Origin of the sequence: Pseudobacillus badius (assembly GCF_002189605.1) — a bacterium.
GTDB classification, from domain to species: domain Bacteria; phylum Bacillota; class Bacilli; order Bacillales; family Domibacillaceae; genus Pseudobacillus; species Pseudobacillus badius.
Map to the genome: position 1 here is coordinate 1 of NZ_MWMM01000013.1, position 57,671 is coordinate 57,671.

General features: G+C 45.8%; 52 protein-coding genes, 1 rRNA gene and 1 riboswitch. Of the genes, 46 read left to right on the plus strand and 7 right to left on the minus strand.

The window, feature by feature from the left end:
* Positions 1 to 162 precede the first annotated feature (162 nt).
* The 23 genes from rrf (at position 163) to B1A98_RS16105 (ending at position 24,629) form a co-directional block, all read left to right on the plus strand.
* Positions 163 to 278, plus strand: a 5S ribosomal RNA gene (gene rrf, locus B1A98_RS15995).
* 169 nt (positions 279 to 447) lie between these two features.
* Positions 448 to 990: a DUF2179 domain-containing protein gene (locus B1A98_RS16000; protein ID WP_063383796.1), complete on the plus strand. Its 543-nt coding sequence runs from the start codon at positions 448 to 450 to the stop codon at positions 988 to 990.
* Positions 987 to 1,181, plus strand: a complete 195-nt coding sequence (locus B1A98_RS16005) for an NETI motif-containing protein (protein WP_063383797.1) — start codon at positions 987 to 989, stop codon at positions 1,179 to 1,181. The genes B1A98_RS16000 and B1A98_RS16005 overlap by 4 nt, the downstream gene beginning before the upstream one ends.
* Positions 1,182 to 1,257: 76 nt before the next feature.
* A riboswitch (purine riboswitch) is annotated at positions 1,258 to 1,359 on the plus strand.
* 115 nt (positions 1,360 to 1,474) lie between these two features.
* Positions 1,475 to 1,963, plus strand: coding sequence for a 5-(carboxyamino)imidazole ribonucleotide mutase (gene purE, locus B1A98_RS16010; protein WP_063383798.1), 489 nt, complete (start codon positions 1,475 to 1,477; stop codon positions 1,961 to 1,963).
* Positions 1,964 to 1,967: 4 nt separating this feature from the next.
* The gene (gene purK / locus B1A98_RS16015; protein ID WP_170808515.1) at positions 1,968 to 3,113 is read left to right on the plus strand and encodes a 5-(carboxyamino)imidazole ribonucleotide synthase; all 1,146 of its coding nucleotides are present in this window, start codon (positions 1,968 to 1,970) and stop codon (positions 3,111 to 3,113) included.
* Complete coding sequence (gene purB, locus B1A98_RS16020; RefSeq protein ID WP_041101094.1) at positions 3,110 to 4,408, plus strand: adenylosuccinate lyase; 1,299 nt, start codon at positions 3,110 to 3,112, stop codon at positions 4,406 to 4,408. Before purK ends, purB begins: the two co-directional genes overlap by 4 nt.
* Before the next feature lie 87 nt (positions 4,409 to 4,495).
* Complete coding sequence (purC, locus tag B1A98_RS16025; protein WP_041101096.1) at positions 4,496 to 5,215, plus strand: phosphoribosylaminoimidazolesuccinocarboxamide synthase; 720 nt, start codon at positions 4,496 to 4,498, stop codon at positions 5,213 to 5,215.
* Entirely contained in the window at positions 5,208 to 5,462 is a 255-nt protein-coding gene (gene purS / locus B1A98_RS16030) for a phosphoribosylformylglycinamidine synthase subunit PurS (RefSeq protein WP_041101098.1), read from the plus strand. The genes purC and purS overlap by 8 nt, the downstream gene beginning before the upstream one ends.
* The gene (purQ, locus tag B1A98_RS16035) at positions 5,459 to 6,142 is read left to right on the plus strand and encodes a phosphoribosylformylglycinamidine synthase subunit PurQ (protein ID WP_041101100.1); all 684 of its coding nucleotides are present in this window, start codon (positions 5,459 to 5,461) and stop codon (positions 6,140 to 6,142) included. Before purS ends, purQ begins: the two co-directional genes overlap by 4 nt.
* Positions 6,126 to 8,360 carry a phosphoribosylformylglycinamidine synthase subunit PurL gene (gene purL, locus B1A98_RS16040; protein WP_063383799.1) on the plus strand — a complete coding sequence of 745 codons (2,235 nt, stop codon included), beginning with the start codon at positions 6,126 to 6,128 and terminating at the stop codon, positions 8,358 to 8,360. The genes purQ and purL overlap by 17 nt, the downstream gene beginning before the upstream one ends.
* The gene (purF, locus tag B1A98_RS16045) at positions 8,336 to 9,757 is read left to right on the plus strand and encodes an amidophosphoribosyltransferase (protein WP_063383800.1); all 1,422 of its coding nucleotides are present in this window, start codon (positions 8,336 to 8,338) and stop codon (positions 9,755 to 9,757) included. Before purL ends, purF begins: the two co-directional genes overlap by 25 nt.
* A gap of 54 nt (positions 9,758 to 9,811) precedes the next feature.
* Positions 9,812 to 10,840, plus strand: a complete 1,029-nt coding sequence (purM, locus tag B1A98_RS16050; RefSeq protein ID WP_063383801.1) for a phosphoribosylformylglycinamidine cyclo-ligase — start codon at positions 9,812 to 9,814, stop codon at positions 10,838 to 10,840.
* Complete coding sequence (purN, locus tag B1A98_RS16055) at positions 10,837 to 11,442, plus strand: phosphoribosylglycinamide formyltransferase (RefSeq protein ID WP_063383802.1); 606 nt, start codon at positions 10,837 to 10,839, stop codon at positions 11,440 to 11,442. Before purM ends, purN begins: the two co-directional genes overlap by 4 nt.
* Complete coding sequence (purH, locus tag B1A98_RS16060; protein ID WP_063383803.1) at positions 11,439 to 12,974, plus strand: bifunctional phosphoribosylaminoimidazolecarboxamide formyltransferase/IMP cyclohydrolase; 1,536 nt, start codon at positions 11,439 to 11,441, stop codon at positions 12,972 to 12,974. The genes purN and purH overlap by 4 nt, the downstream gene beginning before the upstream one ends.
* A 20-nt stretch (positions 12,975 to 12,994) precedes the next feature.
* Positions 12,995 to 14,269: a phosphoribosylamine--glycine ligase gene (purD, locus tag B1A98_RS16065; RefSeq protein ID WP_063383804.1), complete on the plus strand. Its 1,275-nt coding sequence runs from the start codon at positions 12,995 to 12,997 to the stop codon at positions 14,267 to 14,269.
* A gap of 137 nt (positions 14,270 to 14,406) precedes the next feature.
* Entirely contained in the window at positions 14,407 to 14,790 is a 384-nt protein-coding gene (locus B1A98_RS16070) for a DUF302 domain-containing protein (protein WP_063383805.1), read from the plus strand.
* 305 nt (positions 14,791 to 15,095) lie between these two features.
* Positions 15,096 to 16,832, plus strand: a complete 1,737-nt coding sequence (locus B1A98_RS16075) for an adenine deaminase C-terminal domain-containing protein (RefSeq protein WP_063383806.1) — start codon at positions 15,096 to 15,098, stop codon at positions 16,830 to 16,832.
* A gap of 39 nt (positions 16,833 to 16,871) precedes the next feature.
* On the plus strand, positions 16,872 to 17,894 hold the full coding sequence (locus tag B1A98_RS16080) for a DUF3048 domain-containing protein (protein WP_063383807.1): 1,023 nt from the start codon (positions 16,872 to 16,874) through the stop codon (positions 17,892 to 17,894).
* A 21-nt stretch (positions 17,895 to 17,915) separates the two neighbouring features.
* Positions 17,916 to 18,233: a YerC/YecD family TrpR-related protein gene (locus B1A98_RS16085; protein ID WP_041101120.1), complete on the plus strand. Its 318-nt coding sequence runs from the start codon at positions 17,916 to 17,918 to the stop codon at positions 18,231 to 18,233.
* 257 nt (positions 18,234 to 18,490) lie between these two features.
* Entirely contained in the window at positions 18,491 to 19,183 is a 693-nt protein-coding gene (pcrB, locus tag B1A98_RS16090) for a heptaprenylglyceryl phosphate synthase (RefSeq protein ID WP_063383808.1), read from the plus strand.
* A gap of 35 nt (positions 19,184 to 19,218) precedes the next feature.
* Entirely contained in the window at positions 19,219 to 21,420 is a 2,202-nt protein-coding gene (gene pcrA, locus B1A98_RS16095; protein ID WP_063383809.1) for a DNA helicase PcrA, read from the plus strand.
* A gap of 17 nt (positions 21,421 to 21,437) precedes the next feature.
* Entirely contained in the window at positions 21,438 to 23,447 is a 2,010-nt protein-coding gene (gene ligA / locus B1A98_RS16100) for an NAD-dependent DNA ligase LigA (protein WP_063383810.1), read from the plus strand.
* A 48-nt stretch (positions 23,448 to 23,495) separates the two neighbouring features.
* Positions 23,496 to 24,629: a CamS family sex pheromone protein gene (locus tag B1A98_RS16105; RefSeq protein ID WP_063383847.1), complete on the plus strand. Its 1,134-nt coding sequence runs from the start codon at positions 23,496 to 23,498 to the stop codon at positions 24,627 to 24,629.
* Positions 24,630 to 24,854: 225 nt separating this feature from the next.
* Here B1A98_RS16105 and B1A98_RS20930 read toward each other — a convergent pair whose 3' ends face one another.
* Positions 24,855 to 24,986: a hypothetical protein gene (locus tag B1A98_RS20930; RefSeq protein WP_256682629.1), complete on the minus strand. Its 132-nt coding sequence runs from the start codon at positions 24,984 to 24,986 to the stop codon at positions 24,855 to 24,857.
* A gap of 238 nt (positions 24,987 to 25,224) precedes the next feature.
* Between B1A98_RS20930 and B1A98_RS16110 the strand changes: the two genes are divergently transcribed.
* The 10 genes from B1A98_RS16110 (at position 25,225) to B1A98_RS16155 (ending at position 35,983) form a co-directional block, all read left to right on the plus strand.
* Positions 25,225 to 25,617 (plus strand): GntR family transcriptional regulator, encoded by a 393-nt coding sequence (locus B1A98_RS16110; RefSeq protein WP_063383811.1) that lies wholly within the window; start codon positions 25,225 to 25,227, stop codon positions 25,615 to 25,617.
* Complete coding sequence (locus B1A98_RS16115; RefSeq protein WP_063383812.1) at positions 25,604 to 26,503, plus strand: ABC transporter ATP-binding protein; 900 nt, start codon at positions 25,604 to 25,606, stop codon at positions 26,501 to 26,503. The genes B1A98_RS16110 and B1A98_RS16115 overlap by 14 nt, the downstream gene beginning before the upstream one ends.
* Positions 26,478 to 28,448, plus strand: coding sequence for a hypothetical protein (locus tag B1A98_RS16120; RefSeq protein ID WP_063383813.1), 1,971 nt, complete (start codon positions 26,478 to 26,480; stop codon positions 28,446 to 28,448). Before B1A98_RS16115 ends, B1A98_RS16120 begins: the two co-directional genes overlap by 26 nt.
* Positions 28,449 to 28,730: 282 nt before the next feature.
* The gene (aceA, locus tag B1A98_RS16125; protein ID WP_063383814.1) at positions 28,731 to 30,014 is read left to right on the plus strand and encodes an isocitrate lyase; all 1,284 of its coding nucleotides are present in this window, start codon (positions 28,731 to 28,733) and stop codon (positions 30,012 to 30,014) included.
* A 218-nt stretch (positions 30,015 to 30,232) separates the two neighbouring features.
* Positions 30,233 to 30,523 carry an Asp-tRNA(Asn)/Glu-tRNA(Gln) amidotransferase subunit GatC gene (gene gatC, locus B1A98_RS16130; RefSeq protein ID WP_041101140.1) on the plus strand — a complete coding sequence of 97 codons (291 nt, stop codon included), beginning with the start codon at positions 30,233 to 30,235 and terminating at the stop codon, positions 30,521 to 30,523.
* A gap of 12 nt (positions 30,524 to 30,535) precedes the next feature.
* Complete coding sequence (gatA, locus tag B1A98_RS16135; protein ID WP_063383815.1) at positions 30,536 to 31,993, plus strand: Asp-tRNA(Asn)/Glu-tRNA(Gln) amidotransferase subunit GatA; 1,458 nt, start codon at positions 30,536 to 30,538, stop codon at positions 31,991 to 31,993.
* A 12-nt stretch (positions 31,994 to 32,005) separates the two neighbouring features.
* Entirely contained in the window at positions 32,006 to 33,436 is a 1,431-nt protein-coding gene (gatB, locus tag B1A98_RS16140) for an Asp-tRNA(Asn)/Glu-tRNA(Gln) amidotransferase subunit GatB (protein ID WP_041101144.1), read from the plus strand.
* A 369-nt stretch (positions 33,437 to 33,805) separates the two neighbouring features.
* Positions 33,806 to 34,576 (plus strand): alpha/beta hydrolase, encoded by a 771-nt coding sequence (locus B1A98_RS16145; protein WP_063383816.1) that lies wholly within the window; start codon positions 33,806 to 33,808, stop codon positions 34,574 to 34,576.
* A gap of 91 nt (positions 34,577 to 34,667) precedes the next feature.
* On the plus strand, positions 34,668 to 35,246 hold the full coding sequence (locus B1A98_RS16150; RefSeq protein ID WP_041101148.1) for a LemA family protein: 579 nt from the start codon (positions 34,668 to 34,670) through the stop codon (positions 35,244 to 35,246).
* Positions 35,246 to 35,983, plus strand: a complete 738-nt coding sequence (locus tag B1A98_RS16155) for a TPM domain-containing protein (RefSeq protein ID WP_063383848.1) — start codon at positions 35,246 to 35,248, stop codon at positions 35,981 to 35,983. Before B1A98_RS16150 ends, B1A98_RS16155 begins: the two co-directional genes overlap by 1 nt.
* Before the next feature lie 39 nt (positions 35,984 to 36,022).
* On the opposite strand, the gene B1A98_RS16160 is transcribed toward B1A98_RS16155, so the two are convergent.
* From B1A98_RS16160 to argC, 4 genes are all read right to left on the minus strand, one after another.
* On the minus strand, positions 36,023 to 37,192 hold the full coding sequence (locus B1A98_RS16160; RefSeq protein WP_063383817.1) for an acetylornithine transaminase: 1,170 nt from the start codon (positions 37,190 to 37,192) through the stop codon (positions 36,023 to 36,025).
* Complete coding sequence (argB, locus tag B1A98_RS16165; protein ID WP_063383818.1) at positions 37,189 to 37,959, minus strand: acetylglutamate kinase; 771 nt, start codon at positions 37,957 to 37,959, stop codon at positions 37,189 to 37,191. Before argB ends, B1A98_RS16160 begins: the two co-directional genes overlap by 4 nt.
* Before the next feature lie 63 nt (positions 37,960 to 38,022).
* A complete protein-coding gene (gene argJ, locus B1A98_RS16170; protein WP_063383819.1) occupies positions 38,023 to 39,255 on the minus strand; it encodes a bifunctional ornithine acetyltransferase/N-acetylglutamate synthase in 1,233 nt (410 codons plus the stop codon).
* A 23-nt stretch (positions 39,256 to 39,278) separates the two neighbouring features.
* On the minus strand, positions 39,279 to 40,316 hold the full coding sequence (gene argC / locus B1A98_RS16175) for an N-acetyl-gamma-glutamyl-phosphate reductase (protein WP_063383820.1): 1,038 nt from the start codon (positions 40,314 to 40,316) through the stop codon (positions 39,279 to 39,281).
* Positions 40,317 to 40,707: 391 nt separating this feature from the next.
* Between argC and B1A98_RS16180 the strand changes: the two genes are divergently transcribed.
* From B1A98_RS16180 to B1A98_RS16240, 12 genes are all read left to right on the plus strand, one after another.
* Positions 40,708 to 41,271 carry a thioredoxin family protein gene (locus B1A98_RS16180; RefSeq protein WP_063383821.1) on the plus strand — a complete coding sequence of 188 codons (564 nt, stop codon included), beginning with the start codon at positions 40,708 to 40,710 and terminating at the stop codon, positions 41,269 to 41,271.
* Positions 41,272 to 41,472: 201 nt separating this feature from the next.
* Positions 41,473 to 42,273 carry an arylamine N-acetyltransferase gene (locus B1A98_RS16190; RefSeq protein ID WP_041101162.1) on the plus strand — a complete coding sequence of 267 codons (801 nt, stop codon included), beginning with the start codon at positions 41,473 to 41,475 and terminating at the stop codon, positions 42,271 to 42,273.
* Positions 42,274 to 42,379: 106 nt separating this feature from the next.
* A complete protein-coding gene (locus B1A98_RS16195) occupies positions 42,380 to 43,294 on the plus strand; it encodes a diacylglycerol kinase (protein ID WP_063383823.1) in 915 nt (304 codons plus the stop codon).
* Positions 43,295 to 43,899: 605 nt separating this feature from the next.
* Positions 43,900 to 44,340 (plus strand): MarR family winged helix-turn-helix transcriptional regulator, encoded by a 441-nt coding sequence (locus B1A98_RS16200; RefSeq protein WP_041101166.1) that lies wholly within the window; start codon positions 43,900 to 43,902, stop codon positions 44,338 to 44,340.
* Positions 44,337 to 45,527: an MFS transporter gene (locus B1A98_RS16205; protein WP_063383824.1), complete on the plus strand. Its 1,191-nt coding sequence runs from the start codon at positions 44,337 to 44,339 to the stop codon at positions 45,525 to 45,527. The genes B1A98_RS16200 and B1A98_RS16205 overlap by 4 nt, the downstream gene beginning before the upstream one ends.
* A gap of 70 nt (positions 45,528 to 45,597) precedes the next feature.
* Positions 45,598 to 47,340 (plus strand): ABC transporter ATP-binding protein, encoded by a 1,743-nt coding sequence (locus B1A98_RS16210; RefSeq protein WP_041101170.1) that lies wholly within the window; start codon positions 45,598 to 45,600, stop codon positions 47,338 to 47,340.
* Positions 47,321 to 49,135 carry an ABC transporter ATP-binding protein gene (locus tag B1A98_RS16215; RefSeq protein WP_063383825.1) on the plus strand — a complete coding sequence of 605 codons (1,815 nt, stop codon included), beginning with the start codon at positions 47,321 to 47,323 and terminating at the stop codon, positions 49,133 to 49,135. The genes B1A98_RS16210 and B1A98_RS16215 overlap by 20 nt, the downstream gene beginning before the upstream one ends.
* 171 nt (positions 49,136 to 49,306) lie before the next feature.
* Positions 49,307 to 50,680, plus strand: a complete 1,374-nt coding sequence (gene rlmD / locus B1A98_RS16220; protein ID WP_082821630.1) for a 23S rRNA (uracil(1939)-C(5))-methyltransferase RlmD — start codon at positions 49,307 to 49,309, stop codon at positions 50,678 to 50,680.
* 327 nt (positions 50,681 to 51,007) lie between these two features.
* A complete protein-coding gene (locus tag B1A98_RS16225) occupies positions 51,008 to 51,649 on the plus strand; it encodes a TetR/AcrR family transcriptional regulator (protein WP_063383826.1) in 642 nt (213 codons plus the stop codon).
* Positions 51,642 to 52,940 carry an MFS transporter gene (locus B1A98_RS16230; RefSeq protein ID WP_063383827.1) on the plus strand — a complete coding sequence of 433 codons (1,299 nt, stop codon included), beginning with the start codon at positions 51,642 to 51,644 and terminating at the stop codon, positions 52,938 to 52,940. Before B1A98_RS16225 ends, B1A98_RS16230 begins: the two co-directional genes overlap by 8 nt.
* Entirely contained in the window at positions 52,925 to 53,137 is a 213-nt protein-coding gene (locus tag B1A98_RS16235) for a hypothetical protein (protein WP_063383828.1), read from the plus strand. Before B1A98_RS16230 ends, B1A98_RS16235 begins: the two co-directional genes overlap by 16 nt.
* A gap of 558 nt (positions 53,138 to 53,695) precedes the next feature.
* Positions 53,696 to 55,216, plus strand: a complete 1,521-nt coding sequence (locus B1A98_RS16240; protein ID WP_063383829.1) for a malate:quinone oxidoreductase — start codon at positions 53,696 to 53,698, stop codon at positions 55,214 to 55,216.
* Positions 55,217 to 55,432: 216 nt separating this feature from the next.
* Here B1A98_RS16240 and B1A98_RS16245 read toward each other — a convergent pair whose 3' ends face one another.
* Positions 55,433 to 55,963 (minus strand): ECF transporter S component, encoded by a 531-nt coding sequence (locus tag B1A98_RS16245; protein ID WP_041114200.1) that lies wholly within the window; start codon positions 55,961 to 55,963, stop codon positions 55,433 to 55,435.
* A 140-nt stretch (positions 55,964 to 56,103) separates the two neighbouring features.
* Positions 56,104 to 56,475 (minus strand): VOC family protein, encoded by a 372-nt coding sequence (locus B1A98_RS16250; RefSeq protein WP_063383830.1) that lies wholly within the window; start codon positions 56,473 to 56,475, stop codon positions 56,104 to 56,106.
* Positions 56,476 to 56,689: 214 nt separating this feature from the next.
* Here B1A98_RS16250 and B1A98_RS16255 point away from each other — a divergent pair, with 214 nt between their 5' ends.
* Entirely contained in the window at positions 56,690 to 57,628 is a 939-nt protein-coding gene (locus B1A98_RS16255) for an alpha/beta hydrolase family protein (protein ID WP_082821631.1), read from the plus strand.
* Positions 57,629 to 57,671 lie beyond the last annotated feature (43 nt).

Sequence of the window (57,671 nt, forward strand, 5' to 3'; positions counted from 1 at the left end):
GAGGTGGAAGCGTGGCGACACGTGGAGCTGACGAATACTAATCGATCGAGGACTTAACCAAAACGCCGTATGGCGTAAAGCAACAAACCATGGCACGGTATTGCCGGTTACTGACACATATTATCCAGTTTTGAAAGAATAATTTCTTTCCATTTTATACAGTCTGGTGGCGATAGCGAAGAGGTCACACCCGTTCCCATCCCGAACACGGAAGTTAAGCTCTTCAGCGCCAATGGTAGTGAGGGGCTTCCCCTTGTGAGAGTAGGACGTTGCCAGGCACCCTAAACAGAGAGCATTTTAATGCTCTCTGTTTTTTTATGCAGATTTTCATAAGCATTGATCTGACGAAGTAATTTTCTTGTAACTTATTCCTTCTTTTTTATCTATTTAATTTGTGATAAACTTACGTCATTGTTTCGGAGATTACTAATTAAAGGAGGATGCCCCATGCTGGAGAATGGATTGGTTATGGCCTTAATTATTTTAATTATTAATGTTTGTTACGTATCATTTTTTACAATTCGGATGATCTTAACGTTAAAGGGGTATCGTTATTTTGCTGCTTTTGTCAGCATGGTTGAAATTATCATCTATATTATCGGACTGGGTATGGTACTCGATAATTTAAATGAAATTCAAAACGTTATTGCTTACGCTGTTGGTTACGGCTTAGGAGTAATTGCCGGAATGAAGCTCGAAGAGAAGCTGGCACTTGGCTACATTACAGTGAACGTCATTACGAAGGAATACGATAAGGATTTACCTAAACAGCTTCGTGCTCAAGGCTATGGCGTTACAAGCTGGGCAGCTAACGGGCTTGAGGGAGATCGGATGGCTTTGCAGATTCTGACACCGCGAAAATATGAATTAAAATTATACAGTCAAATTAAGGAACTAGATCCGAAAGCGTTTATTATTGCCTATGAACCTAAAACGATTCACGGCGGATTCTGGGTAAAAAGTGTAAAAAAAGGGAAGCTGGCAGAATGAGCAAAAAGAAAAAATTTTATTTACAGGAAAACGAAACGATTGATGAGTGCCTGCAACGCATGTCGGCAGAGGGGTATGTCCCTGTGCGCAGGATGGAGCAGCCCATCTTTAAAGAAGAAGTGGTCAATGGAGAAAAGAAATACATCCCTGTTGGGAGAGAAATCATTTTTGAAGGAAAAATAAAGCCTTAAACACGAACATTAAAAAACAGATAAATATAATCGTTCGATTTTTTATTGACAATAACCTTTTAAGCTTGTTAAGATGTAGATGACAAATATAGCGCCTCATATAATAGCGGGAATAAGGCCTGCAAGTTTCTACCCGATCACCGTAAATGATTGGACTATGGGGAAAGTATTTCTTATCTGGGATTTAGTACGATTTTAATGAGCTTGTTGCCCGGGTGAGCTGCTTTCTCTTTGGAGAAAAACAGCCATCCGGGCTTTTTATATTGTGATTACTTACTTTAAGGAGGCCAATCATGTCAGTAGAAGTTGGCGTAATTATGGGAAGCACCTCTGATTGGGAAACGATGAAGCATGCCTGCGATATGTTAGAAGAGCTCGGTGTTTCATTTGAGAAAAAAGTGGTTTCTGCACACCGGACGCCTGATCTTATGTTTCGATACGCTGAAGGCGCAAGAGAGAAAGGTTTAAAGGTCATTATTGCTGGTGCAGGTGGAGCGGCCCATCTGCCAGGAATGGTGGCAGCTAAAACAACTTTGCCGGTGATCGGCGTACCTGTTCAATCAAGAGCACTAAATGGCTTAGATTCCTTATTGTCTATCGTGCAAATGCCAGGAGGCGTGCCGGTAGCAACTGTAGCCATCGGGAAGGCTGGAGCAATTAACGCCGGACTATTGGCTGCTCAAATTTTATCTGTGACGGATAAGGAAGTGGCTGCAAGGCTGGAGGAGCGCCGCCAAAAGATTGAAGAAACTGTATTGGAAAGTAGTGATCAACTTGTCTAGAGAGATGATTATGCCCGGACAAACGATAGGAATTATCGGCGGCGGACAGCTTGGCCGGATGATGGCTCTAGCGGCCAAAGAAGCGGGTTTCAAAATAGCTGTTCTGGAGCCGGGAGAACATTCCCCGTGCGGACAAGTAGCGGACGTGGAGATTCATGCGGCTTATGACGATCCGGCAGCTCTGGATCAATTGGCGGCTGTCAGTGATGTTATCACCTACGAATTTGAAAATATAGATTATGACGGCTTAAAAAAGCTGCAAGAAAAAGCATTTGTTCCACAGGGAGCAGAATTGATCAAAGTGACGCAAAACCGCGTGGCTGAAAAAGAAGCCATTACCAAGGCTGGCGTGCCGGTAGCCCCCTATGCGGTGATCACAGAAGCAGAAGAAATTTATGATAAGATAGATAAGCTCGGATATCCTGCTGTCTTGAAAACAGCGCGCGGCGGCTATGACGGCAAGGGACAATTTGTCATTAAAGAAGCGGCTCAGATTGAAGAAGCGGCTCAGCTTTTAAAGCATGGTGTATGTGTACTGGAAAAATGGATTCCGTTTGAATGTGAAATTTCAGTGATTATTACACGAAATATCGAAGGGGAAACCACTTATTTTCCGGTCGGAGAAAATGTACATAAAGAAAACATTCTCCATGAAACGATCGTACCGGCAAGGGTGACAGATAGCGTCAAAGACAAGGCAGTCCAAGCTGCTGAGAAAATTGCTGAAGCGCTCTCGCTCGTGGGCACGCTGGCTGTAGAAATGTTCGTCGGAAAAAATGGGGAAATTTACATTAACGAGTTAGCACCACGACCTCATAATTCGGGGCATTATACAATTGAGGCGTGTGACATGTCCCAATTCGGCCAGCATATTCGCGCGATTTGCAATTGGCCGCTGAAAACGCCTGAATTATTGAAGCCTGCTTTGATGGTCAACATTCTTGGTGAGCATGTGCCGGGAGTGCTGGATGGAATCGCGGAGCATCCGGAGTGGTCTGTTCACCTATACGGAAAGGCGGAGGCAAAGATCAAGCGGAAAATGGGCCACATCACAATTTTAACAAACGACATAGAGGCTGCACTTGAAGAAGTAGAGGCTAGCGGGATCTGGAGCAATAATGGAAAGCTGATCGGAGGACAAAAGAAATGATTGAACGTTATACGCGTCCTGAAATGGGAGCTATCTGGACAGAGGAAAACCGTTATCAAGCTTGGCTGGAAGTTGAGATTCTTGCTTGTGAAGCATGGGCGGAACTTGGTGAAATCCCAAAGGAAGACGTCCAAAAAATTCGTGAGCATGCGGGCTTTGATGTGAACCGCATTAAAGAGATTGAAGAAGAGACACGCCATGATGTGGTGGCCTTTACACGCGCGGTGTCTGAAACACTTGGAGAAGAGCGAAAGTGGGTCCATTACGGCTTAACTTCTACAGATGTAGTAGATACAGCCTTGTCTTATTTATTAAAACAAGCCAATAGCATCTTAAGAAAAGATCTTGAGAACTTCGTTGATATTCTTAAGGAAAAAGCAAAAGAGCATAAATACACTGTGATGATGGGACGGACGCACGGTGTTCACGCAGAACCGACTACATTCGGCTTAAAGCTTGCTCTTTGGTATGAAGAAATGAAAAGAAATCTTGAGCGTTTTAACCAAGCAGCAGAAGGAGTAGAGTACGGCAAGATCTCGGGAGCTGTCGGCACATATGCCAATATTGACCCGTTTGTTGAAGCGTACGTTTGCAAGCGGCTTGGTACAAAGCCGGCGCCTATCTCCACACAAACGCTGCAGCGTGACCGTCATGCCCATTACATGAGCACACTTGCTTTAATTGCGACATCAATTGAGAAGTTTGCTGTGGAAATCCGCGGCTTGCAAAAAAGTGAAACACGCGAAGTGGAAGAGTTCTTTGCCAAAGGACAAAAGGGTTCATCCGCTATGCCGCATAAGCGCAATCCGATCGGATCCGAAAACATGACGGGGCTTGCCCGTGTCATTCGCGGCCATATGTTGACAGCGTATGAAAATGTTCCTTTATGGCATGAGCGTGATATTTCACATTCTTCGGCAGAGCGGATTATTTTGCCGGATGCAACGATTGCCTTGAATTACATGCTGAACCGTTTTGGAAACATCGTGAAAAACCTAACCGTTTTCCCTGAAAACATGAAGCGCAATATGGATCGGACATTAGGCCTGATTTATTCACAACGCGTTCTGCTTGCTTTAATCGATAAAGGCATGGCACGCGAAGCTGCCTATGATACGGTTCAGCCGAAAGCGATGGAGGCGTGGGAAAATCAAGTTCCATTTCGGACATTGATTGAAGCAGATGAGAAAATCACATCAAAGTTAACCGCTGCAGAAATCGCTGACTGCTTTGACTACAACTATCATTTGCAGCATGTAGATACGATCTTCACCCGTCTTGGATTAGATCAATAATTAAATAGCAGTTCCCGTTCAGGCGGGAACTGCTTCTACCTACTAGTGACTGAAGATTTTTATTATTTTTACAAGGGGGAAGTTGCGTTGGAAAAGGGCCCAATGCTTTATGAAGGAAAAGCGAAAAGGATTTATGCAACGGATCAGGAGAATGTAGTTTTGATCTCCTACAAAGATTCAGCAACAGCTTTTAACGGAGAAAAAAAAGCAGAGCTGGCAGGCAAGGGAAGGCTGAATAATGAAATTAGCAGCCGTATCTTTTTAAAGCTTAAAGAGCTCAATATCCCCTCACACTTTATTGAACAGCTTTCGGAACATGAGCAGCTGGTTAAGCATGTAACGATTATTCCGCTTGAAGTCGTAACGAGAAATGTGGCGGCCGGAAGCCTGGCTAAACGTCTTGGACTGCAGGAAGGACAAGTATTTGATCAGCCAATCGTTGAATTCTACTTTAAAGATGATCAACTTGGTGATCCTCTTCTTACTGAAGACCACATTCAGTTATTAAATATTGCTGCCAAAGAAGAAGTAGCTGAGATAAAAAAACAAGCTTTGGCGATTAATGAAGCACTCCTTTCATTATTTGCAGAGATGGAAATCGATTTGATCGACTTTAAAGTCGAATTCGGCAAAGACCAGGATGGCGCCATCCTGCTGGCTGATGAAATTTCACCAGATACGTGCCGCCTGTGGGAAAAGAATACAAATCGCAAGCTGGATAAGGATGTGTTCCGCCGCGATTTAGGAAACTTAGTAGAAGCATATAAAGAAGTGTTTAATAGATTAGGAGGAAACCAGCATGTATAAAGTAAAGGTATTCGTTACTCTAAGAGAGAGTGTATTAGATCCGCAGGGGAAAGCAGTTCAGCAGTCATTAACTAATCTTGGCTATGAAGGTGTGCAGGATGTGCGCATCGGCAAATATATGGAGCTGACTATTGACGGAAGCAATCAGGAAGTAGAGAAGACGGTGCAGGAAATGTGTGAGAAATTGCTGTCTAACCCCGTTGTCGAAGATTACAGATATGAAATTGAGGAGAGTGTTCAGCAGTGAAATTCGCAGTGATCGTATTCCCGGGCTCTAATTGTGACGTTGATATGTTCCATGCCGTACAAGATGAATTAGGCGAGGAAGTAGAATATGTTTGGCATGATGCGGATGACTTAAGCGAATTTGACGGTATTTTGCTGCCAGGCGGCTTCTCCTATGGAGATTATCTTCGCTCCGGAGCGATTGCTCATTTATCTAAGGTGATGAGCGAAGTGAAAAAAGCAGCTCAAGCAGGAAAGCCCGTTCTAGGTGTGTGCAATGGATTTCAAATTTTGCTTGAGTCAGGCTTGCTGCCAGGTGCCATGCTTCGCAACAAAGACTTGAAGTTTGTTTGCAAGCCGGCCCAGCTCAAAGTCGAAAATAACGAAACGATGTTTTCTTCTTTATACAGCAAAGGAGAAAAGGTAACAATTCCTGTCGCACACGGAGAGGGAAACTACTACTGTGATGAAGCGACATTACAGCAATTACAAGCAAATCAGCAAATTGTATTTACGTATACAGACAATTTTAACGGCAGTCTCGAGTCCATCGCCGGAATCGTGAACGAACAAGGCAATGTTCTTGGCATGATGCCTCATCCTGAGCGGGCGGTTGATGAGCTGCTTGGAAGTGCGGACGGATTAAAATTATTTCAATCAATTGTAAAACAATGGAGGGAATCTCATGTCGTTAATGCTTGAACCGAGTGCATCACAAATTAAAGAACAGAAAATTTACCGTGAAATGGGCATGACGGATGAGGAATTTGCCAAAGCGGAGGAGATTCTTGGGCGTACACCAAACTATACGGAAACGGGTCTTTTCTCTGTTATGTGGTCCGAGCACTGCAGCTATAAAAACTCTAAACCGGTGCTCCGTAAATTCCCGATAACAGGCGAGCGCGTTCTTCAAGGTCCGGGGGAAGGAGCCGGAATCGTTGATATCGGCGACGAACAGGCTGTTGTATTTAAAATTGAAAGCCACAACCACCCTTCAGCGATTGAGCCCTATCAAGGCGCTGCCACAGGTGTCGGCGGGATTATCCGTGATGTGTTCTCCATGGGAGCCCGTCCGGTAGCAATGTTAAATTCATTGCGTTTCGGAGAGCTGGATTCCAGCCGCGTGAAATATTTATTCGAGGAAGTCGTAGCAGGCATCGCCGGTTATGGCAACTGTATCGGCATTCCGACAGTCGGCGGAGAAGTGCAATTCGACCGTACCTACGAAGGCAATCCGCTCGTTAATGCGATGTGTGTTGGATTAATTGATCATAAAGATATTCAAAAAGGCCAGGCAAAAGGCGTCGGCAATACGGTCATGTATGTAGGAGCCAAAACAGGCCGCGACGGCATCCACGGAGCTACATTCGCTTCTGAAGAATTGAGCGAACAATCTGAAGAAAAGCGCCCGGCTGTTCAAGTAGGCGATCCATTTATGGAAAAGCTGCTCTTGGAGGCTTGCCTTGAGCTGGTGAAGAGTGATGCGCTCGTCGGTATTCAAGATATGGGAGCGGCTGGATTAACCAGCTCTTCGGCAGAAATGGCAAGCAAAGCCGGTTCCGGGATCGAAATGAACCTGGATGTTGTGCCTCAGCGCGAAACGGGAATGACACCATATGAAATGATGTTATCGGAATCACAGGAACGGATGCTCATCGTTGTTAAAAAAGGGCGTGAACAAGAAATCGAGGAGCTTTTTGCCAAATACGGTTTAGAAGCAGCGACTGTTGGCCGTGTCACTGATGATGGCATGCTTCGTCTGCTTCATAAAGGCGAGATTGTTGCAGAAGTGCCTGCTGATGCCTTGGCTGAAGATGCTCCAGTGTATTATAAGCCATCCGAGGAACCGGCTTACTATCGCGATTACCAGGCGATGGAGCAGGAAACTCCTCAAGTGGAGGACTTGAAAGAAACGCTTATGCAGCTGTTATCTCAACCAACGATTGCCAGCAAAGAATGGGTCTACGGGCAATATGACTATCAAGTGCGGACAAATACAGTTGTCGCACCGGGCTCTGATGCTGCCGTTGTTCGTGTGCGCGGCACAAACAAAGCTTTGGCGATGACGACAGACTGCAACTCCCGTTATTTATACCTTGATCCTGAAGCTGGCGGGAAAATTGCTGTAGCGGAAGCAGCTCGCAACATTGTGTGTTCAGGCGGTGAGCCGTTAGCCATTACCGACTGTTTAAACTTCGGAAATCCAGAGAAGCCGGAGATTTTCTGGCAGCTTGAAAAAGCAACAGATGGAATGAGTGAAGCTTGCCGGGTATTGAGCACGCCGGTCATCGGCGGAAATGTCTCTTTGTATAACGAAACAAATGGTACAGCTGTTTATCCAACGCCAGTTGTCGGCATGGTCGGCTTAATCAAGGATCTTTCCCATATTACTACCCAGACGTTCAAGCAGGCTGGCGATTTAATTTATATGATCGGTGAAACAGCAGTTGAATTTGGCGGCAGCGAACTGCAAAAGCTGCAAAATGGCGGGGAAATTTACGGCAAAGCTCCCGCAATCGATTTAGCTGTAGAGGAAAAGAGACAGGCCAGCTTATTAAAAGCGATCCAAGCAGGCGCAGTGCAGTCTGCACATGACATAGCAGAGGGCGGCTTTGCTGTAGCGCTTGCTGAGAAAGCTTTCGGAACGGAGCTTGGAGCGAACGTTAGACTTGCCGGTCATCTTGAGGCGGCAGCTGCTTTATTCAGCGAAACACAATCCCGCTTTATCGTGACAGTCAGCAAGGAAAAGCAAGAAGTGTTTGAATCCATTGCTGCTGATGCCAAGCTCATTGGAGAAGTAACAGCAGAAGCGGCTTTAGTAATTAAACAGCAAGAGGAAACGGTCATCGAAGCAGCAGTAAATGAACTTGAAGGAGCTTGGAAAGGAGCGATCCCATGCTTGCTGAAGTCAGAGGCTTAAATGAAGAATGCGGCGTATTTGGCATATGGGGACACGAGGATGCGGCACAGATTACGTATTACGGCCTGCAGAGCCTGCAGCATCGCGGCCAAGAAGGAGCCGGAATCGTGGCGACAGACGGCAAACACCTGCACGGCGTCAAGGGTGAAGGGCTGGTAACAGAGGTCTTTACCCAGAAGAAGGTCCAAGAATTGCCTGGCTTCGGTGCCATTGGCCATGTAAGGTACACAACAGCAGGGGGCGGCGGATATGAAAATGTTCAGCCGCTGCTGTTTCACTCACAATCCGGGAGCCTTGCACTGGCACATAACGGAAATTTAATTAATGCTACCTCGCTAAAACACCAGCTGGAGGGACAAGGGAGCATTTTTCAAACGACCTCGGATACGGAAGTGCTGGCGCATTTAATTCGCCGCGGAGGCTTCGGCACGATGAAAGATCAGGTAAAGCATGCTTTATCCATGCTGAAGGGCGCTTATGCGTTTCTGATCATGACAGAAAATGAATTAATGGTGGCGCTTGATCCAAATGGTTTGCGTCCATTATCGATTGGCCAGCTTGGGGAGGCCTTTTGTGTTGCTTCTGAAACATGCGCATTTGATATCGTCGGCGCAAAATTTATCCGCGATGTGGAGCCGGGTGAGCTTCTGATTATTAATAAAGACGGTATGCGCTCTGAACGCTTCTCCATGGCAACAAACCAGTCCATCTGTACGATGGAGTACGTTTATTTTTCCCGCCCTGACAGTGACATTCACGGAATTAATGTGCACAGCGCGCGGAAACGCTCAGGCATTCAGCTGGCGAAAGAAATGAACATTGAAGCCGACGTGGTTACTGGCGTGCCGGATTCCAGCATTTCAGCTGCCATTGGTTTTGCGGAAGCAACTGGCATTCCGTATGAAATGGGGTTAATTAAAAATCGATACGTTGGCCGGACATTTATCCAGCCTTCCCAATCCTTGCGCGAACAGGGAGTGAAAATGAAGCTTTCTCCGGTTCGCGGTGTGGTGGAAGGAAAGCGTGTCGTGATGGTGGATGATTCTATCGTTCGCGGCACGACAAGCCGACGGATTGTCAAAATGCTGAAGGATGCCGGGGCATTGGAAGTGCATGTGTGCATTACCTCACCTCCGATTAAAAATCCTTGTTACTATGGCATTGACACTTCGACAAGAGAAGAATTGATTTCGGCAAGCCACTCGGCAGAAGAGTTGAGACAAGCAATTGGTGCAGATTCTTTAACCTTTTTAAGTGTGGAAGGCCTGATTGAAGCGATTGGCCATGAAAAGCAAAATAGCCATTGCGGCCAATGTCTTGCCTGCTTTACAGGCGAGTATCCGACAGAGATTTTGCCGGATACTATGCATCCGCATGATAAAGAACTGATGTGTTAATGAAGGAAAACTGGCTGTTCATGCAGTTAAGAGGAGATAAGGGGGACCTACGAAATGGCAAAGTCGTATGAAGCGGCAGGAGTAAACATTGAAGCGGGCTATGAAGCGGTTGAACGGATGAAGAAGCACGTAAAGCGGACGAACCGCGCCGGTGTGATGGGGACACTGGGCAGTTTTGGCGGTATGTTTGACTTGTCTGCTGCGGGTGTAAAAGAACCGGTATTAGTATCCGGCACAGATGGGGTTGGCACGAAATTAAAGCTCGCTTTTATGATGGACCGGCATGATACGATCGGCATTGATTGCGTGGCAATGTGCGTGAACGATGTAATTGTCCAAGGAGCAGAACCGCTTTACTTCCTTGATTACATTGCCTGCGGCCAGGCTTTGCCGGAAAAGATCGAGCAAATCGTCAAGGGAGTGGCCGACGGCTGCGAACAGGCAGGCTGTGCTTTAGTCGGCGGAGAAACAGCCGAAATGCCCGGTATGTACAACGATGGTGAGTATGATATCGCTGGTTTTACCACAGGGGTTGCTGAAAAAAGCAAGCTAATTACAGGAGAGACCATTGAAGCAGGCGATGTGCTTATTGGGTTGCCTTCAAGCGGTGTACACAGCAACGGGTTCTCTCTCGTGCGCAAAATCTTTTTCGAACAGCATGGCCTTAAACCGGATGCGGAGCTTGAAGAACTGTCAGCGCCTCTTGGAGACGTGCTGTTGACACCGACAAAAATTTATGTGAAGCCAGTGCTTGAAGTATTAAAGCAAATGGAAGTGAAAGGCATGGCTCACATAACGGGCGGCGGGTTTATCGAAAACGTTCCGCGTGCGCTGCCGGAAGGCTTAGGAGCCGTTATTACAGAAGGCGCCTGGGAAGTTCCGGAGATCTTTGAAGCATTGAAGGTATACGGCGAGCTTGATACGAAAGAAATGTACAATATTTTCAATATGGGCATCGGATTAGTGATGATCGTGTCCGCGGAAGAAGAGGAACAGGCGAAGCAGCTGATTGCTAAAGCAGGGGAGAAAGCTTATACAATCGGCCGGGTCATCTCAGGCGAAGGGGTTCAATTCGAGTCATGAAAAAAGGGGAAAAAGGCAGCATCGCTTTATTTGCATCCGGAAGCGGGAGCAATTTTCAAGCGATTGCAGAAGCCGTTCAACAAGGGGAAATTCCAGCTCATATTGCTTTGTTAGTTTGTGATCAGCCAGATGCTTATGTCATCAAACGTGCGGAACAATTGAATATTCCAGTGTTTTCATTTCGGGCAAAGGACTATGGCTCTAAGGCAGAATTTGAACAAGAGATAGTAGGCAGGCTTCGGGAGGCGGGAGTTGACTTTGTTTTTCTAGCAGGATATATGCGGTTGATTGGAGAAACGCTTTTAGATGCGTACCGCGGAAAAATCGTCAATATCCATCCTTCCCTGCTGCCTGCTTTTCCAGGGAAAGACGCCATTGGCCAGGCATTTAACGCCCGGGTAAAGATTGCCGGAGTAACGGTTCACTTTGTAGACGAAGGAATGGATACAGGTCCGATTATTGATCAAGAAAGTGTTCGGATGGCAGAAGACGAAACACGGGAATCATTGCAGAAAAAAATTCAGGAAGTAGAACACCAGCTGTATCCGCGGGTAATTAAAAAACTTCTAACTGAAGCAGCTATGGAGGGAATAACAGAATGAAAAAACGCGCTTTACTAAGTGTATCAGACAAAACAGGCATTGTAGATTTAGCGAAAGAGCTCATCGCTTTGGATTTTGAGATTATTTCTACAGGCGGTACAAAAAAGATGATCGAAGAGGCAGGATTGCCGGTGATGAGCGTGAGCGACGTGACCGGGTTTCCGGAAATTCTTGAAGGCCGTGTGAAAACGTTAAACCCATTTATCCATGGCGGCCTTTTAGCAAAAAGAGGCGAAGCGGATCATGCAAGACAGCTTGAGGAACAAAAGATTGCGCCAATCCATTTAGTTTGCGTTAACTTATATCCATTCCAGCAAACGATTGCCAAACCAGATGTAACTGTAGATGATGCGATTGAAAATATTGATATTGGCGGTCCGGCTATGCTGCGCGCTTCCGCTAAGAACCATGAGTATGTGACCGTTATTGTAGATTCAGCAGACTATGAGATAGTGCTGGCTGAACTGAAATCCACGGGGGACACAACAAAAGAGACGAGAAGAAAACTGGCAGCGAAGGTATTTCGCCATACAGCCGCCTATGACGCCATGATTGCCGGCTATATGACAGGATTGACAGGCGAACAGCAGCCAGAAAAAATGACATTTACATATGAATTAAAGCAGCCGCTTCGTTACGGAGAAAACCCTCATCAACAAGCTGCTTTTTATGAGCAGCCGCTTGGTTCTGCCTTTTCGGTTGCCCGCGCTAAACAGCTGCATGGGAAGGAACTTTCCTACAATAATATTCGTGATGCAGATGCCGCTTTGCAAATTGTGAAGGAGTTCGCTGAACCAGCAGCAGTAGCAGTGAAGCATATGAACCCATGCGGTGTTGGAGCAGGAAAAACTATTCAAGAAGCGTATGAGCGGGCGTATGAGGCAGATCCGACTTCTATCTTTGGAGGAATCGTTGCTTTAAATCGCCCTGTAGACGAGGCATTGGCTGAAAAACTGCATGAGATCTTCTTGGAGATTATTATTGCACCGGAATTTACAGACGAAGCACTTGCTGTTTTAACGGCAAAGAAAAACCTTCGGCTGTTAACCCTGCCATTTGATAAAGGCAATGATAATGAGAAAGTATTAACCTCTGTAGAGGGCGGCCTGCTGGTTCAAGATTTGGATCTTCATTCGCTAGATGATGCTGATCTGCGTGTTGTAACAAAACGAGAACCGACAGAAGAGGAATGGGCAGCTCTTAAGCTGGGCTGGAAAGTTGTCAAGCATGTTAAGTCGAATGCCATCGTTGTGACAGACGATAAAATGACGCTTGGTGTTGGAGCGGGACAAATGAATCGTGTTGGCGCTGCCAAAATCGCTCTTGAACAAGCAGGGGACAAGGCAAAGGGCGCGGCTCTTGCTTCGGATGCTTTCTTCCCGATGAGCGATACAGTGGAAACAGCGGCTAAAGCGGGCATTACAGCGATTATTCAGCCAGGCGGGTCTATTAAAGATGAAGATTCAATTAAAAAAGCAGATGAATACGGCATTGCGATGGTGATGACCGGCATTAGACATTTTAAACATTAATCGAGCAGGGAGGAACAAAAATGAACGTTCTTGTTGTTGGCCGCGGAGGAAGAGAACATGCGATTTGCAAAAAGCTTTCGGAAAGTCCGCAAGTGCAGACAGTTTTTTGTGCCCCTGGAAATGCGGGCATCGCCCAGGATGCAGAAATCGTGAAGATTGATGAAATGGATTTTGCCGCACTGAGCGAATTTGCTGTGAACCAAAATGTTGCTCTTACCGTAGTCGGCCCTGAAAATCCGCTTTCTGCCGGAATCGTCGATTACTTTCAAGAAAAAGGATTAAAGGTGTACGGGCCAGATAAGGCAGCGGCAGAGCTTGAAGGCAGTAAATCGTTTGCTAAGATGATGATGGAAAAATACAGCATTCCTACTGCCCGTTATGCTGCATTTGACAATTACCAAGAAGCAAAAGCTTATGTTGAGGAGCAGGGAGCGCCGATCGTGCTGAAAGCAGATGGGCTGGCCGCTGGGAAAGGCGTGACTGTTGCTTTGACGCTGGAAGAAGCACTGTCCGCTCTTGAAGAGATGATGGTAGCCAAAAAATTTGGAGAAGCTTCTTCGAAGTTGGTGATTGAGCAATATCTCGAAGGAGAAGAATTTTCCTTAATGGCGTTTGTTCACGGAGAGAACGTCTATCCAATGCAAGCAGCCCAAGACCATAAGCGGGCTTTTGATAATGATGAAGGACCGAATACAGGCGGCATGGGGGCTTATTCACCGATTCCCCACATTTCTGCTGATGTGATTGAGCAGTCTGTTCAGGATATTCTGCTGCCGATTGCCAGAGGAATGGCAGCGGAGGGACGTCCATTTACCGGTATTATTTTTGCTGGTCTTATGCTGACAAAAGAGGGACCGAAGACGATTGAATTTAATGCCCGTTTCGGCGACCCGGAAACGCAAGTGGTGCTGCCGCGCCTTCAGTCCGATCTTCTCCAAGTTTTCCTTGATGTGCTGGATGGCAAAGATCCGGAGCTTAAATGGAAAGATGACGCCGTGCTTGGCGTTGTGCTTGCGGCAGACGGCTATCCCGAAAGCTACGAAAAAGGCCATCCTATTAAAGGACTTGAAAACATTGATCCTTCCGCTGTGCTGCATGCCGGAACATTCAAGGACGAAGCCGGTTTGGTTTGTGCAAATGGGGGACGGGTGCTGCTTGTGACCGGTATTGCCCCATCCATTCATGAAGCGAAACAAGAAGCCTATAAAAAAATAGCGAAGATTGAAACAGATCACTTCTTCTACAGAAAAGACATTGGAAGCCGCGCAATTGCGAGCGCCCAATCAGCAAATTAAAAATAAGGCCGCAGTGCGCGGTCTTATTTTTCGCTATATCACAATGGATGTTTGTGAAAGGCTCTGCTTGGGAAGGAATAATCATGACTGGGCCAAGAAAGCTCAGCCATGATTATTGAAGTGAAAGGCGGAATGACATGTTTCATTATACAAAGAAAGTTTCTCTTCCTTTAGAAGAAGCTATTGTCCAATTAGAAGAGGCTTTGACAGGCGAAACGTTCGGCGTGCTTTGGCAACTTGATATTCAGAAGAAATTGCAGGAAAAAGGCGTGGGCTTTGACAAAAAGTTTATCATATTAGAAGTATGCAATCCGCAGGAGGCAAAAAAGGTGCTGGAAGAGGAAAACTTGGCCGGTTACTTTTTGCCCTGCAAAATTGTTGTGTATGAAGAAAGCGGACAGACGAAAATTGGGATGCCAAAGCCGACAACACTCATTTCCATGCTCGAAAATGACAAGCTCAAAGAAGTGGCTCAAGGGATCGAAAACAGATTGATCGGCTGTATTGATGCTGTTGAATAAAAAGAAGAGCGGTCCGCCTTCTCAGGAGCTATTTACAAGTCTATGAATGAAAAATGAATGCTGATGGAAAACAGACTCGATAAGCTTCCGGGTCTGTTTTCTTTTGCTCTATTCACAAGCAAAAACACAAACAAGCAAGAGTCATATTTAAAGGAGAAATATAATAGTAAATGGTATGCGCATTTTTTCACATATTGTTCAAAAAAAATATAATTCTTTAATGCTTTAACATATAGAATATGTTAAGATGACACTAATCTAAAATACGGGATGATTGCTTCCTTTCAGGAGGGGTGTTTAGATAGATGTTAGAACAGAGACATCAATGGAAAAACAAACAATTAAGAGAACATGTAGCAGTGATAAACGGTGACCTTTCTCCTACTCTTGTATTAAAGAATGCCCGCTTTTTGCATTCTGCGCTTAATCAGTGGATGACAGCTAATATATGGGTATATGAAGACCGGATTGTTTACGCGGGAGAAGAGATGCCGGAGAATCATAGAGGCGAAATATATGATTGCAGTGGAAAAACACTCGTTCCAGGTTATATTGAACCGCATGTGCATCCATTTTTGCTTTATAATCCGCAAAGTTTTGCCGAATATGCTGCGAAAACTGGTACAACGACATCTATCAATGATAACCTCATGTTGTTTTTGGCGTTAGAAGAAAAGAAAGCGTTTTCTTTACTGGAGGAATTTCGCTCGCTGCCTGTCAGCATGTACTGGTGGTGCCGGTATGACGGACAGACCGAGCTGGAAAATGAAGAAGAAGTCGTTTCCAACGCAGCTGTGAAGTCATGGATTGAACATGATGCAGTCGTGCAGGGAGGCGAGTTGACCGGCTGGCCGAAGCTGTTGGGCGGCGATGAAATGATGCTTCACTGGATTCAGGAAACGAAGCGGCTCCGCAAGAGAATTGAAGGCCATTTTCCGGGGGCTTCCGAGAAGACATTAACAAAGATGGCTTTGCTTGGAGCAGACAGCGACCATGAATCTATGAGCGGACAGGATATTTATAAGCGGCTGATGGCTGGATATATGGTTTCCCTGCGTCACTCATCGATTCGCCCGGATCTGGAAGTGCTGCTTCAGGATATGAAGGATATGGGCTTGAATCAATATGACATGATGATGTTCACAACAGATGGCGCAAGCCCTTCGTTCTATAGAGAGGGCATACTAGACTGGATGATTGCGAAGGCTATAGAATATGGCATTCCGCCTATCGGTGCTTATCATATGGCCAGCTATAACGTTGCCAGATATTATCGCATGGATCATTTGCATGGCATGATTGCGCCGGGCCGGATCGCTAACATTAATATTTTGCAAGACGAGTTTCATCCTTCACCGGTTTCTGTGCTGTCGAGAGGACAATGGATTAAGAAAGAAAAAGAGACCTTATCCTTTCCAGAGATTCAATGGGAAAAATTTGGATTTGGGCCGCTGAAATTGGATTATAGCCTGAAAGAAGAAGATTTGCAATTCTCCATGCCCTTTGGCATAGAGCTTGTCAATAATGTAATTACTAAGCCGTACTCTCTTGAAAGGGATATGTCAGCGGAGGAAATAGCGACTACAGACGATGAAAGTTTCCTGGTGCTGCTTGACCGCCAAGGAAAGTGGCGAGTGAACACAACTCTTAAAGGGTTTACTTCCAAGGTGGAAGGGCTTGCCTCTTCTTTCTCCAACACAGGGGACATTCTTCTGATTGGAAAATGCAAGCGAGAGATGGAACGTGCGTTTAACCGGATGAAGGAAATTGGCGGCGGCATTGTCTTAGCGGAAGGAGAAAAAGTCATTTATGAAATTCCGCTCGCGCTTTCAGGTATTATGTCCACGAAGCCTTTTGAGGAAATTATGGATAAAGAGGAAAAGCTGAAGGAGCTGTTGACGGAACGGGGCTACTTATATAACGATCCGCTGTATACATTGTTATTTTTGTCATCGACGCATCTGCCGTATATTCGCATTACTCCGCGAGGAATGTATGACGTGATGAAGAAAACGGTACTCTTTCCGACAATAATGCGTTAAAATAGTAAAGTATAGAGAAAGATATATGGGAGTTTATGTATGAGAAAATTGACCATGCTTGCTTTATTAACAGGCACTTTGCTTATGGGCGGCTGCTGGGGAGAAAAAGAGACGAAAGTAGAAAAAGACAGCGGGCAAGAAGCAAAGGGACAACATTACACGTTTCCGTTAACTGGGAAACAGACAAACGAACGGCCTGAACAGCGCTCAATTGCTGTTGTCATGAATAATCATCCTCAAGCCCGGCCGCAAACCGGCCTGGCTGAGGCGGATATTGTCTATGAAGTACTCGTTGAAGGAAACATGACAAGGTTTCTCGCAATTTATCAAAGTGAACAGCCTAAGGAGGCGGGCCCGGTCCGCAGTGCACGAGATTACTTTATTGATCTGGCTGAAGGCTATGACAGCTTATTCATTGCTCATGGATACAGTCCGGAGGCAAAAGAGCGGCTATTTAGCGGAGAGGTCGATCAAATAAACGGCATTCAGCACGATGGAACGATTTTTGAAAGGGACTCTTCCCGCAAGGCACCGCATAATTCTTATGTTCAATTTGATAAGGTGCAGGAGAAGGCCGAAGAAAAAGGATACGGGATGGAAGAAATGCCGGACCGGCTAAACTTTCTCAAGTCCTCAGATGCCGTAGCGGATGCCGGACAGAACGCATCGTCTGTTCAGGTGAATTATTCGACTAAGCCTGCTTTTCAGGTGGAGTATAAATATGATCCGGACAAGAAGAGCTATGAACGGTTTGTTGGGGAAGAACAGCAATTTGATCGGAAAACAAAAGAAGCCATCAGGGCGAATAATGTATTTATCATTGAGGCCGAACACCGTGTAACAGATGGAGAGGGCCGCCTGGATATTGACCTTTCTTCAGGCGGAAATGCCTACCTTCTTCAAAACGGGGTCGTTCACACGGCTGAATGGTCGAATGTGGACGGGCGGATTTTACCTTTTAAAGATGGCGCACCGATGGGATTTGTGAAAGGGAAAACGTGGATTAACATTATTCCTGCTTCTAAAGGGTTAGATAAGATGGTAGCTTTGAGAAATAACTAAAAAAGGGGTTTGACGCTTAATATGCAAATTGAGAAGCTGCGTGGAAGAGAATTGGACCAATTGTTTGAAGCGGTTCTTTCACTTCGCGATTTAGAAGAATGTTATTTATTTTTCGATGATCTTTGCACGGTAAACGAAATTCAGTCTCTGGCTCAGCGTTTAGAAGTAGCCCGCATGCTTAAAGAAGGAAAAACCTATCATAAAATTGAGAGCGGGACAGGTGCCTCCACTGCTACCATTTCACGGGTCAAGCGCTGTCTTAACTACGGAAATGATGCGTACCAGCTTGTTTTGGACCGCTTGAAGGAAAAGCAGGTCTTAAAAGAACAGCAGCCCTAAAAGGACTAGCTATATAAAAGTATAACGTTAATTGTTGATTTCTTGCCTTCAGCGCTTGCTGAAAACAAAAACTGAAATTAATGCCGTTAATTAACAGAGCTAAAATAGAACAGGGTCTGCCCTCCATCGCCTTTATGTACGGATGCGGTGAGGGGCAGACCTTTGTTTTAGCATAGGGAAACAAATGTTATAATGATGGGGTGCCAATTTGCCGAAGGGGCAGCCGGCACAGCCAAAAGAATGGAGGAAATTGCTAGATGTATGATGTGCGTGAATGGCGTCATGTGTTTAAGTTAGATCCCAATAAGGAGATAGATGATGTAGCCCTTGAGCAGATATGCGAGTCGGGAACAGATGCAATTATGATCGGCGGCAGCGATGGCGTGACCTTGGAAAATGTATTAAATTTAATGGCGCGTGTCCGTCGTTACACGGTTCCTTGTGCATTGGAAATATCAACGATTGAATCGATTACACCGGGATTTGACCTTTATTTTATCCCCATGGTATTAAACAGCAGCAGCGTTGAGTGGGTAACTGGCCTCCATCATCAAGCAGTGAAGGAATACGGAGAGCTGATGGATTGGGAAGAGATTTATATGGAAGGCTACTGTATTGCCAATCCGGATTGCAAAGCGGCAGCGCTAACGGCAGCAAATGCGCAGCTTGATATAGAGGACATCACAGCGTATGCGATGATGGCTGAAAAAATGTTTCAGCTGCCTTTGTTTTATTTAGAATACAGCGGAACCTATGGGGATATCACAGCCGTAAAAGCCGTGCGCGACACGCTGGATAAAACAGTATTTGTGTATGGCGGCGGCATTAGCGGGCCTGAACAGGCAAGAGAAATTGCCCAATATGCAGATATCGTTGTGGTAGGTAACGCTGTATATGAAAATTTAAATCAAGCACTTCAAACCGTTGCAGCGGTGAAAAATGAGATATAATAGGAACGAATGTTCTGATAGGCGGTGAGAGTAGAATGCAATTTTTAACAGAAAAGCTATTAACAGGTTTGAATGAGCAGCAGCAGGAAGCGGTTAAAGCAACGGAAGGACCGCTGCTCATCATGGCAGGCGCGGGATCTGGGAAGACGAGAGTGCTGACGCACCGCATTGCCTACTTGATGGTAGAAAAACGGGTGAATCCGTATAACATCCTGGCCATTACATTTACCAATAAAGCGGCGCGGGAAATGAAGGACCGGATTAGTGCTTTGCTTGGCGGAGCGGCGGAAGAAGTGTGGATTTCCACCTTTCACTCTGCTTGTGTCCGCATATTGCGGCGGGATATTGACCGGATCGGCTATAACCGCAACTTTACGATTTTAGATACAACAGATCAGCAATCGGTGATTAAAGGGATATTGAAGGAGAAGAACCTCGATCCGAAAAAGTTTGATCCGCGCGGCATTTTGGCAACGATCAGCTCCGCGAAAAACGAACTGATTGATCCGGAAACCTTCAGCAAGCGCCAAGGCGGCTATATGGAACAAATAGTTGCTGAAGTCTATACGGAGTATCAAAAACGCCTGAAGAAGAACCAGGCGCTCGACTTCGATGATTTGATTATGATAACGATCCAGCTATTTCAGCGGGTTCCGGAAGTGCTGGAGTTCTATCAGCGCAAATTTCAATATATTCATATCGATGAGTACCAGGACACGAATAGAGCACAATACATGTTAGTGAAGCTGTTGGCCAGCCGTTTTCAAAACTTGTGTGTTGTAGGGGATTCTGATCAAAGTGTATATGGCTGGCGCGGGGCGGATATTGCAAATATCCTCTCATTTGAGAAGGATTACCCGCAATCGCGGGCGATTTTTCTTGAGCAGAATTACCGGTCAACGAAGCGGATCTTGCATGCGGCGAACGAGGTTATTAAAAATAACTTCAACCGCAAGCCGAAGAACTTATGGACAGAAAATGCGGATGGATGCAACATTTCCTATTTCCGCGGAGATACGCAGCAAACAGAAGCTCAGTTTGTAGCGGGAAAAATTAAAGAGATGACGGCCAGCGGAAAGCGAAAATGCTCGGACATTGCCGTGTTATACCGGACGAATGCCCAATCCCGTGTGATTGAGGAAATATTGATGAAATCGAATATTGATTACACGATTGTCGGCGGCATCAAGTTCTATGACCGCAAAGAGATTAAAGACTTGCTCGCCTATTTGCGGCTCATTGCTAATCCGGCTGACGATATCAGCTTGCAGCGGATTATTAACGTGCCAAAACGTGGACTTGGCTCAACGTCTCTTGATAAAATATCACGGTATGCGCAAGAAAATGATTTGACGATGTATGAAGCCTTGGCAGAGGCTGATTTTATCGGTCTAAGCGGCAAGGCGGCAAAGACGGCCCTAGAGTTCCGGCGCTTAATTGAAACATATACCCAGCAGCAGGAGTACCTATCGGTTTCTGAGTTAGTGGAAGAGGTGCTGGAGCGCACAGGTTACCGTGATATGCTGCTAGCGGAAAAGACGATTGAATCGCAAAGCCGGCTGGAAAACATCGAAGAGTTTCTTTCAGTGACAAAGAGTTTTGAAGATAATAGTGAAGACAAAAGCTTAGTAGCCTTTCTGACCGACCTGGCCCTCATTGCAGATATTGATGAAGTAGGCAAAGAGGAAAAGGTGCAGGATGCAGTGGTATTGATGACTCTCCATGCTGCCAAGGGTTTAGAGTTTCCGGTTGTCTTTTTAATGGGAATGGAAGAAGGCGTCTTTCCGCACAGCCGCTCTTTGATGGATGAAAATGAAATGGAAGAAGAACGGCGTTTGGCGTACGTTGGGATCACAAGGGCAGAAGAAGAGCTCTATTTAACGAATGCTCAAATGAGGACATTATACGGACGGACAAGCATGAACCCTGTTTCCCGGTTTATTGGGGAAATTCCGGCGGATTTAATCGATGATCTGGCAGCAGCCAGAAAGGTCAATACGTCCTTCGGATTAAAAACACCGCCGTCCCGCCGCCCGGTGACACGGCCGCAAATCAAGACTGCCAATACAAACAGCGATTGGAAAGTCGGCGATAAAGCAACCCATAAGAAATGGGGGACAGGAACGGTGGTTAGTGTAAAAGGCAGCGGAGATAGTATCGAGTTAGATATCGCCTTTCCAAGCCCAATTGGGATTAAGCGCCTTTTAGCGGCTTTTGCCCCAATTGAAAAAGCGTAAATGAAGGAGTGGTCAATATGGACTTGCAAGCTGCTGAAAAGAGAGCACAGGAGCTTCATAATCTATTAAATCAGTATAATTATGAATATTACGTGCTGGACCAGCCGTCTGTTCCTGACTCGGAGTATGACCGCTTGACGCAGGAGCTGCTCAAGCTGGAGGAGCAGTTTCCGGAGCTGCAAACGCCTGACTCGCCGACTCAGCGTGTGGGCGGTGAAGTGCTGGACGCTTTTAAAAAAGTACGGCATAATGTGCCGATGCTCAGTTTAGCCAATGCGTTCAATGAAGAGGATTTACGGGACTTTGACCGCCGTGTGAGCCAGGCCCTTGATGAAAACAGCTATTCCTATGTATGTGAATTGAAAATTGATGGACTGGCGGTTTCGTTAAAATATGAAGATGGTTTATTCGTTCAGGGATCTACACGAGGAGACGGAGCGATCGGTGAGGACATTTCCGCCAACTTGAGAACGATCCGCTCCATTCCTCTCCGAATCAAAGAGCCGCTGACAATGGAAGTGCGCGGTGAAGCCTTTATGCCGAAGCAATCTTTTATTGCCTTAAACGCTATTCGTGATGAAAAAGGAGAGGAACCGTTTGCTAATCCGCGCAATGCAGCGGCGGGATCTTTGCGTCAGCTCGATCCTCGCATTGCAGCTTCCCGCAACTTGGATATTTTTCTCTATGGAGTGGCTGAAGCAGAAGGAATAGGGGTGAAAACCCACAGCGAAAGCTTGGAGATGCTTGATCAATTAGGTTTTAAGACGAACCAAGAGAGAACAGTGTGCCGTACGATTGATGAGGTTATTCGCTATGTCAGCGGCTGGGGAGAGAAGCGGCCAAAGTTGCCTTATGAAATTGATGGCATTGTTATCAAAGTAAATGCGCTGGCGCAGCAAAAAGAAATGGGAGCGACGGCGAAAAGTCCTCGTTGGGCGATTGCTTTTAAGTTTCCGGCCGAGGAAGTGGTAACGAAACTAACAGGCATCACATTAAGTGTAGGCCGGACCGGCGTCGTCACGCCAACCGCTTTGCTGCAGCCGGTAAAAGTAGCCGGGACAACTGTACAAAGAGCGACATTGCACAATGAGGATTTAATTAGGGAAAAGGATATTAAAATTGGTGATTTTGTCGTCATCAAAAAAGCGGGCGATATTATTCCTGAAGTGGTGAACGTGATTGCTGACAGGCGGACCGGCGAGGAAGAAGAGTTTCATATGCCGACACACTGCCCGGAATGCAACAGCGAACTCGTCCGTCTGGAAGGAGAGGTGGCGCTCCGCTGCATAGACCCGCAGTGCCCTGCGCAAATCCGGGAAGGCATGATCCACTTCGTTTCCCGCAATGCGATGAATATTGACGGTTTAGGGGAAAAGGTGGTAGCCCAGCTGTATAGAAGCGGTCTTGTGCACGATGTGTCTGATTTATACAGTCTCAAAAAGGAGCAGCTGATTCAGCTTGAGCGGATGGGGGAAAAGTCCGCGGATAATCTGCTGAAGGCCATTGAAGCCTCGAAAGAAAATTCGCTCGAGAAGTTATTGTTCGGTCTCGGCATTCGCCATGTCGGTGCCAAGGCGGCAAAAACACTGGCCCAGCACTTTGAAACGATGCAGGCACTGGCCGAGGCGGAGGTTGAACAGTTAACAGCTATTCATGAAATCGGCGGCAAGATGGCGGAAGCAATTGTCACCTATTTCAATCAGCCGAATGTCAGTGAATTGATTGCCAAGTTGCAGGCTGCAGGAGTAAATATGGCTTATAAGGGGCCAAAGCTTGCGGCTGTAGAGGCATCTGATTCATTTTTTGCCGGAAAAACAGTGGTTTTAACCGGGAAGCTCCATGAATTGACACGCAATGAGGCGAAGGAGCAGATTGAGGCTCTCGGCGGAAAAGTGGCTGGCAGCGTCAGCAAAAATACCGATCTCGTCGTTGCCGGTGAAGAAGCAGGATCGAAGTTGGAGAAAGCGTTGCAGTTAGGGATCGACGTGTGGGATGAACAAAAGCTGTTAGATGAACTTAATAAGTAAGAGGTGGCTCTTTTGAATAAAAAAGTTTTTTCGGCGGCCCTTGCAGCGATGCTTCTTGTGAGCGGGTGCGCGCCGAAATTAGAGAAGAAAGAAGAAGTGATCCGGGGAGACGGGAAGCAGGAGAAAGCGATTATTCCCAACTACCAAGTTTCTGAGAATTTTTACCGGACGATCATCCCCTTTAAGCCGGGAAAGGCAAGGGGAATGGTGGTCTCTAATCTGAATACACGCTATGACATTGTAGAGTTTGAAACGGGGTTAATGAGAATTGCCCAAGACAATTTTTCTCCGAAGAATTATTTGTTCCAAGAAGGGCAAATGTTAGATGGAGATGTCATCAAAGCGTGGCTGAAGCGGAAGTATACCGATGAACAGCTCAAGAAAAAAGAACTGAAGCCGGAAGAGAACCTGGGGCTGAATCCGATAGACGATGAAAAAGGCTCTGTGGAGCAGCGGAATAAAAAGAGTCCGATTTATTTGTCGCATATCATGGAGCACGATTATTTAACTAAAACAGAAAACAATTCCTTGCAGTTATCGGGAGCGGTTATCGGCCTGGCTTTGAACTCAGTGCATTATTACACGAAAGAGAAATACGGGGCGGTATATGAAAATAAACTGGACGATGAAGTCGTTGAGCAGGAAGGGAAGAAAATAGCGGAAGAGGTAGCCAAACGAGTCCGGCAAACAAAAGGGTTAAAGGATGTGCCTGTCACGATTGCTTTATTTAAGCAGGCGCCGAAAAACTCAGTTGTGCCCGGCAATTTTATCGCTTATACCCATCTTGATGCCGATGAAAGCGACATTAGAGGATGGGAGAAGGTGAAGGAGAAATATTACCTGTTCCCATCGCCTGAAGCGGAAAAAGACCATAGGGATGATATGACCTACTTTTTGAACTTCAAGCAGGATTTGGAGAAGGAATTCAAAAACTATAATGGTGTTGTCGGTACCGCTCTTTATAATGGAGAAGAGCTTGTTGACTTGAAAATCAAAATCCCTATTCAATTTTACGGAAAAGCCGAGGCCATTGGCTTTACACAGTATGTGACAGGGCTAGTGATGGATCACTTCCCGGCCTATATCCCAATCGAGTTAACGATTTCCTCAGTCAATGGGCCAGAAGCATTGATTGTGAAAAAAGCGAATGAGAAAGAACCGCAAGTGCATATATATGAGTAACTGAAAAGAGGGGGCAGACCCTGCTTCAGACCGCAGGCAGACTTGAATGGACATCGAGTTTGCCTGCGGTCTTTTTGTATTGCCTGCGAACGAGGGCGAAGAATCGTTAGTTCTATACGCCTGTTTGCAAGCCGATGTCCGGGAGCCGTAGCCAGCTAGGCAGCGGCTGGTCATTCTCTCTGAACTCTTGAAGTCTGACAAACACCTCTGTTATGAAAAGGCCGTTCATTTATTTTTGATTTCCTCCAGCAGGGAAATCATTTTTTTATTTTGTTCAATTATCGTTTGATTTTGCTTTCTCAGTTTTGTGAAGTCAAATAAATAAATTAATAGGATCGCGATAACGAGGAATCCCATACACTCACTCCTATATCTTCTTTTTTCAAATTATACCATTTTTTTGTGGTGGATGGATTGGCCGGCCCGGCTTTGCAGCCAGGACCATGGAAAGATAAAGAGAATTTTTGATACACAGGAGCGAGAACGTTAAACTCGGCTGCTGTTTTTAAATTTATCAAAAAAGGTTGATATTTCCTGAAAACTGTATTATAAATATTAATACAGTTAATACGGTTTGCCGAAAGGAAGCGAAGCGATGTTTACGATTGATACGAGGAGCCGTGTGCCGATTTATGAGCAGCTGATGAGCAAGTTAAAGGAACTGATCATTCGCGAAGTGTGGAAGGAAGACGAAAAGCTGCCGTCTGTTCGGTCACTGGCTCAGGATTTGACAATAAATCCTAATACGATTCAAAAGGCGTACCGCGAATTGGAGCGGGAAGGATATATTTATTCGGTCCCGGGCAAGGGAAGCTTTGTCGCCCCTGTAAAAAAAGAAATCAGCGAGGAGCGGATGATGGTGCTGAAGAAGGAACTGGAGAGGGTTGTAGGAGAGATTTTATTTTTAGGCGTATCAAAAGAGGATATTATTCGTTTGATTGAGACGATGGATGAGCCGGAAAGGGGGGGCGAGGATGATTACAGCTGAAAACATATCGAAGCGATTCGGCCGCTATGAAGCGGTAAAGGATGTATCCATTCATGTGAAAAAAGGATCTATCTACGGGCTGCTCGGCTCTAATGGAGCTGGAAAGACGACCTTTTTAAAAATTATTACCGGAATCATGCGTCCAGATAAGGGAGCAGCAAAAATTGGGGAAGCAGCCGTCTATGAGCAGCCGGAGGTGAAGGAACGAACGATATTTATCCCGGATCAGCCCTATTTCTTTCAGCAATCGACGCTGATGCAGATGGCAGCCTTTTATAAAGCGGTGTACACACGCTGGAATGACCGGCGCTTCGTTCAACTGTATGAGCATTTCGGTCTGGACCCGCATGCCAAGCTTTCAAGGATGTCTAAGGGGATGCAGCGGCAGGCGGCCTTTATCTTAACTTTATCAGCGATGCCAGACGTGCTTGTGCTTGATGAACCATTTGACGGCCTTGATCCGGTTGTGCGCCAGCAAGTAAAGAACCTCTTGATCCAAGATGTGAGCGAGCGGGAAATGACAGTGATTGTCTCCTCCCATAACCTCCGCGAGATGGAGGACTTTTGTGACAGTGTCGGTATTATGCATAAAGGCGGGCTGTTATTTGAGCGTGAATTAGAAGAATTAAAGACGGATATTTGCAAGGTGCAGGTGGCTTTCCGGCAAGTGCCTGACCAGTCGTTCTTGGACGGCTTAAATCTTCTTCATTATGAAAAACGGGGCCGCGTGTTTATTTGCATCGTCCGCGGACAGGAGGAGGGCATCGAACGGCATGTTCAATCATTTGAACCGGCTATTTTCGATATCCTGCCGCTGACGCTTGAAGAGATATTTACGTATGAAATGGGGAGTGTCGGCTATGAAATCCGGAATCTTATCGTTTAATAAGGGGCTGTTTCAGCAGCATGCCCGCTCTGTTTTATGGGTCAGCATCTTTTTTGCGCTGGCACTCTTAATCATTCTGCCGCTCGGCATGTGGATGGTTTTCTTGAATACGGAAACGCCGGAGGAGCTTTTGCCCATTAAAGGGAAAAATGGACTGCTTCATTTCTCTTATGAGTTTCAGTACATGACTTTCCTTGTCTTTCCTGTTATTACCGGCTTGATTTTAACGAGTTACATGACGAAAAAAGGCTCGTCCGATTTTATGAACAGCCTGCCATTTAAGCGGGAAACTTTATTGACTCATGTGTACGCGGCGGGCGGTGCAGCGCTGATCCTGCCGGTTGTGTTAAATGGAATAGTGATGCTGCTGATCCGGCCGTTTCTTAAGCTGCCGCTTTACACAATCAGTGATATTTTCAGCTGGATGGGCCTTGCACTGATTATCATTCTGCTGTTGTTTACAGTAACGGTGTTCGTCGGTTTATTTATCGGCTCTACGCTGCTGCAAGGAGTGATGGCTTACGGTATTTTCATTTTGCCGGGGGCGCTCATTATGCTGGTTTTGGCGAATGCCCGCTTTTTTGTGAACGGTCTGGCTGCTGATGCTTATATAGAGGATGTATTCCAAGAAGGAATTTTCCTGATAAGGGGTTCTTTGATTGAGAACAAGCCCTTCAGCGGCTTAGAACTGACTCTTTATCTTGCACTGATTGTTGTGCTTGTCGCCGTTTCGTACTTTGTTTATAAAATCAGACCCGCAGAAGCCGTAGATGAGACGATTGCTTTTCCGTTTTTCCGCTCTTTATTTATCTTTAGCCTGACGCTGATGGCGATGCTCACTGGCGGGCTGTACTTTGCGGAATTTTTGGATGGAGCGCTCGGCTGGACGATGTTTGGCGGTCTCATTGGAGCTTTTGCCGGCTATACGATTATGCAAATGATCGTTCAGAAAACCTTGCGCCTCTCCTGGCCATGGAAAGGGTTTGTTCTTTATATCGCTGCCCTCCTTGTTTTGCTTGTGCCGACAGCCATTTTTGCCAACGCATATGAGAAGAAAGTTCCTGAAGAAAATGAGGTTACATCCGTCTATATCGGGGATCATTTCTTTGACAGTGGAGCGTATATTCCTGATTCTGTTGCTGTAGATAAAAAGATGGCAGGGGAAATGAAGGAAAAAGAATCGATCCAGCAAGCGATCTCCCTTCATAAGCAGCTAGTGAAGAAGGGGAAACCATCCAGGCAGCGAGGGTACCCAGTCGGAATTAAGTATAAGCTGAAGGACGGCAGCCAAGTGCAGCGCCATTATTATGTTGAATCGAAACAATTAGCTGGAATAACAAAAGAAATAAGAGATAATTCGGAGTTCAAAAGAAAGTCTAATCCGCTGTTTGCGATTTCCCGGCCTGAAAAAATTAGTTATTTAACGGTCGTTGAAACGCAAGCCCAAGAAGTGCTCCGGGTGACAGAGCAGAAAGAAATGATGGATTTGCTCCAAATGATGAAGAACGATGCTTTAAATGACACGTCGCCTCAGTTTAAAGAGTATGACTTTTCATATGTTGGCGAGGTGCAGGTCTGGTTTACCGATGGGGAAATGCTATCGGTGCCAATTTACCTTGGACAGGAACAGACAGTTAACTATATTCGCCAAAAGGTTAAGGGAGGCAGCAGCTTTGCCTCAGCCGAACAAGCGTTGGAAGCGTATATCTTCACGACAGATACAGAAGAGCGCCGCCAGCAATTCATTGATTATATGATTGGACATTCTTTCGTGGATCAAGCATCTCCGCTTGGTGATTTCCCGGTGCCGGCTCAGCAGGTGAAAGATCCTGCTCAATTAAAGAAGCTGCTGGATCCTGCGAATTTAAGCGATGAAGGCAGCAAGACGCTGCTCGTCAGATGGAAAGGAAATAAAGAAGTATCTGCTGTGGGAATAAGAGAATAACAGAGGTTGCCGAGAGTTTCTCGGCAGCCTTTTATTTTTTTGTCGAAAAGAAAATTTAAAATTGTTTGAAAAAGGGGGTTTCCATTTTTTTATCTCTGTTATATAATACAAACATAGAAAGTTAACTGTTTTATAACAAAGAGTGATCAACTAATCAGCCACGAACATAGAAGCAGCGGGCATGCAAAGAGGGAATGCCGAAAAAATAAGGGCAGTGCTGTTACATAACTTTTTCAAACAGCCATTGCATAACATTCACAAAAACGTATGGGAGGAATCAAAATGACAAACGAACGCGTACAGCAATTACAAGAGCAATGGGAGAATGATAAAAGATGGCAAGGGGTTACTCGTCCGTATTCTGCGGAGGAAGTGATTAAGCTGCGCGGATCTATTGATATTGAACATACATTGGCACGCCGCGGAGCTGAAAAACTATGGAACTATTTAAATACAGAAGACTTCATTAATGCGCTTGGTGCTTTAACTGGAAACCAGGCTGTCCAGCAAGTAAAAGCCGGACTGAAGGCTATTTACTTGAGCGGCTGGCAAGTGGCGGCGGATGCAAACCTTTCTGGTCATATGTATCCGGACCAAAGCTTGTATCCGGCAAACAGTGTGCCGAGCGTAGTCAAGCGCATCAATCAAGCATTGCAGCGCGCCGACCAAATCGCTCACATGGAAGGCGATGACTCCATTGATTACTTTGCGCCGATCGTAGCAGATGCGGAAGCAGGCTTTGGAGGTCAGCTGAACGTATTTGAATTAATGAAGGGCATGATTGAAGCAGGGGCAGCGGGCGTTCACTTTGAAGACCAGCTTTCTTCAGAGAAGAAATGCGGCCATTTAGGAGGAAAGGTGTTGCTTCCAACGAAAACAGCAGTGAAAAATTTGATTGCTGCCCGCCTTGCAGCTGATGTCATGGGAACGCCGACTCTTCTCGTTGCCCGTACAGATGCCAACGCCGCAGATTTGATTACAAGTGATTTTGATCCGGCCGATGCGCCATTCATCACTGGCGAGCGTACACCGGACGGCTTCTACCGTACAAAAGCAGGACTAGATCAAGCGATTGCCCGCGGATTAGCTTATGCTCCGTATGCTGATCTGATCTGGTGCGAAACATCCGAGCCAAACTTGGAAGAAGCCCGCCGTTTTGCAGAAGCCATTCACGAGAAGTTCCCTGGAAAAATGCTTGCGTATAACTGCTCGCCTTCTTTCAACTGGAAAGCGAAGCTTGATGACGAAACGATCGAAACATTCCAAGTAGAGCTTAGCAAAATGGGCTATAAGTTCCAGTTTGTTACATTGGCTGGCTTCCACTCCTTGAACCATAGCATGTTCCAGTTGGCGCTTGGCTACAAAGATCGCGGAATGGGTGCTTACTCCGAGCTGCAGCAAGCGGAATTTGACTCCGAAAAAGACGGCTATACAGCTACCCGCCACCAGCGTGAAGTGGGCACGGGCTACTTCGACCAAGTGTCAATGGTTGTATCCGGCGGCGAATCCTCCACAACTGCGTTGAAAGGTTCAACCGAGGAAGAGCAATTTCAAACACAGGGCTGATTCAACGAGCTGCCTCCATTAATGGAGGCAGCTTTTTTGGAGTTTTTGTTTGAAAAGACCATAAATGGTTTTCTTCGGAATACAAGCTATTTGAATGGACAAAAGCGTGCTAAAATAAAGGCTGGAGAAATCCGTTGGCATATTGCTAGTACGCCTTATTATTTGATAAGATGAATAGTATTGTGACCGTTTTACATTTTTCTTGGAGGTGAAGGGAATTGTCACGAATTTCCGAAGAGCAAGTCAGACACGTCGCTCATCTTGCGCGTCTGGCGGTAACAGATGAAGAAGTAGAAAAATTCACCGCTCAGCTTGACAGTATTATTCAATTTGCTGAGCAGTTAAATGAACTTGATACAACAGGCGTGAAACCGACGTCGCACGTATTAGACATGAAAAACGTACTGCGCGAAGATCAATCCAAGCCGGGGCTGCCGCGTGAAGAAGTATTGAAAAATGCTCCAGATCACGAAGATGGACAAATCCGAGTGCCGGCGATCATTGAGTAAGGAGAGAACGAAATGTCATTATTTAATCATACGTTGACTGAACTTCACGACCTTTTACATAAGAAAGAAATTTCGATCCCTGATTTAGTGGGTGAATCTTATAAAAGAATTGGCGAAGTAGAAGAGAAAGTCAAAGCATTTATTACATTGAATGAAGAAAATGCCCGCAAACAAGCAGAGGCCTTGCAGGCGAAGATTGGTACAGATGAATCTAAAGGGCTGCTGTTTGGAATGCCAATCGGGATTAAAGACAATATTGTCACCAAAGGACTGCGCACAACGAGCGGCAGCCAGATTTTAAATAATTTCGATCCGATTTATGATGCGACTGTGATGAATAAGCTTCAGGACGCGCAGGCCATCACCATCGGAAAATTAAATATGGATGAATTCGCCATGGGGTCATCCACTGAAAATTCCAGCTACCAGAAGACAGCAAATCCATGGGACTTAAGCAGAGTGCCGGGAGGATCATCGGGCGGTTCAGCGGCAGCGGTTGCGGCAGGGGAAGTTCCGTTCTCGCTCGGATCTGATACAGGCGGCTCCATTCGCCAGCCGGCAGCTTTTTGCGGCGTGGTCGGGTTGAAACCGACATATGGCCGTGTTTCCCGTTTCGGCTTGATTGCTTTTGCGTCATCTTTAGACCAAATCGGCCCGCTGACACGCAACGTAGAGGATAACGCCCGTTTGCTGGAGGCTATTTCAGGAGTGGACCCAATGGATGCCACATCGGCTAACGTGCCAGTTGACACTTACTCCGATGCGTTAACAGGCGACATTAAAGGCCTGAAAATTGCGGTGCCGAAAGAGTATTTAGGTGAAGGCGTCGCAGCTGATGTCCGTCAGTCTGTCATGGACGCTTTGAAGGTATTGGAAGGCTTGGGTGCTACATGGGAAGAAGTGTCTCTTCCGCACTCACAATACGGCTTAGCCACTTACTATTTACTTTCTTCTTCAGAAGCATCTTCTAACCTTGCCCGCTTTGACGGCATCCGTTACGGCTATCGGACAGAAAATGCGGAAAGCTTAATCGACCTTTACAAAAACACGCGTGCAGAAGGCTTTGGCGATGAAGTGAAGCGCCGCATCATGCTCGGTACATTTGCTTTAAGCTCCGGCTACTACGATGCCTATTACAAAAAAGCGCAGCAAGTCCGCACGCTGATTAAGAAAGATTTTGAAGACGTATTTGAAAAGTACGATGTCATCATTGGGCCAACAACACCGACACCTGCTTTTAAAATTGGTGAAAATATTGCTGACCCGCTGACAATGTATGCAAACGATATCTTAACGATTCCAGTGAACCTTGCAGGGGTTCCGGGCATTTCCGTGCCATGCGGATTCTCAGGCGGCATGCCGCTGGGTCTGCAAATTATCGGCAAGCACTTTGATGAAAAAACAGTTTACCGCACGGCTTATGCATATGAGCAGGCAACAAATTTTCATCAACAGAAACCATCGCTGTAAGGGGTGACACACATGAACTTTGAAACGGTTATTGGGCTTGAAGTCCACGTAGAATTGAAAACAGAATCAAAAATCTTTTCTTCTGCTCCCGCTCATTTTGGAGCAGAGCCGAACACAAATACAACAGTTATCGATCTTGCCTATCCAGGTGTGCTCCCTGTTTTAAATAAGCAGGCAGTAGAGTTTGCGATGAAAGCGGCTATGGCGTTAAACTGTGAAATTAACACAGAAACGAAATTTGACCGTAAAAATTATTTTTATCCTGACAATCCAAAAGCTTACCAAATTTCCCAATTTGATAAGCCGATTGGCGAAAATGGCTGGATTGAGATTGAAGTCAACGGCGAGAAAAAGAAAATTGGCATTACCCGTCTTCATCTGGAGGAGGATGCCGGAAAATTAACGCATTCCCGGAACGGTTATTCGCTTGTCGACTACAACCGTCAAGGCACGCCGCTTGTTGAAATCGTTTCTGAGCCGGATATTCGCACGCCGGAAGAAGCCTATGCCTATCTTGAAAAGCTGAAATCCATCGTTCAATATACTGAAGTGTCCGACTGTAAGATGGAAGAAGGGTCTCTTCGCTGTGATGCCAACATTTCCCTTCGTCCATACGGTCAGGAAGAGTTCGGTACGAAAACAGAGTTGAAAAACTTAAACTCTTTCAACTTTGTTAGAAAAGGGCTGGAGTATGAAGAAAAGCGCCAGGCAGATGTATTGTCTTCCGGCGGTGTCATCGAACAGGAAACACGCCGCTTTGATGAAGCGACAGGCAAAACCCTGCTTATGCGCGTGAAAGAAGGGTCTGATGACTACCGCTACTTCCCTGAGCCAGATCTAGTCGAATTGTATATTGACGATGAATGGAAAGAGCGTGTCCGCGCTTCTATTCCGGAATTGCCGGATCAGCGGAAAGAACGTTATATGAACGAACTGGGCCTGCCGGCGCATGATGCCAAAGTGCTGACGATCACAAAGGAAATGTCCGACTTTTTCGAAGCGACTGTTCAAGAAGGAGCCGATCCTAAACTGGCTTCTAACTGGCTTATGAGTGAAGTGTCAGCTTACTTGAACGCCGAAGGAAAAGAGTTAGGAGAGGTTGCCCTGACACCACAGAACCTGGCGGCCATGATTGCTTTAATCGAGAAAGGCACGATTTCTTCTAAAATTGCGAAGAAAGTCTTTAAAGAGCTTGTTGAAAACGGCGGTGATCCGGAAACAATCGTCAAGGAAAAAGGACTTGTGCAGATTTCGGATGAAGGGGCCTTGATGCAATTTATTACAGAAGCACTCGATGCGAACCCTCAATCTATCGAAGACTTTAAAAATGGCAAAAGCAAAGCAGTCGGCTTCCTTGTCGGCCAAATCATGAAAGCATCTAAAGGACAAGCCAATCCGTCTGTATTGAATAAATTATTACTTGAAGAAATTAAAAAACGGTAAACCCAAAGCCTCTTAAGCTGTCTGCTTGAGAGGCTTTTTCTTATGAGCGAAGAGCTGATGAGAGGCAGAAGCAAATGAGCGTCGTTCGTAAAGAGATTTTATAGCAGTGTTGCATGAAAGGTTATCTTATCTTCCATGCGATGACCCGGCTTTTATTATTTTGAAATCTCTCATCAAAAAGGAATCCCCTTCATTTGAATCTCTTTCTAAAGCTAAGGCGAGAGGATCTTTGTACAGCAGGGAAAAGTAAATGATTTTGTGGTCTAAACCGGAAAGAGAAAGTTTTAATTCCAAGTTGACTTGTGGGGAATTAAACGTTAATATATACATAACCTATAAAAATAATCGGAATTGAAAGGGGAGCCAATAATGAAAGAGCAGTTTACAGTTATTCCAGGAGCAGAATCGTTTTACTTTGAAGGAAGCGAAATTGGTATCTTGCTGTCCCATGGGTTTATTGGTACGCCGCAAAGTGTGCGGTTTTTGGGGGAAGAGCTTGCAAAGCAGGGCTTTACCGTATTGGCTCCTCGTTTAAAAGGGCATGGCACCCATTACCTTGATATGGAGCCGTGCACGCATGAGGATTGGTATAAGAGCTTGAAGCAAGGATATTTACAGTTGAAAAAGCGCGGAAAAAGAGTGTTTGTGATGGGACAGTCAATGGGTGGGACGTTAGCTCTTAAGCTGGCTGCTCAGCACAAGGATATTGAAGGCATAGTTACCATTAATGCAGCTTTGACGTTGCCTGCCTTTGAATATTTGAAAGCATCACCAGCTCCCCGTTTTATAAAAGAAGGAGCCCCTGACATAAAAAAAGAAGGCGTTCAGGAAATTGCGTATGAACAAGCGCCTGTCCGGGCCATTCGCGAATTGCAGAAATTAATGGCTGAACTTCCTCCGATTATCGGAAGAGTTTCCATTCCAGCTTTATGTATAAAATCAATGACAGATCATGTTGTTCCTCCTGAAAACACGGTTTTCATTTATCGGGCGCTCGCCTCCGAAAACAAACGGCTTGTTACGCTGCCTAACTCCTATCATGTCGCTTCCATGGATTACGATAAGGAGCTCATTGCGGAGCAGGCGGCCCGCTTTATTCATGCTGTTTCTGCGACTTCTTCCTATGTTGCAGTGAAATAACCTTCCGCTCTTGCAGAGCGGGAGGTTATTTTGGTTTCCATCTGCATAAAAAGAGGTAAATATAAAAAGATAAAACAAAGAGGTGAAGATGATGAGAAGAAGTTTGGGGCCACTCGCTATTATTGCCATTATCGTTATTGTATTGGCGGCTATGCTCATAACAAGCTATAACAGCATGGTTGCAAAAGAGGAGGATGTTGACCAAGCTTATGCCCAAGTGGAAAATCAGCTGCAGCGGCGAATGGATTTGATTCCTAATCTAGTGAATACGGTGAAAGGCTTTGCTAGTCATGAAAAAGAAGTGTTAAAAAATGTTTCGGATGCCCGGGCAAAATTAGCCGGAGCCGGATCGCCGCAAGAACAAGCTGAGGCGAATGATGAGCTGTCCGGGGCATTGAGCCGATTGCTGGTCGTTGTTGAAAATTACCCGCAGCTGAAAGCGGACGCTAACTTCAGGCAATTGATGGATGAATTGGCTGGAACGGAAAACCGGTTAGCTGTTGCCCGTCAAGATTACAATGCCCAAGTGGCAGCATACAATAAAAAAGTAAAAAGATTCCCCGGTTCTTTGATGGCAGGAATATTTGGCTTTGATGAAAAAGAGTACTTTAAGGCGGAGGCAGGAGCAAAGGAAGCGCCGAAAGTAGATTTTGAGGGTGTACAGGAATGATGAGAAAAGCTGCTTTCTTTTTGGCAGCAGCGATTCTTTTCATTCAATTGCTTACTTTGCCGGTTTTAGCCGCTCCTGCTCCGCGGGGAGATATTTATGTTCAGGATTTTTCCGGTGTATTGTCCGCTGAACAAAAAGCTGAACTGATCCAGCTGGGCCGGCAGCTTGAAGATGCTACCACTGCTCAAGTGGCTGTTCTGATTGTGCCCACGACGGAAGGAAAGCCAATCACTCAATATGCCAATGAAGCCTTTCGGCAATATGGCCTGGGAAGAGAAACGGACAATAACGGAGTGCTGCTCGTTTTGACAACAGAAAAGGAAGAAGGGAAGCGGCACATTCAGGTAGAGGTTGGCTATGGACTGGAAGGAGCGCTGCCGGATGGCAAGGTTGGCCGGATTTTAGATGAATACGCGACGCCTTATCTGAAAAATGAAGAGCCGGCTAAGGCGGTGATGAATACTTATAAAGCTCTGTACAACGAAACAGCTGCTGAATATGGCTGGGATGGCCATGCAGCAGAGGCAATGCCTTATGCTGGGGATGAAGGCATAGGGATTTCTCCGCTTTTGCTTATTGTTATTGCTGCCATCGTGATTTTTTTGGATATGAAATTTTTTGGCGGCTTTTTAACTCAAATTTTTCTTGTCTTTTTGTCCCGCGGAGGCGGCGGAGGCGGAAGCCGTGGCGGGGGAGGCGGCTCATCCGGAGGCGGTGGAGCCGGCCGGAATTGGTGAGGTGAAATATCAGGGAGAAGGGGTGACTCTACAAAAGAGTCACCCGTTTTTTGTTGTGCTTTCGCAGGCATGCTCTTTAATTGTTTCAATCAACAGAGCTGCTGCCTGCTCAATTTCTTTTTCTGTCACATTCAGCGGCGGAAGAAGACGGATCGTATTCGTGCCGGCCGTTAGAATGAGCAGTCCTTTTTGGCGCGCTGCCGAGAGGAGCGGCGCAGCTTCTGCAGTTAGCTCTATGCCAATCATTAAGCCTTTGCCTTTTAGCCTTTTCACTTGCGGAACAGAAGAGAGGGCTTCTGCGAGCAAGGAAGAAAGCTTCTCTCCTTTTTGTTTTACCTGTGACAAAAAGCTTTCATCAAAGATGGTTTCAAGCGTTGCTTTCGCTGCGGCAAGAGAGATAGGGTTGCCGCCGAATGTGGAGCCGTGCGATCCTGGCGAAAATGCTTCAGCCAATTCTTTTTTGCCGATGATAGCGCCGAGGGGCAGGCCGCTGGCAATGCCTTTCGCGCTGGAAACAATATCGGGGTCAAGGCCGATATGCTGGAAGGCAAACGGTTTGCCTGTGCGTCCGATACCCGTTTGGACCTCATCCACAATAACAAGAGAGCCGTTTTTATGAGCCCATTCTTCTGCCTGGCGCAAAAACTCCGGGTTGCCGGTGTTGAGTCCGCCTTCTCCTTGAATTACCTCAAACATAACAGCCGCCGTTTCTGTATCCAATGCTTCTTTCAATGCTTTTAGATCATTGAAAGGCACATACTCGAACTTTTCGAGCATGGGGCCGAATCCGGTTTTGATCTTTTCCTGGCCTGTTGCTGCCATCGTACCGAATGTGCGTCCATGGAAGGAATCAACAAATGTGATGATTTTAGATCGTCCGGTTGCTTTGCGTGCCAGTTTGATGGCTGCTTCATTCGCCTCTGCTCCGCTATTTGCAAAAAAGACTAAATCAAGCCCTGAGGCATCTGTTAATTGTTTAGCTACTTCCTCCTGCAATTCAATTTGAAAGAGGTTGGATGTATGCCAAAACTTTTCAAGCTGGTCATTCACCGCCTGTTTTACGTGATCAGGCACATGCCCGAGATTGCATACGCTGATCCCGGTTGTAAAATCTAAATATGTTTTTCCATTTTTGTCTGTCAGCCATGCTCCTTTGGCCGACACAGGCGTTACATCCCAGCGGGCATAAGTCGGAAACAAATTGCTCATACTGTTATCTTCTCCTTCACAAATTTTGTTCCAAGCCATTGACCTTGTTCATAAAAGGCTTTTTTTCCGGAAACGATATGCACGCTTTGCACATGATCGGAAAAAGCCTTTAAGGCAGAATGGACTTTCGGAATCATTCCGCCGCTAATGACTCCCTCATCAATAAGTGCTTTCGTTTCTGTTTCAGTAAGCGTCGGCACAAGCTTTCCGTTTTTTAAGACGCCGTCCACATCGGTCACCATAAGAAAGTGATCCGCCTGCAGGGCATTGGCTACCGCACAGGCAGCGTGGTCTGCATTAATATTCAATACTGTGCCGTCCGGACCTGCCGCGAGCGGAGTCATCACAGGAAGCAGCTGCTCCCCGCATAATAGCTGAATCAAGCGGCTATTCACGGCTGTTATATCTCCAACGTAACCGAGCTGCTCTTGATCAATAAAGTCGGCCTCAAGCAGTCGGTTGTCACTGGAATTTAAACCGATTGCCGGGATTCCGTGTTTTTCAAGCAGTCTGACAAGCTGGCGGTTTAAGCTGCCGGCAAGAGCCAGTTCGGCTGTTTGAAGTACTTGTTCGGATGTCACACGCAGCCCGTTTTTAAATTCTGTTTTCACTTGCAGCGCTTCAAGCATAGAGTTGATCTCAGGACCGCCGCCATGTACAAATACGATCGCATAGCCTTGCTCCTTTAGTTCCTTCATGCTATCAAAAAAGGCTTCCGATAATTCCCCCAATACACTGCCGCCGCATTTTACCACGATCGTTTTCATAAGCTCCTCCTTGTAAAAAGCCAGCAAGGAGCCAACGTCTGCAGGCTCCCTGTATAAGACAAATTATGTTCTGTAGCTGGCGTTAATCTTGATATAGTCGTAAGAAAGGTCGCATCCCCAAGCGAAGCCATGGCCTTCACCTAAATGCAGGTTGACGGTAATTTTAATTTCTTCTCCTTTTAAGTAAGCAATGACTTCTTCTTCTGAATAGTCGGCTACTTCACTTTGAGAGAGGATAAGATGATCGCCGATAGAGATATCGATGGTGTCAGGATTGACTTCAATATCGCTGTAGCCGACAGCGCTAATAATTCTCCCCCAGTTGGCATCCGCTCCATAGACCGCTGTTTTGACCAAGTTGGAACCGACAACTTCCTTGGCGGCCTTCTTGGCTTCTTCATCCGATGCGGCACCTAGAACTTCCACTTCAACAAGCTTTGTAGCCCCTTCGCCGTCACGGGCAATTTTTTTGGCAAGCTGTTCACTGACTTGATGCAGCATTGAAAGGAAGACCGTCCACTCCGGATGATCAGGGGAGAGCGGCGCATTGCCAGCCAGCCCGTTGGCCATCACCACGACTGTGTCATTAGTTGAAGTGTCGCCGTCAACGGTAATTTGGTTGAACGTTTGGTCTGTAATTTCGCTTAATGCCGTTTGCAAATGGACAGAAGAAATAGCTGCATCTGTTGTCACATACGCAAGCATGGTCGCCATGTTTGGATTGATCATCCCGGAACCTTTGGCAGCTCCGCCCATTGTGACAGTTTTGCCGTCAATGGTCGCCTGTACAGCCCACTTTTTTGTAGCCAGGTCCGTTGTTAAAATAGCGGATTCGAATTGTTCGGCCGCGGCTGCTTCAGGCACCGGATGCAAACTGGAAATTCCGGCTTTTATTTTATCCATTTTTAAATATTCACCGATGACCCCGGTTGAGGAAACAGCGATCAAGTGTTCAGGAATATTTAAATGCTCTGCCAGCCATGCACGTGTTTGATAAGCATCAGCTAGTCCTTGCTTGCCGGTGCAGGCATTGGCACAGGCGCTATTGACCAAGATGGCCTGCAGCTTATTTTCCACTGACAGGCTGTCTTGTGTTACTTTGATCGGGGCAGCTTGAAAGTGGCTTGTCGTATAGACAGCGGCACTTTCGGCAGGAACTTCACTGAAAATAACCCCTAAGTCATTTTTAGAATGGCGCAAGCCCGCATGTACGCCGGCAGCGGAAAATCCTTTTGGCGAGATAATGGAGCCTTGCGGCAATGTTTGAATATGGACCGTTTCTTTAATGGCATTCATAATAGGAACCTCCTAAAAGTGGATTATGGATAGATCGGGAATCCTTTCAAGCCGGCAGTCTCCTCAAAACCAAACATCAAATTGGCATTCTGAATGGCCTGGCCTGCTGCTCCCTTCATTAAGTTATCTATAACTGACACAATAGTGACTCGATTCGTGCGTTCATCAACAGTTATTCCAATATCGCAGAAGTTCGAGCCTGCTACTTCTTTGACTCCCGGAAACTCGCCGAGCGGCCGGACTCTGACGAAAACGTCATCTGCATAGGCTTCTTCGTATAACTGGTGCAGTTCAGTCGCTGTCATTGTTTTTTTCAGCTGAGCATACATTGTTGTCATAATTCCTCGGGTGATAGGCAAAAGGTGAGTAGAGAAAGTAACAGGGCTGACCTTGTGATCCCAAAGAAGCAGCTGCTGTTCAATCTCAGGAATGTGCTGGTGCTGATTTACCTTGTAGATTTTAAAGTTATCGTTCATTTCCGCAAAGTGAACAGCAAGGGAAAGGCCGCGGCCAGCACCGGATACACCTGATTTAGCGTCAATGATAATCCCTGCTTCGTCAATGACTTCTCCCTGAATCGCCGGAGCCAGACCGAGCAAGGCAGCTGTCGGATAACAGCCTGGATTGGACAAGAGATTTGCTCTTTTGACAGCTTCTCTGTTCCATTCTGTTAAGCCATAGACCGCTTGATTTAACGTGTGAAGATCAGCCGGAGTTTTTTTGTACCACTTTTCGTAATGTTCTGGATTTTTCAGGCGCAAGTCGCCGGATAAATCAATCACTTTCGTGTTATTTTTCAAAAGCTTAGGCGATAGAGCGGAAGAAGCTCCAGAAGGAACTGCCAGAAAAACGGCATCGCATTCGCTTGTGATTTCTTCAGGATCAATTTTCATTAAAGGCAAAGGACAAATATCTTTCAAATGGGGATAATCTTCTGTTGCTGGCACCTGATCTTTGCTTGATGAATAGACAGAATGAAGGGAAAAGTCTGGATGATTGGATAAAAGGCGTATAAGCTCAATTCCTCCATACCCAGTAGCCCCAATAACTGCAGCTTTCATTGTAGCCTCCTGTTGTATTTTTATTTATAAAAACTTATAAATATTAATAATTTTTTATAATTATAAAGTGGTTGCTGAATTAAATCAACCACTTTTAGAAAAAAGCCGCACTTTATGAGATAATAAGAAGAGCCATTCAGTTTATGGATCATTGCCTGTTTTTTGCGCTGTTCATAACTGTGGCCCTGTTCCTGTCAGGCAGGATGCTTAGGCGGAGCGGTCAAGGAGACTCTGACAAATTGCTTTAGATAAACAAGAGTGACTGTCTATCCGGCTGAAAATCTTCATAGAGCTTGACAAATCAGGAGAGAATAAAGGATTTCTGGAAAGAATAGCGAATAACAAAGAAGAAGTAACGAGGCTTCTTAATCAATAAATGGAGGAAAAGACCATGGATTTGATGGATTGGTTTCAAAAGGGTATCCCGGCAGATGAATACATGAAACAGATGAAAGAAAATAAGGAAAGAGTTCAACAAATTCAATCCTCTTTTCATATTCAAAAAGACGAAGCTTCTTTTTTAACAGGTTTGCAGGCAGAGCCGTTGAAAGTGATTGTGCTTACGGAGGATTGGTGCGGCGATGCTATGCTGAATGTGCCGATTCTGCTTGAAATTGCCCGTCATGCCGGCATGGAAGTTCGCTTTTTATATAGAGACGAAAACTTAGAGCTGATGGATCAATATTTGACAAATGGAACGTCCCGGGCAATACCGATTTTCATCTTTATAAACGAGCAGGGAGAAGAAAAGGCTGTTTGGGGACCGCGTGCCCAAGCGCTGCAGGAACTGGTAAACAGCAAGCGCTCCAGTCTTCCGCCGCTCGATCATGAAGAGTTTGCGGAAAAGCAGAAGGAAATGTATAAGGAATTGCAGGATGCGTTTCTTACTAAAAGGGAATTGTGGCAGGAAGTATACCGGAGCATTAAAACAGCCTTAGCTGAGCGGCTGTTTTAACGGCCTCTTTCAAAAGGCTTTCGGAAGTTTTTCCGGAGGCCTTTTTGCTGTGTCCGATTTTACTGCTAAGCCCGTTTTGTTCGGCTCCCCGCTGCCGGCCGCTCGTGCAATATGGCCCAACCTTTCTTTTTGCCAAACTTCCTGCGGGAAACAATCCGGTTTCCATGTTACGATAAACAAAAGAAAGAAGAAGGTGGACATATGGATGCTGTATCAGCATATTTGGAACAGCTGAAAATGAACAAAGAACAACCAAGCTTAAATTATTTGCAGCGGCTTATCCAGCATCATTTGTCGCTGATTCCCTATGAAACATTCAGCAAATTTCATTACTTTACGAAACATGGCTGCCGCGTGCCGGGGTTTGCGCAATTTGCCGTTAATCTTACGAACAGAGGATGGGGCGGCACTTGTTATTCATTGAATATGAACTTTGCCCGCCTGCTTAAGGAATTGGGCTTTTCCTGTTCATTTGTCCGTGTGCTTCCTGGGCATGCAGCCATTATGGTTCATATGGGCGACCGTCATTTTTATGTGGATGTTGGCTACGGTTCGCCCATTACCCGCCCGATTGAGTTAAACAGCCGCCCGAGGCATGTGCTTCACGGGTTTGGAGAAGAAATTATTTTCACAAGCCGCAATGAGCAGATATTCCAGCTTGAACGGCGATCGCATGGAAAAACATTTGTAACGAAGCAGATCGTTTGGGAGCCGTTGACAGAAGAAGATTTACAGCAGGATATTGCGGCCTCTTATAAGGACTGCAGCAGTAATATTACGATGCGAAGAATCTCGGCCGTCCGCTTTCAAGGAAACAATTGTTATTTTTTGCGAAATCAAACCCTGAAAGTAATCAATTACCGGGATATTCGGGAGTATCATTTTCGTGAACAGACTCCCTGGCTGCGCACTGTGGCGGAGGCTTTCCAGATTGACGAAAAGGGAATAGAGGAGTCGCTGGCGTTTTTGAATGAGCGAGGTGTTCATTTGTTTACAAAATAGCCAAAAATTGAGAAATAGCTTTTTTACGAAAAAAGTAGTAAGATATAAGGCGGAATGTAAGTGGTAAAATTAAACATGATCATAAATGAGACTGGGATGGATAGAGATGAAAAGAGCACGAATTATTTATAATCCTACTTCAGGGCGCGAACTGTTTAAGAAGCATTTGCCGGAGGTGCTGCAAAAGCTTGAGGAAGCCGGCTATGAAACGTCTGCCCATGCGACTACTAGTTCAGGTGATGCAACAAGAGCGGCTGAAATAGCTGTAGAGCGCCGGTTTGATGTAGTGATTGCAGCTGGCGGTGACGGAACGTTGAATGAAGTCGTCAACGGTTTAGCGGGAAAGGATTATCGCCCGAAATTCGGCGTGATTCCGATGGGGACAACCAATGATTTTGCCCGGGCCCTGCAGATCCCCCGCGACATTGATGGAGCTGTAGATGTGATTACAGCCGGGAAAACCATCCCGGTCGATATTGGACGAATGAATGATAAATACTTTATTAATATCGCTGGCGGCGGCCGTTTGACTGAGCTGACATACGAAGTGCCGAGCAAGCTAAAAACGATGATCGGCCAGCTGGCTTACTATTTAAAAGGGATTGAAATGCTTCCTTCCATTAAAGCCTCTGAAGTGACGATTGAATATGATGGCAAGTTATTCGAGGGAGAGGTTATGCTGTTTTTAATCGGGCTGACCAATTCTGTCGGCGGCTTTGAGAAGCTGGCGCCTGATTCTTCTGTCAACGATGGCTTGTTTTCCTTATTGATTTTAAAGAAAACGAATTTGGCGGAGTTTATTCGGATTGCTACGCTTGCCCTGCGTGGAGAGCATTTAAATGACCCGCATGTGATTTACACAAAGGCGAACCGCATTAAAGTGCACGCGCCAGAAAAGGTGCTGCTGAATCTTGATGGCGAGCCGGGCGGCACACTGCCGGCAGACTTTGAAAATTTATATCGCCACTTGGAAGTGTTTGTTCCGGTTGACCAGCTGCGTCCGCAAGACCGAATTTATTAAAAAGAATGAACAAAAGAGGTTCGGAATCAAATCATGCCGAACCTCTTTCTATTTTTTAAAGATCCTTTTCAAGCTATTCGAGAGAAAGATAGACCTCTTCGAATTGCTGATTCAGACCATTTTCGGACCCCGCCAAGTCATCAATAAAAGAAAAATCAACCGCTGCCTCCGCTTTGCGAACCAGACAATTGTTTCCATTGGATTCCGTTGAATGGGAGTGTGCTTCGAAAGCATCTTCATCACCTCAAGCGTTTTATTTACTTTAAAACAGGTAATCATTATACGGCTACCCTAACTTTGTAAAGAATGGAAGGCGCGAAGACTCCTGCGGGATCACCGCCCGCCCGCAGAAAGCGAAGCAGCCTGGAATGGAAATCAACAGCCCCCATCTACAAGCAAAAGAAAAAGACTGCGGACCACAACTTCAATTTTCATTGAGTTTGTCTACAGTCCGAAACTGCCGAAACATTCGGCAGTTTTTTGTTTTGTACCCATAGCGGCGGGCAATCACATAAAGATGAATATTGCCTATTCTTTTTGTCGGAATTTATGATACAATAGCAAAGTCGGAAAATAGTTACCTAGGTAATTAAAGGAGAAGGTGTATGGAATTACATGTTTTGTTTCACTCGGTTCATCAATTGTCCAGGCAAATTATGAAGCGCAACAATACCGTTTTGCAGAAATACGGCCTTTACAGTGCGCAATGGTCTGTGCTGTATGTGCTGATGCAGCAGGGCAGGCTGACACAAAAAGAGCTAAGTGAGTACTTAGCGGTGGAAGCACCGCCAATGACCCGGACGATCCAGCGCCTTGTCAAGCAAGGGTACGTGAGGCAAGTGCCGGGTGAAGATAAGCGGATGAAGTTTATCGAGCTGACCGAACTGGCACAAAAAGAGTATCCGGTTTGGGAAAAGGCTGTGCTGGAAATGAACGAGCAAACCATCAAAGGGTTTTCAAAAGAACATCAGCGGCAATTGCAGCAGCTGATGGCAGAGTGGCTATCTTCATTGGAAAGTCAGCAAGGAGAGGAAGAAAAGAAATGAATAAAGAGCCATTATGGACGAAGGATTTTATCAGTGTATCAGCGAGCAATTTCTTTTTGTTCGTTGCTTTTTATTTTTTATTGGTGACCATGCCGGTATATGCTCTTCAATCATTAGGGGGAAGTTCAGCACAGGCAGGGCTGCTGACAACATTTTTTCTTATTTCGGCGATTATTGTTCGTCCTTTTGCCGGGCAGTGGATTGAGAAGTTCGGCAAAAAGGCGGTTCTCATCAGCTCACAAATCATTTTTCTCGGGGCTTCATTATTGTACTTTTTCCCTGATACACTCGGTATGATGCTAGCGGTCCGGTTCATTCACGGCATTGGGTTCGGGATGGCGACAACGGCTACAGGAGCCATGGTTGCTGAAATTATTCCCGGTTCCCGGCGCGGGGAAGGAATGGGTTATTATGTGATGTCAACGAACTTGGCGATGGTTATCGGTCCTTTTTTGGGTCTGACAGTGATGCAATCGCTGGGAAATACGGCGATGTTTGCGATTAATGCAGCAATCGCCTGTTTAGCTGTGACAGCTGGTCTAGTTATTCATACCGATGAGCAGAAACAATCTGTTCCTGTTGTCTCCATTTTTCAATTGAAATTCAATCTGCGGGATTTGTTTGAGTTTTCGGCGATGCCGATCGCTCTTGTCGGCGGGTTTTTTTCAATTATATACGCTTCTTTGCTATCATTCGTTTCGGTGTATGCAGAGGAGCTGCACATTAGCGGCGTAGCTAGTTACTTTTTTGTTGTATATGCCGTGGTCTTGTTGATGTCACGGCCATTCACCGGCAGATGGTTTGACCGGTACGGGGCACATGCGATTGTCTATCCGTCTATCCTTCTGTTTGCTGCAGGGATGTTTGTGCTGAGTCAGACAGAAACGGCTCTTGTGTTTCTTGTGGCAGCCGGAATGATCGGACTGGGCTGGGGCACGTTGTTTCCAAGCTTTCAAACCATTGCGATTCAAGAAGCACCGCCTAAGAAAAAAGCCTTGGCTACAGCAACCTTTTTATCCATTTATGATTTAGGCATCGGTGCCGGTTCATTTATTATCGGCTGGGCTGTAACAGGCATGAGCTTCAGCACACTGTATTTGTCCTGTTCGGCATATGTCGCTGCCGGTTTGGCCGTTTATTTTCTGTTGCAGGGCCGCCGCAAGCAGAAAAGCCGGCAAACTATTTGATGGGAATGGCTGCTTGGACTATACTGTGGAAAACAAAGCTGTGAAGTGATGGCTAAGAGCAGGTGACAGAATGAAACGTGTGTTATCTTATTTAAAACCTTATCGAGGCTATATGGCCTTTGCCTGGCTGCTTATGCTGGTAGAACTGGCAGTGGAGCTGACTCATCCCTTGTTTATGGCGAAAATTATTGATGAAGGCATTGTGAAGCAGGATATGGGAGCCGTTTATAAATGGGGAGCTTTTATGCTCGGCACGTCTTTATTAGCCTTTGCTTCAGGGATTATTAATTCGTTTGCCGCTGCCCACGTCGGCCAAAATTTCGGCTTTGATCTGCGGGAGAAAATGATGGAGAAAGTGCAATCCTTTTCTTTTGCTAACTATAGCCGATTTGCCGCTTCGTCGCTCATCACCCGGCTGACCAACGACGTAACGCAGCTGCAAAACGCGGTATTTATGAGTTTGCGGATTATGCTGCGCGCTCCTTTAATGGTCATCTTTGGAACGGTGATGGCGTTCTTGATTCATGCTAAGCTGACGGTGATCCTGCTGGTGACGATACCGCCTATGCTTATTTTTCTCTTTATGATGATGAAGAGAAGCGCTTCTCTATTCCGGTCGGTCCAGCAGCGGCTCGATCGTGTCAATAATGTGATACAGGAGAACTTGACAGGGATGCGCATTATTAAAGCTTTCCTTAGATGGAAGCACGAGGTCAGCCGGTTTCAGGAGGCAGGCGAAAAGCTGATGTCGCAGACAATCCGTGTGCTGCGCGCAGTGGAAGCAACAACTCCGGTGCTGCTTCTCGTGATGAATGCCAGCTTGATTGCTATTTTATGGTTCGGTTTTGCTGAATTTGCGAACGGCACAGCTACTGAAGGGCAGATTGTCGCTGTAATTAACTATGCAACGCGGATCATTTCCTCTTTATCGATGTTTACGTTTATTTTAATGGCTTTTTCAAGAGGAAGAGCTTCAAGCCAGCGGATTGGCGAACTGCTGGAGCAGCCGGAAGAAGAGGCGGACCAGCGCTTAAAAGGAACCCCTTTTCAGCCGCAAGAGGGGAGCATCGAATTTGAGGAGGTTGGTTTTTCTTTTCCAGGGAGCAGCGCGCCTGTTCTTGACGGAATCACTTTCTCCGTCCAGCCTGGAAAGACGGCCGCCATTTTAGGGGCAACCGGGTCGGGAAAATCGACGCTTTTTTACCTCATCCCCCGCCTGTATGAGCTTGATGCAGGGAAGATTCTGATTGACGGCCAGGATATCCGTACGCTTCAGCCGGCATCTCTCCGTGAACAGATTGGTTTTGTTCCTCAAGAATCGCATTTATTTACCGGAACGATTCGCGAAAACATTTCTTGGGGGAAAGAAGATGCTTCAATGGAAGAAGTCATCGAAGCGGCCCGGCGCGCCCAAATTCACGAAACGGTTGAAAGCTTGCCGAAGAAATATGATACGATGATCGGCCAAAAGGGCGTGAATTTATCAGGCGGCCAAAAGCAGCGGCTATCTATTGCGCGGGCGCTCATTCGCAAACCGCTAATTCTGCTGCTGGATGACAGCACGAGCGCTCTGGATGTGCAAACAGAGGCCCGGCTATTATCAGAGATCCGGAAAGAAAGCTGCACGACAGTTATTATTACGCAAAAAATCAGCACAGCGATGCAAGCGGATCAAATCATTTTGCTGGAGGATGGAAAGGTGACCGCTTCCGGCAGCCATGAAGAGCTTGTAGCCGGAAGTGAATTTTACCGCCGCATTTTAGCTTCTCAGTATGGAAAGGAAGGGATGTCTTATGTCAAGGTCAGCCGTTAAGCCGGCCCATCCCCACAGCCGCCATGCTCAGCTTGGGCCGAAGCCGAAAGTAAAAGAGCTGCTGCCGACATTGAAAAGGCTGGCGGGATACTTAGCGAGAAGGAAGGGGCTTCTCTTTCTTGTTGTTCTCATGGTTGCTGCGAGCTCTGCGCTTGGACTGCTTGGCCCTTATCTTGTCGGCCGTGCCATCGATGATTTCATTATGACAAAAGATAGGCAAGGCTTGGTTTTATTGCTTGTGTTGCTGGCTGTTGTCTATGTTTTCTATTCGGCAACGATTTTTCTGCAAAACTATTGGATGGTCGGTGTGGCTCAAAAAACGGTATATGAAATGCGGACGGAATTGTTTACTCATCTGCATCAGCTGCCGCTGTCTTTCTTTGATAAACGTCAGCATGGTGAGCTGATGAGCCGGGTGACCAATGATATTGAAAACATCAGCAGCACGCTCAACAGCTCGGTCATCCAGGTTGCTTCCAGCGTATTGACGCTGACGGGAGCTATTGCGGTTATGCTCTATTTAAGCCCGGTATTAACAGCTGTGACTTTATTAATTGTTCCGCTTCTGTATATCGGCATGAACTGGATTACAAGCCGGACTCGCCGTCTGTTTAAGGAACAGCAACGCCACTTGGGCGAACTGAACGGCTTTATTGAAGAGGCTGTGTCAAGCAAGCACATTGTGAAAATGTTTTCTCGTGAAGAAAAAATCGCACTGGCGTTCAATGAACGAAATGCCAAGCTGAAGGAAGCCGGCTTTTGGGCGCAAACGTATTCCGGCTTTATTCCCAAGCTGATGAACATGCTTAATAATATCAGCTTTGCGCTCATTGCCGGAGCAGGGGGGCTGCTGGCGCTGTACGGCCATGTGACAGTTGGGGTCATTGTTGTTTTTGCTGAATATTCCCGGCAGTTCACCCGTCCGCTCAATGACTTGGCGAACCAGTTCAATACGCTGCTCTCAGCCATTGCCGGGGCAGAGCGGGTATTTGATATTTTGGATACGGAACAAGAAGAGAAAGAAAAAGCTGCCGATGTTCAATTAGATAATGTTCGCGGAAAAATTGAATTTCGGGACGTATCCTTTGCTTACGAGAAAGGCAATGAAACGATCAGGAAAGTCAGCTTTACAGCAGAGAGCGGAGACATGGTGGCGCTCGTAGGGCCGACAGGTTCAGGCAAGTCGACCATCATTAATTTGCTCGCCCGCTTTTATGACCCGGACAGCGGCGCCATCTTGGTAGACGGCTGCAACACTGCCAGCATTCCGCGGTCTGAGCTGAGAAAGCATATGGGATTTGTGCTGCAGGACGCGTTTTTATTTGAAGGAACGATCAAGGAAAATATCCGCTATGGCCGCCTGGAGGCAACGGATGAAGAAGTCATAGCGGCCGCTAAGTCTGCTAATGCCCATTCTTTTATTATGAAGCTGCCGGACGGCTACGAGACAAAGCTTCAAAATGAAGGCACAGGCATTAGCCAAGGACAGAAGCAGCTGCTTGCTATTGCCAGGGCGATGCTTGCGGATCCGGCTATTTTAATTTTGGATGAAGCAACAAGCAGCATTGATACGATTACAGAAATGTATATTCAGGAAGCGCTCAGCAGTCTGATGAAAGGGCGGACAACTATTATCATCGCTCACCGGCTCAATACTATCCGGCAGGCTGATCAAATTCTTGTGCTGAACCAAGGGCAGATTGCTGAGAGAGGCACGCACGACACGCTTATACAGAAACAAGGCCAATATGCCGGCTATGCTCAACGCCTGGCTCCTGTCGCTGCCGAGCAGTAACGGGGCCTGGCTTCTTTTATAGGCCAGCAGAAGAACCGGGTGATTATCGGAGGCCGAGCGGGTTTGGTCAAAAGGCCGCCTTGCCATGTGCCATCCTTTTTTGCCGCAGGTTCTAGATATATGGTAGAATAGCTTTCGATTCTTAAGAAAAAATAAAAAGGGTGGATAATCGTGGCAAAAATTCAAGCCCCTGTTCAAAAAAACCAACTAATAGATGTTTCTTTCGAAGATTTAACCCATGACGGACATGCGGTGGCAAAGGTAGAGGGCTATCCTCTCTTTGTAGCGGGCGCGCTGCCCGGGGAAAAGGGCCGCATTCAAGTGACAAAGATTAATAAAGGCTATGGGTTTGGCCGGCTGATTGAACTATATGAAAGCAGCCCGCAGCGGATAGATATCCCGTCTTCAGATCTCCATAAATATGGAGGGACCCAGCTTTCACATATTAGCTATGAAGGACAGCTTCAATTTAAAGAAAAACAAGTGAGGGAAGTGCTGGCACGAATCGGCAAATTGGAAGATGTAAACGTTCATCCCATTTTAGGCATGAAGGAGCCGTGGCATTACCGCAATAAAGCGCAAGTACCGGTCGGAGAGAAAGCCGGCCGTTTGATTGCCGGCTTCTTTAAACCGCGCAGCCATGAAATTGTCGATACGAATGAAAGTGTGATTCAACTGCCGGAAATCAATGAAGCCGTTCAGGCGGTGAAGGAAATTTGCGGCCGGCTTGGCGTGAAGGCGTATGATGAAGTGGCACATAAAGGCGTGCTTCGCCACATCATGGCACGCTGCGGAAAAGCAACAGGAGAACTGATGGTTGTTTTGATTACACGAACAGCCGATCTGCCGCATTCCCGCAAACTGATAGAGGAAATCACACGCCGTTTGCCGCAAGTCAAATCGATTATTCATAATGTGAATCCTCAGCGGACGAATGTGATTATGGGAGAACAGACGAACGTGCTGTGGGGAAGTGATGTCATTTATGACTATATCGGTGATGTGAAATTCGCGATTTCCGCCAAATCCTTTTACCAGGTAAATCCGGTGCAGACGAAAGTGTTGTATGATCAGGCGCTTGAGTATGCCGGTTTGACCGGCAATGAAACCGTTATTGATGCTTATTGCGGCATCGGCACCATTTCGTTATTTCTCGCCCAGAAAGCAAAACATGTATTCGGCGTTGAAATCGTTCCCGAAGCCATTGAGGATGCCAGGAGAAATGCCAGCTTGAATGGCTTGGATAACGTTGAATTCGCTGTTGGCAAAGCAGAAGAAGTGATCACGGACTGGTATAAGCAAGGCAACAAAGCAGACGTTCTTGTGGTTGATCCGCCGCGCAAAGGCTGCGATGAAGCACTCTTGCAGACCATTATCGATATGAAACCGGAAAAAGTTGTCTACGTGTCCTGCAACCCGGCTACACTTGCCCGTGACTTGCGCCTTTTGGAAGACGGCGGCTATCAAACAATGGAAGTACAGCCGGTTGATATGTTTCCGCAGACGACTCATGTGGAAGCTATAGTGTTGCTACAAAGACAATAAGGCTTTTCAAGAAGTATCGAGGGTTATCATATGAGATAAAAAATTAAAGAAATTCAACTCTAAGGCAATGAATGCAAATTAAAGTTTAAAGTTATCACTATGAAAATTTAATATCTACAGCAAGAGACGTTTCGATTGAAGCGTCTTTTTTTGTGCAAACAAGGAATGTTCTCTTATCCTGCGGGGCCTGCCATTTCTAATTTAAAATTGTAATAAATAACTTGAATTTCCATATTACATACAACGAAATTATAATGTTTGGTTGAAAATTCAAGAAAAAACGATATAATTATACCGACAGACAGTCGGTCTATAAGGAGGAGTTGGATGAGAAAAGAAGCTGAAGTACGCAAGAGCGAAATTCTTGGCGCGGCAGATGAGCTTTTCGGTCAGAAGGGCTTGGACGGGACAAGTACAAACGATATTCTCGAAACGGTCGGTATCGCGTGGGGGACAATGTATCATCACTTCAAGTCGAAGGAGGATATTATAGATCCGCTGATTGAGCGGCACAATGTCCGTCTTTTGGGAGCGGCGCAGGAAATTGCTGCCGACAAGAGCATACCCGTAGTCGAGCGCATTATCCGTGTTGTTATGGCACTAAACATAAGTGACGGAAACAGCAAGGAAATTATGGAGTACATTCATCAGCCGCAGAACGCGCTTATGCATCAAAAAATACAAAAGGTCATCGTCAATGGCGTTCCGCCGATACTAGCGGAAATCATCCGCGAGGGTATTGAGCAGGGAATGTTCAACACACCATTTCCGTATGAGTGTATGGAAATGGTTGTGATGTATGCAACTGCCGTTTTTGATGATGATGTGGCGACAATGACAAACGAGGAGCGCTTTTCACGAGTGCTTGCCTTTATCTGCAATGTAGAAAGGCTGCTTGGAGCAGAAAGCGGAAGTCTGATGAACACTTTAAAGATGTTTGGTATGGGAGGTGGAAGCAACAATGAATAACTCAGTAAAATCCTTCAATAAATTTCTTTTACTTTGGTCGGGTCAGCTTGTTTCCACTATAGGAGGAGGTCTTACGTCATTCGGGCTCGGGATTTATGTTTTCCAGCAGACGGGGAAGGCGTCGGCAATGGCACTAGTCACCTTGCTTGCGTTTATGCCTTCGCTTCTCTTAAGCTCTTATGCGGGCGTTCTTGCAGATCGCCATGATCGAAGGCTGTTAATGGTCTTAGGTGATAGTCTTTCCGCACTCGGACTTGTCTTTATTTTAATTTGTATGCTTCGCGGAGAAGCACAGCTATGGCAGATTTGTGTGGGAGTTGCCATTAGCTCTGTGTTTTCTTCGCTGCTTGAACCCTCATATAAAGCGACGGTTACTGATTTACTTACTGAGGAACAGTATACGCAGGCAAGTGGTCTTGTCCAATTGGCGGGCTCGGCAAAATTTCTGATTTCGCCTATAATTGCGGGATTTTTACTCGCTGTTTCGGATATAAAGCTGTTGCTTATCATCGACATTTGCACTTTTTTTGTCACTGTTTCAACTACGCTTGCTGTACGAAGAGGTCTTCCTTCTAAGACATGTGAACAGACTAAATCTTTTATACATGAGTTCAAAGAAGGTTGGTATGCCATTTCTAAAAACAGAGGAGTGCTTGTTCTTGTCATCGTCACATCCGTGTTGACTTTTTTCCTCGGATTTATTGAAACACTCTCTATACCGATGCTTCTTGCTTTTACGGATAGTTCTGTAATTGGGACAATTGAAACTATTGTTGCTTCTGGAATGCTTGTATCAAGTATAATCCTCGGGTTTTTTTCAATAAAAAAAGATTACGTGAAAATTCTTTCGGTTGCGCTGTTTTGTGAAGGACTCTTTATGGCGGCATTCGGATTTCGCGAACATATTATTTTGATCTGTATTTCCGGATTCCTCTTTTTTGCAATGATGCCATTTGCAAACACAACCCTGGATTTTCTTGTCCGCACGAACATTGATCATTCTGTTCAGGGAAGAGCATGGTCACTGATCGGGGTAATTTCTCAGCTTGGATTTGTTGCTGCTTATGCGCTTTCGGGTATACTTGCAGATTTTGTGTTCACGCCTTTATTAGTGGACGGCGGGATGCTGGCTGACAGTGTGGGGAAAATTATTGGTACGGGCAGCGGCAGAGGAACCGGATTCCTCATTATTATTGCCGGGCTTTTGTTATGTGTGACTTCAGTCATTCTATATAACTTGAAATCAGTTAAAACCCTTGAAAACAGAGGGGACCCATGTATTACAGAATAATCCGAAATGACATTTCAAAAAGCAAGCTGATCACACTGACAACAACGATATTTGTCACTTCCGCGGTTATGCTTGTTTCTCTCCCGGCGATACTTGTGGTCAATCTTTCCGGTGCGAAGGTTGTAATGGACGGAAATTCGCTTGCGGACAGACTGATTACACCTCTCGAGGATTTGAAGCAAACAGACCGACAATAGTACGATCAAGATTTTACCTATTTTGCGTTCATAAGCGAGTAACGAGGTAAATCCTTTGTATCCACATACTTGTGCCCGCTCATGTGGAAAGCCTCGCTTGCTTAAAACGTACCTGATAAGCAGCGGCTGATCAAAAGTCTATAAAAAATACGGCAACGGCTCTGATCGCATCTCTTTGCGAAGGAGCCGTTCTTTATTTTCTATAAAAAATAAGCTTGATCAATAAAAGTTGATGCAATGTGATGAAGGGATTTGCGCAATGAGAAGCTTCAGAGCAACGGCACGCTTACATTTAATCATTGCAAGAAGCTGGATCAAGATCCATGGAAAGACTTTTCACTTTTTACCAGCTTTTAAATAGCTTATAATATATTCATAGATAGGAATATTTTAATCTGTCAATAAAAGTGTTATACTATAAGTAAAAGTGATATACTATAACCAGGTACAATCGATACAGAAAAGGTGTGTGTCAAGTCGCGCCTTGGCTTGCTTGTGACGCCTAAGAAGGAGCGACTCTATCTTTTCTGCAAATCTTAGGGGATAAGGAAGGTAAAAATGAGCAACAGAGAAACGAAAACAGACGTCATCTTAATTGGTGCCGGAATCATGAGCGCGACTTTAGGTACACTTCTAAAAGAACTAGCACCAGACTGGAATATTACAGTGTTTGAGAAACTGGCAGACGCAGGAGAAGAAAGCTCTAACGAATGGAATAATGCTGGAACAGGGCATGCTGCATTGTGCGAGCTCAACTACACCTCTGAAAAATCAGATGGATCCGTTGATATTACAAAAGCAATTAAAGTAAATGAACAGTTCCAGGTTTCTATGCAGTTTTGGTCTTACCTTGTAAAGAGCCAGCTGATCAATAATCCGCAGGAATTTATTATGCCCTTGCCTCATGTCAGCATGGTGCAAGGAGAAGAAAATGTCGCTTTCTTAAAGAGACGTTTTGAAGCGATGTCAAAAAATCCCCTTTTCAAAGGAATGGAGTTTTCTGATGACGCGGAAAAACTGAAAGAGTGGATTCCGCTCATTATGCAAGACCGTCCAGCAGATGAAGCGATTGCAGCAACAAAAATTGACACAGGTACAGACGTCAACTTTGGCGCTTTAACACGTATGTTAATTGACCACTTAAAAACTAAGAACGTTGAGGTTAATTATAATCATAGCGTTGAAAGTGTTAAGCGTACAAAGGATGGCCTATGGGAAGTAAAAGTACATGATGTCGACGGCTGCAAAATGAAGTATGAAACGGCCAAATTCGTCTTCCTTGGAGCTGGAGGAGGAAGCTTGGAGTTGCTGCAAAAATCAGGCATCCCAGAAGGAAAACACATTGGCGGCTTCCCGATTAGCGGATTGTTTATGGTATGCAAAAATCAAGAAGTCGTTGAGCAGCATCATGCCAAAGTATACGGAAAGGCTAAAGTTGGCGCTCCGCCAATGTCCGTTCCGCATCTTGACACACGCTACATCGATAATAAAAAATCCTTATTATTCGGACCGTTTGCCGGTTTTTCGCCTAAGTTCTTAAAAACCGGTTCAAATATGGATTTGATTGCTTCTGTAAAGCCGCACAATATTACTACCTTATTGGCGGCCGGAGTAAAAGAAATGGCATTGACGAAATATCTGATCCAGCAGCTGATGCTATCAAAAGAGCAGCGCATGAAAGAACTGCGTGAATTCATTCCAAATGCCAAGAGCGAAGATTGGGATATGGTGGTTGCCGGCCAGCGTGTACAAGTCATTAAAGATACGGAAGCGGGCGGCAAAGGAACCCTTCAATTTGGTACAGAGGTTGTAAGTGCTTCTGACGGTTCAATCGCTGCCTTGCTGGGCGCTTCTCCGGGGGCTTCCACTGCGGTTCACGTCATGCTTGAGGTTCTTCAAAGATGTTTCCCTCAACATATCGGCGAGTGGGAAGCGAAAATCAAAGAGATGATTCCTTCTTACGGCATGTCGCTCATGCAAAATCCAGAGCTTTTGGAGGAAGTCCACGCTTCAACAGCGCAGACGCTTGGGCTAAGCGACAACAAGCAACAGTTGCAGACCGCAGGACAAGGCGTATAACACGCGCATAAACTGCCGTGATGAAAGATCCGGCAGGCTATCCTGCTGAAGAAGCTTCCCGCTTTTTACGGGAAGCTTCTTTTTTGACCTTTTATACACTGGCTGTTCCCATTCAAAGAGCCGGCACTAGAAGCTAGTGCCGGCTCTTTTTGTTTCATTAGAAAGCAGGGATGACGACTATTTCAGCTTTGCCGGGACCGGCTTGGAGCCGGCAAGCTACCCGGCAATTTTCTTTAAGCGTCCTGCCAGCGGCAAGACAATCAGCCCGGCGATAACAACCTGAAGGACATTTCCAGGGACAGAGCCGAACGGCTGTATCCAGTTAGCATACAAAATCACTTCAGCAAAATAATAGCCGACGACTTTAATCGCCAATGCGGCAGCAATTGCCAGTGTGTTGACGATGATTCTCTTGCCGGGCACTTTCTCAGAGATGAGGCCTGCTGTAAAGCCCATTGCCCCAACGATAACAAATGTAAACGGCGCCCATATTGTCCAGCCGGAAAGAAGGTCGAATAAGGCCATTCCGAAGGCTCCTGCTATCGCTCCGGTTTTTTTGCCGTACACGAAGGCGGCGATAAAAAGAGGCACATTTCCCAAGTGGATGAGGCCGCCGTTTCCCATGATTGGAAGCTTTATGTTGATAAACATAGTCGCTACAAGAGTTAATGTAATAAAAAGTGCATTAATGACGATCGCCCTAGTTTTCGTCCTAGCGGCTCCTGCCGATGAAAATGTTGAATCCATATGACAACCTCTTTCTGTTTTTTATCTACTATCATACTCTTAATCAGGCACTTAATAAATACCTAATCCTGTTTATTGGAACAGGTAAAGAATAACAAGGATAGAAATAACATATAGGTGGAATGAAAGCCGGATACAGTCTATTCGTAGCTGCAGAATTCAAGTAAGTTTCCATCTGGATCGCGCAAATAGAGTGATTTCATTTTGCCTTTCACGCCAGTTCTTTCCACCGTGCCAGTTTCTAATTCGATGTTCTTCTTTTCCAGTTCATTTTTAAAATAATCAATGCTCCCGTTCACTTCCAAACACAAATCAGCGCTTCCCGTTTGGATATGCTTGGCGTGCGGAGATAATTCTTTTCCTAAAAAGTGCACATTAATTTTGAAGTCGCCAGCGAAAAGCTCCCAGCGTTCATTTGTATTTTTGGCCGTAAAACCCAGCTTTTCATAAAAGGAGATGCAATTTTCCATATTTGCGGTAGTAATGACCAAGTGATCGATTTTTTTAATCATTGATTTGTCCCTGCCTTTTCATTCAGGCCGATTGCCTAATCGCTTCCCTTTCGTAAAGAAATGGTGCTTTAGGATTATAGCATAAATTGATAGATTCTTCTAATCATTCTTAAATTTTCGCTTCTTACTTGCCGCTTCAATCGTTATTTTTGTTGATTTTTATTATAATTGATATTATTATCAAATTTAATAACATAATGAATGAGGGGAAAACATGATGATCGAAAAAGAGATAATCATTGAAAAAGATATTTTTGCCACAGTCACATGCCCGCAGCAGGCCGGAGTGTTTCCGGCAGTCTTGCTTATCGCTGGTTCGGGGCCGATTGATCGCGATGGAAATGGGAAAAAAGGCAAGTATCCAACGAACTTATATAAAGAATTAGCTGCTTTCTTTACAGAACTTGGTTTTATGACGCTTCGTTATGACAAGCGCGGGACAGGAAAACGCCAAGGAGACTGGAGGGACGCCGGATTGTCTGACTTATTGTCCGATGCCAAAGCGGCTGCGGCTTTTTTGCAGGGACAGCCCAATGTTTCGAAGGTGATTGTATGCGGCCACAGTGAAGGAACCATCTTAGCGACAGATCTCGCGGCGACCATGGCGATAGATGGCTGTATGCTTCTGTCCGGCGGGGTGGATAACTTAATGGAGGCGCTCATTCACCAGCGGAAGCAGGCCTATCGGGAGCTGTTAGAGATGCCTGGCTGGAAAGGGTGGATTAATCGGAAGCTGAAGGTAGATGAAATAAATGAAAAAAAGGCGGAAAAACTACTGGAGAAAATGAAAGCGTCCAAACGCGACACGATTCGGGTTCAAGGCATTAAGCAGCCGGCAAAATGGTTTCGTGAACATGCAGACTACCAGACGAGAGCGGCTTTACAACGAGTCACTTGCCCTGTTTTCGCCCTGCATGGCAATAAAGATCCGCTTGTGGACAGCACTGTGCTGGAGGAACTGGCAGGGCTCGTGCAAGGAGAAAGCGAATACCATGTCGTCGAGGATATGGAGCATGGCCTGCGCGAACAGGCAGAACCGAAAAGCATATTAAAAACAAAGGCACTGATGAAAACAGTTTTGACACGACCGCTTCATAAAGAGGGACTGCAGCTGATGGCCGGCTGGCTCAAGCGATTTTTAGCGGAAGACTGAGTTTTTTAAGCGAAAAGAGCCTTTCAAGTCGGAAAGGCTCTGA

What these genes read in the sequence shown, in the direction of transcription:
- B1A98_RS16000 (WP_063383796.1), top strand. Translation starts at nt 448, where the DNA reads ATGCTGGAGAATGGATTGGTTATGGCCTTAATTATTTTAATTATTAAT.
- B1A98_RS16005 (WP_063383797.1), top strand. Translation starts at nt 987, where the DNA reads ATGAGCAAAAAGAAAAAATTTTATTTACAGGAAAACGAAACGATTGAT.
- purE (WP_063383798.1), top strand. Translation starts at nt 1,475, where the DNA reads ATGTCAGTAGAAGTTGGCGTAATTATGGGAAGCACCTCTGATTGGGAA.
- purK (WP_170808515.1), top strand. Translation starts at nt 1,968, where the DNA reads ATGATTATGCCCGGACAAACGATAGGAATTATCGGCGGCGGACAGCTT.
- purB (WP_041101094.1), top strand. Translation starts at nt 3,110, where the DNA reads ATGATTGAACGTTATACGCGTCCTGAAATGGGAGCTATCTGGACAGAG.
- purS (WP_041101098.1), top strand. Translation starts at nt 5,208, where the DNA reads ATGTATAAAGTAAAGGTATTCGTTACTCTAAGAGAGAGTGTATTAGAT.
- purL (WP_063383799.1), top strand. Translation starts at nt 6,126, where the DNA reads ATGTCGTTAATGCTTGAACCGAGTGCATCACAAATTAAAGAACAGAAA.
- purF (WP_063383800.1), top strand. Translation starts at nt 8,336, where the DNA reads ATGCTTGCTGAAGTCAGAGGCTTAAATGAAGAATGCGGCGTATTTGGC.
- purM (WP_063383801.1), top strand. Translation starts at nt 9,812, where the DNA reads ATGGCAAAGTCGTATGAAGCGGCAGGAGTAAACATTGAAGCGGGCTAT.
- purN (WP_063383802.1), top strand. Translation starts at nt 10,837, where the DNA reads ATGAAAAAAGGGGAAAAAGGCAGCATCGCTTTATTTGCATCCGGAAGC.
- purH (WP_063383803.1), top strand. Translation starts at nt 11,439, where the DNA reads ATGAAAAAACGCGCTTTACTAAGTGTATCAGACAAAACAGGCATTGTA.
- purD (WP_063383804.1), top strand. Translation starts at nt 12,995, where the DNA reads ATGAACGTTCTTGTTGTTGGCCGCGGAGGAAGAGAACATGCGATTTGC.
- B1A98_RS16070 (WP_063383805.1), top strand. Translation starts at nt 14,407, where the DNA reads ATGTTTCATTATACAAAGAAAGTTTCTCTTCCTTTAGAAGAAGCTATT.
- B1A98_RS16075 (WP_063383806.1), top strand. Translation starts at nt 15,096, where the DNA reads ATGTTAGAACAGAGACATCAATGGAAAAACAAACAATTAAGAGAACAT.
- B1A98_RS16080 (WP_063383807.1), top strand. Translation starts at nt 16,872, where the DNA reads ATGAGAAAATTGACCATGCTTGCTTTATTAACAGGCACTTTGCTTATG.
- B1A98_RS16085 (WP_041101120.1), top strand. Translation starts at nt 17,916, where the DNA reads ATGCAAATTGAGAAGCTGCGTGGAAGAGAATTGGACCAATTGTTTGAA.
- pcrB (WP_063383808.1), top strand. Translation starts at nt 18,491, where the DNA reads ATGTATGATGTGCGTGAATGGCGTCATGTGTTTAAGTTAGATCCCAAT.
- pcrA (WP_063383809.1), top strand. Translation starts at nt 19,219, where the DNA reads ATGCAATTTTTAACAGAAAAGCTATTAACAGGTTTGAATGAGCAGCAG.
- ligA (WP_063383810.1), top strand. Translation starts at nt 21,438, where the DNA reads ATGGACTTGCAAGCTGCTGAAAAGAGAGCACAGGAGCTTCATAATCTA.
- B1A98_RS16105 (WP_063383847.1), top strand. Translation starts at nt 23,496, where the DNA reads ATGCTTCTTGTGAGCGGGTGCGCGCCGAAATTAGAGAAGAAAGAAGAA.
- B1A98_RS20930 (WP_256682629.1), bottom strand. Translation starts at nt 24,986, where the DNA reads ATGGGATTCCTCGTTATCGCGATCCTATTAATTTATTTATTTGACTTC.
- B1A98_RS16110 (WP_063383811.1), top strand. Translation starts at nt 25,225, where the DNA reads ATGTTTACGATTGATACGAGGAGCCGTGTGCCGATTTATGAGCAGCTG.
- B1A98_RS16115 (WP_063383812.1), top strand. Translation starts at nt 25,604, where the DNA reads ATGATTACAGCTGAAAACATATCGAAGCGATTCGGCCGCTATGAAGCG.
- B1A98_RS16120 (WP_063383813.1), top strand. Translation starts at nt 26,478, where the DNA reads ATGAAATCCGGAATCTTATCGTTTAATAAGGGGCTGTTTCAGCAGCAT.
- aceA (WP_063383814.1), top strand. Translation starts at nt 28,731, where the DNA reads ATGACAAACGAACGCGTACAGCAATTACAAGAGCAATGGGAGAATGAT.
- gatA (WP_063383815.1), top strand. Translation starts at nt 30,536, where the DNA reads ATGTCATTATTTAATCATACGTTGACTGAACTTCACGACCTTTTACAT.
- gatB (WP_041101144.1), top strand. Translation starts at nt 32,006, where the DNA reads ATGAACTTTGAAACGGTTATTGGGCTTGAAGTCCACGTAGAATTGAAA.
- B1A98_RS16145 (WP_063383816.1), top strand. Translation starts at nt 33,806, where the DNA reads ATGAAAGAGCAGTTTACAGTTATTCCAGGAGCAGAATCGTTTTACTTT.
- B1A98_RS16150 (WP_041101148.1), top strand. Translation starts at nt 34,668, where the DNA reads ATGAGAAGAAGTTTGGGGCCACTCGCTATTATTGCCATTATCGTTATT.
- B1A98_RS16155 (WP_063383848.1), top strand. Translation starts at nt 35,246, where the DNA reads ATGAGAAAAGCTGCTTTCTTTTTGGCAGCAGCGATTCTTTTCATTCAA.
- B1A98_RS16160 (WP_063383817.1), bottom strand. Translation starts at nt 37,192, where the DNA reads ATGAGCAATTTGTTTCCGACTTATGCCCGCTGGGATGTAACGCCTGTG.
- argB (WP_063383818.1), bottom strand. Translation starts at nt 37,959, where the DNA reads ATGAAAACGATCGTGGTAAAATGCGGCGGCAGTGTATTGGGGGAATTA.
- argJ (WP_063383819.1), bottom strand. Translation starts at nt 39,255, where the DNA reads ATGAATGCCATTAAAGAAACGGTCCATATTCAAACATTGCCGCAAGGC.
- argC (WP_063383820.1), bottom strand. Translation starts at nt 40,316, where the DNA reads ATGAAAGCTGCAGTTATTGGGGCTACTGGGTATGGAGGAATTGAGCTT.
- B1A98_RS16180 (WP_063383821.1), top strand. Translation starts at nt 40,708, where the DNA reads ATGGATTTGATGGATTGGTTTCAAAAGGGTATCCCGGCAGATGAATAC.
- B1A98_RS16190 (WP_041101162.1), top strand. Translation starts at nt 41,473, where the DNA reads ATGGATGCTGTATCAGCATATTTGGAACAGCTGAAAATGAACAAAGAA.
- B1A98_RS16195 (WP_063383823.1), top strand. Translation starts at nt 42,380, where the DNA reads ATGAAAAGAGCACGAATTATTTATAATCCTACTTCAGGGCGCGAACTG.
- B1A98_RS16200 (WP_041101166.1), top strand. Translation starts at nt 43,900, where the DNA reads ATGGAATTACATGTTTTGTTTCACTCGGTTCATCAATTGTCCAGGCAA.
- B1A98_RS16205 (WP_063383824.1), top strand. Translation starts at nt 44,337, where the DNA reads ATGAATAAAGAGCCATTATGGACGAAGGATTTTATCAGTGTATCAGCG.
- B1A98_RS16210 (WP_041101170.1), top strand. Translation starts at nt 45,598, where the DNA reads ATGAAACGTGTGTTATCTTATTTAAAACCTTATCGAGGCTATATGGCC.
- B1A98_RS16215 (WP_063383825.1), top strand. Translation starts at nt 47,321, where the DNA reads ATGTCAAGGTCAGCCGTTAAGCCGGCCCATCCCCACAGCCGCCATGCT.
- B1A98_RS16225 (WP_063383826.1), top strand. Translation starts at nt 51,008, where the DNA reads ATGAGAAAAGAAGCTGAAGTACGCAAGAGCGAAATTCTTGGCGCGGCA.
- B1A98_RS16230 (WP_063383827.1), top strand. Translation starts at nt 51,642, where the DNA reads ATGAATAACTCAGTAAAATCCTTCAATAAATTTCTTTTACTTTGGTCG.
- B1A98_RS16235 (WP_063383828.1), top strand. Translation starts at nt 52,925, where the DNA reads ATGTATTACAGAATAATCCGAAATGACATTTCAAAAAGCAAGCTGATC.
- B1A98_RS16240 (WP_063383829.1), top strand. Translation starts at nt 53,696, where the DNA reads ATGAGCAACAGAGAAACGAAAACAGACGTCATCTTAATTGGTGCCGGA.
- B1A98_RS16245 (WP_041114200.1), bottom strand. Translation starts at nt 55,963, where the DNA reads ATGGATTCAACATTTTCATCGGCAGGAGCCGCTAGGACGAAAACTAGG.
- B1A98_RS16250 (WP_063383830.1), bottom strand. Translation starts at nt 56,475, where the DNA reads ATGATTAAAAAAATCGATCACTTGGTCATTACTACCGCAAATATGGAA.
- B1A98_RS16255 (WP_082821631.1), top strand. Translation starts at nt 56,690, where the DNA reads ATGATGATCGAAAAAGAGATAATCATTGAAAAAGATATTTTTGCCACA.